This window comes from Nonomuraea sp. C10, from assembly GCF_008017515.1.
Classification (GTDB): Bacteria; Actinomycetota; Actinomycetes; order Streptosporangiales; family Streptosporangiaceae; genus Nonomuraea; species Nonomuraea ferruginea.
The window spans coordinates 348,882-404,713 of sequence record NZ_VPFF01000003.1 but is presented as its reverse complement, the minus strand read 5'-3'; the positions used below and the strand labels follow the sequence as shown (position 1 = coordinate 404,713).

Here is a 55,832-nt window from a genome sequence, read left to right as displayed (position 1 = left end):
CGCTCAAGCCACCAAAGATGCTAGGACTTTTTAGGGCAACACCACGCTTGGACGACGATTTATCGCCGTGTCTCCACCGCGCCCCGCGCCAGGCGATCCAGCTGGTCATGCTGCCGGAGATGAGCATGAACACTACCTGGGATGGCGTCGGCACTTCATCGAAGCCAGCGGCTGCGGCGCCCATCGCGGCCAGGCCCGGTATGAGGGCATCGACAGGCCGCGGCTGTGTGGACCGCCGGTTCCGGCGGCGCGCGCGACCTCCCATAGATCACATTATGCCCATATCTCCCACGGGCCGCGCGAACTCTATGGACTCTCTCAACTGCTCGCGAGGCTGTAGGTGGAGGACGTTGCCGTCAGGGTTGCCGTCAGCAGACACAGAAACGCCCCGAAGCGATGATCGCTACGGGGCATTCTTGCTGGTCAGATGAGGTGGTCAGGGGCGGGGTCGAACCGCCGACCTTCCGCTTTTCAGGCGGAGCAATCACCTTGCTCGACTGGTCGAGACCGTGGTCAGGGGCGTGTGGACGGTGGCGCGGATGCGTCAGAGTGTGGGGACGTTGCTGTCAGCGCTGCTGTCACCTCTCCCGTGGCCATTGGGAGGCGAGGGCTCAACCTTCCAGTGCCGTCCAACGGCTGCATTCCAGCCGCAAGGGGCCTTCAGGGCCAAAGTCGATTACCTAAAAAGAAGCATATGGCGACTATCGCTGCGGCAACGATCAGGTGCTTTGACCACGAACCTTGGGGACGCCTCACGCGTGTAGCTGCAAGAGTTAGGAGGACAGGAACAAGGACGCCCCATAGTGTCGCACCGCTCAACATAGAGCTATGTGCCACTGACGAGAACACCCATCCGAGATAGGCGGACATCGCAAAGGAAAGTAGATACACAAAAGCGGTGTTGACTTGAAGTGTTTTTCGATCCAGTGCGCGCTCTATTGCCTTTTTTTCGCGCACGGTTAATGGTTGACCAGTATTAAACATCGGAGGGGCGCCATTCTTGCCTTCTTCCTGCGTGCCACCCTCTTCTTGTGAGTAGTCATTGAAGCTTTCGGCGGCGACGAGCTTGGCTTTGGCCTCTTCAAGTTCTTGTATCAGTTGCGAGCAGCGAAGTTCTGTGGCCTCCTTTGCGGCGCGCGCTTTGCTGAGCTCAACGATTAGCTCGCTTCTCTGCTGCTTAAGCTCGTCATGCTCTTTAAGAATTTGGTTATAGTCGGCTTTATTGTGTTCAATAGCTCGCTGCGCTTTGGCGCGATCTGATCCTTCCAGCATTCGATTCTGTACTTGTATCTCTCTAATTTGTTCCTCTAGTTGGCCAATCTGTTTATTACGTGCCTCTAGCTCCCTCGTCACTAGCTTCTCTCGCGCGGCGGAGTAGCGTTGTTCTTCTCGAGCTTCTTCAAGCTCTCGCTCAAGCCGCTCGATCTCCCACTTGGTTGCGTTGCGCACCCGCAACGCGGATCTGAGCAGTTCACGGGCTTGCATCTGCTCCTCCCGGGTGAGCTCACGTCCCTGTTGCTGAGCTGCAACACTCAGGAACTGCTCGACAGTGCGCCAGTGTGGGACGCGCGCTCCGCTTAGCATGCGCGAGATCGTGCCTTGATCCAGATAGCACATCCTGCTGGCGGCACGAAGACTTGTGCCCATCATGTCGAGATACTCACGCATCAGCTCGGCGAACGCCCGCACTTCGGGCTCCAACTCGGAGCTGAGTGGATCAAGCTTGGAGGAAGGGCGATCCGACACGCTCTACGGTTGCACATCTCTCAGGTGTTGCCAATCTCGATGCAACAGGACGTTGTTGGAGTGCAACACTCGCCGCACCAACGAAGCTGGGACCCACAGAGTTGAACGCGGTGGAAAGGATCACGTCCATGCAGATGTTTTCGTTCTCTGCGCTGGCCACTGGTGCTAGTGCGGTCAGGGTCCTGGTGGTAGCGCTTGCGCTTGTCCCCCTCGTCACAGTGGTACTGTTCACGATTCCTGCTCTGATTGTTCTTCCCTTCACGCGAGGCGGCCGATCATTCCTTCGGTCCTATCTCGAAAAAATGACCGACTGGTCTAAGACCATCCTCGTGTATAGCCGGACAAGGACTTGACGCAGAGCTACAAAGCGTGTCTCGTGCTTCGAGATACGACTGTCAGGGCGACCCGGGCGGTGGGTGCGCGCGAGAACGTCCTCCAGGCCGCACGCGCCACCGCCTTGATGGGTTCGTGCGGCGGGTGGCTATCATCCTGCTCCGCATCTGCTGCAAGGAGTCAGCCGGCGTCCGTGGTGCCCTTCGTCTGAGCTTGGTGACCGACGTTGCCGTCACAGATCTCACCGGTGCCCGATGGCAAGGACCGACGGAGTCGGTCCGCGGCAGCCGATCGCCCTGGCCCGTGTGGCGAGTGCCGAAGTCAGCGATCGTCACGGCCTTAGCCGAACACTTCATTACGAGTGAGAACTTGATCGTCCTCAGATGTCCATCCTGCTCGCGAATGCCTGCTCGGGCAGGAGGGAGAGGGCCAGCCAGTGCACCCGCCGTCCAAGGTCATCCGTAGCCGTCGTTAGCACTCCCGTTAGCAAGATCGGTGCTCAGCCTTCGTTCTTCGATGGCAAGTGGACCCGTACTGCAGGGCCGCCAGGCACGAGGAACGGAAGCCGCCGCGGCAGGATGGCTTTACGCTCTCCAGTGGGTCAATTGCCCTGTTCACGTGAACGAAGCCCCAGCCAGGTCCGGGCGAGGGTGGCCGGGACGCGTCAACATCCGGCATCGTTGCTGCCACCTACGTTCGTCAGCCAACTGCAGAGCCCGAGGGGCTTCTTCCAAGCTCAGAGCCACTTACCGCCGAACGCAGCGTGCCATCACATCGGCCAAGGGTTCCGTTTCGCCGTTTTGCATATCCGATGTCCGATTGGCGCGCTCCACACTCGGAGGTTACGATAGTTGGCTGGCTGCGTAGAGAAGGGACGCTAGATGCCTACGGTCACCGCGACTGAACAGGTGCTCCTCCATATCTCTACAGCCAAGAAGACCGTCTTAGCAGCGTACGCCAGCAGCGGCGGAAGATATCCATTCCCCGTCACTCCTCTTATTCAACAGGCCACCTCGGATCGCTTGATGCTGGCCGGAGAGCACCTCCGAGCAGGAGATCAGCTCCTTCTGAGAAACTACTATCGCGCTGCAATAAGCCGCCATTACTATGCTATGTACCACGCCGCGCGGGCCATAGTTTTCGCGGAAAACCAGGGAGACGATTTCGAGCGCCACAACATTCTCCCGCGAAATCTACCGAGCTCCATGAAAGATGTAGCAACCCGAGAAAGCGAACTCGTCAACGCAAGACTTACGCGGAATCAGGCAGATTATGATGCATATCCGATCACCTCTGGAGATTGGGATTACGACGCGCGATCCCTAGCTGTGACTGCAGCTGCATTCGTCCACGCCTGCGAAGACTTCGCCCTAATGAACGGATACATCTGATGTCCACAGGTCAATATACAGACCGTATCAAGCAAACGCTCGATGAGGCTGGTATTGCAATCAGCGCGATCGACGAGCGGTCATTTCCTGGGGAAATGTGGTTCATCGTTAGGGTTGCCGAGGATGCCCTGATCACGGCCCAAAGCCTCGCGGGCGCGATCGAAAGAGAACTTAATCGAGCAGCTGATACGGAGCACCAATCCTTCGTTGTTACCTTCCGGCCAGCACATGAAGCAACAGAGACAAGGGAACAAGAGAAGCCGCGCAGTATCCTAGTCAGTCAAAAAGTCGATCAATTGATCCAACTCCTCGAGGCAAGGTCACGCACCTCGGATGCGCTTCCGAGCCTTAAGTACGTCGAAGACCCTAGAGCAAGCCTCGCAGCAGTTGGCGCGTCCCGGCATCACATTGTTTACGGCCGTCGCGGCGTGGGGAAGACAGCCCTACTCCTAGAAGCGAAGCGTCTAGCCGAGAAACAGGGGCATGTTTCAGTCTGGATGAATGCGCATACGTTGCGCAAGCTGGACCATGGCTCCGCTTTTCTCGTGGTAGCCGAAGCAGTGCTCAACTCGCTGGTTCTGCATGCAGGGTCATCGCAAGGTGAATCTTTCAGCAGGATCAAAGAAGCTAACACACGGGTGACTGCTCTCCGTGCAGCAGACAGTCATACGGATAAGCAAGTCGGTGAGATTATCGCGGATCTCAACCTTGCGCTCCGTGCCATTCTCAGAGAAGACCTGGTACGCCTTTACCTGTTCATAGATGACTTCTACTTGCTTCCGGTCGGAATACAAGCACAGTTTCTAGACAATGTCGCAGGTATGCTGCGAGACTGCGACGCCTGGCTCAAGCTCGCTAGCATCGAGCGTCTGACCCGCCCCTTCGAACCGTCATCTCGTATAGGCCTCGAGATTCCGCATGATGCATCAAAGATCGACTTGGATGTGACGCTCGAAGAACCCGAGAAGGCACAGCAATTCCTCGAGGCGGTTCTCGCAAATTACACAACCACCGCTGGCATCAACGGTCCATCGAGCATTGCACGGGATACGGCGCTAGGACGGCTCGTTCTCGGCTCTGGGGGCGTTCCGCGCGACTATCTCAACTTGTTCGCATCCTCGATTGTGGCAGCGCGCTCTCGACCAAAGGCGCGGGAAGTGGGCAAGGAAGACGTTGCCGATGCAGCTGGGAGGGCCGCTCGAGGTAAGAAGCGTGACCTGGAGCAGGATGTCTCTTCCGAAACGGCCGGTACACTGCTCGCAGCTCTGGAAGTCCTCTCGGCTCAAGTCAAGGGAGCTGGATACACCTACTTCCGAGTCGACATCGCCCAGAAGGCACATCCCTTCTACGAGATTCTCGCTCAACTGGTTGACCTTCGCTTCGCACACCTCATCCACGCAGCACTCTCGGATCAGCACAAACCGGGAGTGAAGTATGAGGTTTACATGCTGGACCTCAGCGAGTTCACGGATGTTCGACTCAAGCGTGGGCTGCACATCCTAGATCTCGAGGATGGTAAGTGGGTTTACCGTCAGAGCGGCAAGGCTGGCACCGAAAAGAAACTCACCGGCACTCTTTTCCGCGATCAGCTACGCCAGTCACCAATCGTCGACCTCGAAGAGTTGTCAACGATAGTGCCTCAGCGAACTAGGCTGTTCTAAGTCGTAACTATGGCCAGCGATAGTCGCGCGGGCGGCGCTGGCCGCGACCGGCCGAAGAGCCGCAGCGCGGCCAGCGACCGCCTCGACGCGCCGACCGCCGCAGGCGGGCGGCCTTGATGACGAGCAGATAAGTTGCTTTCTGGGCTGCCCGTAGCTGTGTCTGATGGTGCTTGAGCTACTGGTGGCAGGGCTGAGCGATGGACCAGATCCGGGTCATGCTCGTGAGGTAAGTCGCTGCTGGTCCTTCGTCGTCGCCACCGGTGAGGTGCATGACCGGGGCGTTGGCTGCGGGCGTGCCGTAAGCGTGGGTGTTGACGAGCAGTTCGTCGTCGGCCTGGTAGATGGAGTTATAGAGCACGGTGCGGTGAAGGCGGATCTGGACGCCTTGGACTCGGAGCAGGGGCCGGTACAGTGCGAGCGCGTTCCTGACCCTGGCCGCCATCACCTCGGCGCCGATGCCCTCGTCTGCTCCACGCTGAGCAACGGCCTCCCCCTCGGGGTCGCCCAAGAGGATACGGACCTTGACGCCGGCCTTCGAGCGTGCCGTGAGGATGTCGAGAACTGCCCGGTCCTCGGCGAGGAACAACGCACTGTAGGCCAGGATCCCGATCTCGCGTCGGGCCCCGCTGAAGTGGTTGCGCCAAGCTGATTGGGGGACGGCCCATCGGTGCGGGTAGATCGCCTGAACGCCTTCGGCTAGTGCCTGGTTCCGTGGCGCGACCTCCGGCCATAGGTCGGCCTCGTCGACGTGCAGAAGATCGGCGACGGCCCAGCGGTGACGCGGGTACGGGACACGTCCCTGAAGCCAGCGGCTGACGGTCTTGGGATCGACGGCCAGGGCGGCGGCCACATCGGTCGCGGTGAGCCGGGCGGCGGCCAGGGCGTAGCGGAGGTTGTCGTTCACGACCGGCCTGCTCCTTCCGGACGGTGACCCTGTGCTGCGACGTTAACATAAGACGTCCCTAGACGTCCCTAAGTTGCGGTGTTCCCGCCCCACCCGCCGGGGCGAACCTCGACCCACAGCACACGAACTCCGCACCGACGTCAGGGAGACTCGGCATGCAGACGAGCAAGACCATCAAGGACCAGCAACGCGCCTACGCACAACGGCTGCTGGCCGCCCTCGGCAAGCACCTGTCCGCGCGGGACGTGACGGCGGTGCTCATCATCACCGCCGACGGCCGCCCCGCCCTGGACGTGACTGACATCCGGGGCCGGATGCGGCGGGTGTTCGTGCACCTGTCGTTCTGCTGGTTCTACTGGGGCGACCGCAGCGACGAACGGGTCTCTTTCCTCCAGATGGCCGGCGCGGTGGAGCGGATTGAGCAGGCTGCCCGCGACGGCTGGCATGAGGGCGAGCAGGGCGAGCTCAGCATCAACCTGGATCAGATCCTCGATGCCCACCGCGGCTGAGACGATGGCCGAGCGCCGATGGCTGACCGGCGGGCGCGCCTACCCCCAGATCGCCAGCCGTATCCGCGACCAGATTCATACGGGCCAGTTCCCGCCCGGCACGGTCCTGCCCTCTGAGGCGGAGCTGTGCCGGACGTTCGGCGTGGCCCGCAACACGGTCCGGCGCGGCCTGGCCCTCCTGGAGAAGGAAGGGCTCGTGGTGACCGTCCCGTCCAAGGGCCGTGTGGTCGCCGGGCAAGCTGGAACCATCTCGTACCGGTACCAGGGGATCGCCGCGACCCTGCGCGAGCAGATCCAGTCTGGCGACCTCGTCCCCGGCGCGGCGCTGCCGAGTGAGGCCGCGCTACGCCGCCGCTTCGCCACCTCGCGCAACACGGTGCGGCAGGCCCTGGCCATCCTGGAGCACGAGGGGCTGATCGTGGCCGAGCACGGCCGGGGCCGCTTCGTCTGCGATTGACACACCCGCTGGCGAGACGTCCGGGGACGTCTCGCCTCGCCCTATGGATTCACGGGCGCCCTTGCTGCCTATCGTGAACCACGTGGGACAAGTTGAGTGGGCCTACGGTCTGGCCAAGGATCTGCTGAAGGCGGAGTTGCCCCGGCGCTGGGCGCACACGCAGGGGGTCGCCGAGCAGGCCGAGACCCTGGCACCGATCCTCGGCGCGGACGCTGACACGTTGATCGCCGCGTGCCTGCTGCATGACATCGGTTACGCCCCGGACCTGGTCGACACCGGCATGCATCAACTCGACGGCGCCCGCTACCTGCGCGACGTCGCCGGGGCCGATGAGCGGCTGTGCCGCCTGGTGGCCTACCACTCCTGCGCCGACAACGAGGCCCGGCAACGGGACCTACTCGACGTGCTGGCTAAGGAGTTCGACCAGGAACGGCAGGACCTCGCGCGGGCGCTCACCTACTGCGACATGACCACCGATCCAGACGGGCGGCATCTCGACGTACGCGACCGATTGGCGGAGATCCACTCCCGGTACGGTCCCGAGCACGTGGTGAGTCGGTCGATCGCTGCTGCGACGCCGTGCATCGTGTCGTCGGTACGGGCGGTGGAGGCGGCGCTATCCGATGTGCGGCAGGCCGGTGCCGGCTAGGTAGTGCTCGATCCGCATCCGCATCGACGCCGCCATGGGCAGCGAGAGCACCTCGTCACGCGGCACCCAGCGCACTCGGCGTGACTCTGAGCTGGTGGCCGGAGCCCCGGATACCGCTCGGCCGGTCAAGACGATGGAGAACTCCTGCCGTACTTCACCGTTGCTGGTGTAGAGGATCACGTGCCCCGGGTCGGTGTAGGTGCCGACGATGCCGGTGATCTCACACCGGATGCCGGTTTCCTCCAGAGTCTCCCGTATCGCCGCCTGCGGCAGTGACTCGCCGAGATCGATGGCTCCGCCGGGGATGGCCCAGTTGTCGTTGTCGGTGCGCTGGATCATCAGCACGTCGCCGGTCTTGTTGGTGACGATGACGTTGACCGAGGGGACCAGGCTGTTGGGCTTGGGCGCGTCAGGGTCGTGGTGGAAGTCGATCCGCCGCGCCATCAGCTCTCCACCGGCTTGGCCTGGTGCCATACCCTGTCGAAGCTCTCGGCGTAGGTGGCGACCATGTCTCCTCCGGCTACCCGACGCAGGTGTAGCACGGGGGCGTTGCCGGCGCGGGTGCCGTACACGTGGGTGTTGACCAGATACTCGTCGTCGGCGCGGTAGATCGAGTTGTACAGCACCGTGCGGTGCAACCGGATCTCCAGGTTCTCCACACCGGTGATCGGCCTGTAGAGCACCAGGGCGCTGCGGATCTGCGCGGCCATGCCGTCGCCCACACCCTCATCAGCGCCGCGCTGGGCGACCTCGGTCGAGTCCGGATCGCCCAGGAGGATGCGCACGCGGACTCCAGCGCGTGCCTTTTCGCCGAGCAGGCGGACCATGCCACTGTCGTCGGCCAGGAAGAGTCCGCTGTAGACCAGGACGCCGATCTCTTGTGACGCGGCCCCGAACAGTCGTCCCCAGATGTCCCGAGGCACCGACCAGCGGTGCGGGTAGATCGCGATGATCTCGCTCTGCGACGCGGACGTCACCTGTTCGGGGCTGAGCGCTTCCGGCCACAAATATGCCTCGTCCACCCCCAGGTACGAAGCCGTGGCAAACCGGTGCTTACGGTACGGCTCACGGCCCTTGGTCACCCACCGCTCGACCGTCTTGGGATCCACCTGGATGGCCTCGGCCAGATCGGCGATGGACACGCCTTTTCGCAGCAGGGCCGCGCGTAGCCGTTCGTTCGCCATCTCTGCCGCTCCATGGGACGTCCGGGGACCTGGCCATCGTAGGCCGGACGTCTTGAACATGTCCCGTCGTGTAGTGATCTCGTCCTGACCCTCCGTCGCATTCTCGGTTCGCAAGCAAGAACAACGAACCGAAGGAGGCGATCCGAAGTGAGTCACGAGATCTACCCCGAACCCATCTGCGCCTGCGGCGCACACCTCGACGAGGGCCAGAGCCGGTGCCGCAAGTGCCACGCGCGGGAGCGGTGGATCAAGAAGCAGGCGGCCAAGCGCACCCGGCGTGCCGCCCGGCGTGAGGAGACCCGTCGTCCTCCGCGCGCTCCGCGTGGCCTGGCCTCGGCGGGGGTGATCTGGTCATGACCATGATCCTGCTGATCATCGCCGGAGTCATCGGCGTAGCGCTGCTGGTCGGGTACGTGGCGGTGCTGGTCGGCATCCGCCGGGAGGACAAGCGGCTCAGCCTGCGGCAGAACCCGGAGGGGGCGTCGGCGGCGCTGGCGCGGCGGGTTACCGGCTGCTACGTCCGGGGCGGCGTGTCGTGGACGTAGCCAACTGCTCTTCGACCTTCGCCAACCGGACGGACAGGTCCTGCACGGTGGCGCGCAACTCGGCCAGCTCGTCGCCGACCTCCGGGGTTGGGGGGAGTTCGTCGGCGTCGCGGACGAACACGCCCTTCCCTTGCTGGCCGATTACCAGGCCCTCGGTACGCAGGACGCCGACGGCGAGCTTCACCACCGACAGGGACGCGCCGTACTGCTCGGCGAGGCGGGTGGTGGACGGCAGCGGGGTTCCGGGCGCGAGGGAGCCGCCGCGGATCTGCGCGCGCAGGTCGTCGGCGATCTGGAGGTAGGCGGGGCGTCCGGTGTTTTTGACCATCGCGCTTCTATCTCACCACGAATGTTCGACCTGGCCAACCGAGGGAACATTGACAACCGAGCCAACTAGGTCAACTATGTTGCTCACGATGGAAGAGGAGGTCACCGCCCATGCGTTCCGTCCCGATCCCCGTGGATGTCAGCAAACTCGCCATCACCTGCGTCAAAGCCCCCCGCCCGCGCGTCCTCAACCGCGACACCGGCGAAATCAAGACCGACAAGAACGGCAACACCGTCTACGAAGTCACCGTCTCCGTCGAAGACGAGTTCGGCCGGATCGAACTCGTCAAGATCGGCACCACCGGCGAACCACCCATCAACGTCGGCGACCAGGTCAACGCGGTCGGCCTGCTCGGCTACGTCTGGGAGATCGCCGGCCGCTGGGGCATCGCCTACCGCGCCAACGCCCTGCTTCCCATGCGGGAGGCCGCCGATGTCTGACCAGCACTGGTGGGCACTCGGAGTCCTGGCCGCCGTCGCCGCCGGGCTCTGGGCCTGGCACCGCTGGCACTACCCCTCCTTCTGGCTCGCCCTCGGCTTCCCGCTCATCGCCCTGTCCGTCCGCGCCTCCTGGCGGCGGGTGGCGCTCGGCTGCGGGCTGACCAAGAAGCGGCAACGCTGGTGGTTCACCACCGTCCCCGGCGCGATCGCCTCCACCGGCCTGGTCAAAGTCCGCCGCCGCTTCCAGCGGGTCGCCGTCGACACCAAACCGTTCATGTGGCTGCCCAAGCCGACCCGGCACGGCTGGCGCGTCACCCTGCACACCCTGGAAGGCCAGACACCTGCCGACTACGCCGACGCCGCCGAACGCCTCGCGCATTCCTGGGGCGTGCACGCGGTGCGGGTGTCTTCGCACCGGCCCGGCCGGGTGGTGCTGATGGCGACCATGCGTGACCCGCTGGTCAAGGTCAACGAGCTCCCGGCCTCTCCGGAGCTGCTGAAGGTGACGGTCGGTCGGCTGGAGACCGGCCAACCATGGGTGATCGACTTCCGTACGGTGCCGCACTGGCTCAACGCCGGAGCGACCCAGTCCGGCAAGTCGAACCTGGCCAACGCCCTGATCGTCGGCCTCGCGCCACAGCCGGTGGCGCTGGTCGGCTTCGACCTCAAGGGCGGCGTCGAGTTCACCCCGTACGCGCCACGCCTGTCAGCGCTGGCCACCTCCCGCGCCGAATCCGTCGACCTGCTGTGTGACCTGGTCGGGCTGATGATCGACCGGATGGGGCTGTGTCGTCAGGCCGGTGCCCGCAACATCTGGCAACTGCCGCCCGCCATCCGGCCCGTGCCGGTCGTGGTCCTGGTTGACGAGCTGGCCGAGCTCTACCTGATGGCCGACAAGTCGGAGAAGGACGAGATCGCCAAGACCTCGACCGCGCTCCTGCGGGTGGCGCAGCTCGGGCGGGCGTTCGGCATCTACCTGTTCTGCTGCGGCCAGCGCATCGGCTCTGACCTCGGGCCTGGGGTGACCGCCCTGCGGGCGCAGTGCTCGGGCCGGATCTGCCACCGGGTCAACGACCCAGAGACGGCGACCATGACCCTCGGCGACCTCGACCCGGCCGCCCTCGTCTCCGCTCGCGCCATCGCCGCCGAGACGCCGGGCGTCGCGATCGTCTCCGGACAGGACGGCCAGTGGTACCGGGCGCGCTCCTTCTACGTCACCGAGCAGACCGCCGAACAAGCGGCGAACGCTTACGCGCACCTCGCCCCGGCCTGGGACGAGATCACCGCCCACCTGCCCGAACCCATCACCGCCTGAATCATGAAGGGAGGAACGATGCGACGCTTGGCCTGCCGGCTGCTCGACACCGGCCCGGTCCTCGTCCTGGCCGTCCTCGCGGGTGCCGGATCGTTCACCCACATCCGCGATACCGCCACCGAGCACGGCCAGACCGGCTGGATGTCCTGGGCCGTCGCCGTCTGCATCGACCTGACCTGTGTCATGGCCGCCCGCGAACGCCAGCGCGACAAGAAGACCGGCAAAGGCCGGCGGGGCGTCGTCTCCTGGCCTGTCCTCGTCCTGACCGGCGGCATCATCCTGTCCTTGGCCGCCAACCTCGCTCAAGCCAAGCCGACCGTGTGGGGCTGGATCACCGCCGCCACCCCGGCCGCCGCCTTCCTCATCGCCGTCTCGATGCTGGAACGCCGCGCCGCTCGTCCCGAGCCGTCCACCGTCCCTGCGACTTCGTTCGCGCCGGTCCTGGCTCCGTCCCCGGCCCCGCACCTCGTTCCACACAACGGCCCGGACCAAGACGACACCCGGGACGACCGGGACGGCGATCTCGCCCCGGCCCTGGTCGACTTCGCCCGCCGCGTCGCCGACGACCACCACGCTAAACACGGCCGACCGATCACCCGCGACGCGCTCCGCGCCTACCTGGGCGTGTCCAACCAGCTCGCCTCTGACCTGCTGCGCACCCTGCGCGTCGCCTGACCAGAAAGGAACCCGCCAGCCATGCGTATCCGTATCGACGGTACCCGAGCCGAAATCATCGACGCCCTGTTCCGGCTGCGCCTGCACTTCACCATCTGCGCGGTCTCGCGCGCCTACCCCGACCGCGCCCACCCTCACCACTGGCGCGTCTACCTCACCACCGGCCCACACGAAAGGAAGTGAACCCGTGACAGATGAGCCGCCGGTGATCCGCTACCGCTGCTGCACCTGCGGCGGCACCGGCCTGACCAGCGAAGGCGACCGGTGCGCCGACTGCGACGGCACCGGCATCGACAACCACGGCGCATAACGCGCAGCGCCCCCGGCCTGGCCGTACATCCGCCAAGACGCCTGCCAGGTCGGGGGCCATCCCCCATCACCCGAACGAGTGAGAGGAGGTCTCCATCTTGCCCGCAACCCATGCCAACGCGCACGCCATCACCGGCATGATCAAGCGCCTCAACCGGCACGACTACGACCGCTGGGCATCCCAGATCCGCAATACCGGCGGCTGCCGCCAACCCGATCCACCTACGCGGCAAGGTCGAACACTACGACCGCGCCACCGGAGCACTGCTCCACCGCTACACCACCAAACACGAGCCTGACGGGGTCCTGCGGGTGCCGTGCAAGACCCGCCGCGCCTCCCGCTGCCCGGCCTGCGCCGAGACCTACCGCGCCGACACCTACCAACTCATCCGCGCGGGCCTCATCGGCGGCAAAGGCGTCCCCGAGACCGTCACCACCCATCCCGCGCTGTTCGTCACCCTCACGGCCCCGTCCTTCGGCACCGTCCACTCCCGCCGAGAGCACGGCGGCAAAGTACAGCCGTGTCACGCCCGCCGCAACGCCGACACCTGCCCGCACGGCCGCGTGATGTCCTGCACCGAACGCCACCACAAGGACGACCCGCGCCTCGGCGAACCGCTGTGCCCCGACTGCTACGACTACACCGGCTCGGTGCTGTTCAACGCGCTCGCGCCGCTGCTGTGGAAGCGCTTCGCCGACTCCCTGCGCCGCGCCCTCGCCAAGGCCGGCGGCCTGGCCCTTAAGGACCTGCCCTGCCATCTGAGACTGTCCTTCGCCAAGGTCGCCGAATACCAGCGGCGCGGCGTCGTCCACTTCCACACCGTCCTCCGCCTCGACGGCCCGGACGGACCCGCCACACCGCCCCCGGCCTGGGCCACCGCCGACGCCCTCACCGGGGCCGTCCAGCACGCCACCCGCGCCGTCTCGGCCACCGCGCCCGCTCACGAGGGCCAGCCCGCACGCGTCCTGCGCTGGGGTGCTCAGCTCGACATCCGTCCCATCACTCTGATTGGCGACCTCACCGAGCAGGCCGTCGCCGGTTACATCGCGAAGTACGCCACCAAGGCCGCCGAATGCGTCGGCACCCTGGACCGGCGCATTCACCACCTCGACACCCTGGACGCCTTCACCCTGCGCGACCACGCCCGCCGCCTCATCACCACCTGCCTAAGCCTCGGCGCCCTCCCAGAACTCGCGGAGCTGCGGCTTGCCGAGTGGGCGCACATGCTCGGATTCTGCGGCCACTTCTCCACCCGCTCCCGCCGCTACTCCACCACCCTTGGCGAACTCCGCACCGCCCGCGAACAGCACGCCCGCGACAACGACATCATCACCGGACGCCTGCCTCTCTTCGAGGAGGACACCGTCCTGGTGATCAGCGAATGGGAGTACGCGGGCAAGGGCCACTCCCTCGGGGACCAACTCCTCGTTGCTGCCCTGACCGGTACGAGCCTTGCAGGGCCGACGTACCTGGAGGCGGCCCCTCATGGATGACCTCGTGCTCACCGTCGATGAGGCCGCCCAGCGCCTCCGGGTCAGCCGGTGGACCCTCTACACACTCATCCGCTCCAACCAACTGCAGACCATCAAGATTGGCCGCCGCCGCCTCGTTCCGGCTGACGCCCTGGCCGACTGCATCAGGACTCTCGTGGAGGTGGCGCGATGACGAAGACCACGCTCGGCACCCCTGAAGAAGAGCCGAAGCGCCGGACCGGCCGCCGCATCCGCAAACGCTCCAATGGTGAGGGAAGCATCTGGCCCCGGAAGGATGGCCGCTACGGGTACGCCGCCTTCGTCCAGACCACCGCCGGAACCGTGAAGCGTGTTCAGGGCTCGGCACGGACCCAGGAGGACGCTCGGAAGAAGCTGACCGAACTTCTCCGCCAGGCCGACGAGGGCATCCCCGTCTCCTCGGAGAACTGGACACTGGCCGACTTCCTGAACTACTGGCTGAAGAACATCGTCAGCCAAGAGCGGCGCCCCAAGACCTACCAGGGGTACGAGGGCGTCGTCCGGCTCCACCTCATCCCCGGCCTGGGCAAGAAGCGCCTGGGCAAGCTCAATGCCCAGGACGTCCGCCTCTTCATCAACCGCGTCCGCTCCGAGTGCCAGTGCTGCCGGAACGGCTGGGACGCTTCCCGCGAGAAGCTGGTGTGCTGCGCCCTCAAGGGTGGTCAGTGCTGCGACTCCCGCTTGTCCACGCGCATGGTCCAGTCCATCCACGCGGTCCTTCGGAACGCCCTGGAGTGCGCCGTACGAGAGGAGATCATCGCTCGTAACGTCGCCAAGCTCGTCAAGGTCCCGGTGCCCAAGTACAAGGTCAATCGAGGCTTGACGGTCCCGCAGGCTCGTGCTCTCCTCAAGGCCGCTCGGGACCATCGGCTCTACGCGTTGTACGTCCTGGCGCTCTGCCTTGGCCTGCGCCGTGGGGAGCTCCTCGGGCTCCGCTGGGTGGACGTCGACCTTGAGGCCGGCAAGCTGGAAATAGTTCAGAGCCTCCAGCGGGTCGCGGGCCGCCTCCAGTTCGTCCGCCCGAAGACCTCCGACTCGGAGCGAACTGTCCCGCTGCCGCCCATCTGCGTGGAGGCCCTGCGGAAGCACCGAAGGAAGCAGTTCGCCGAACGCTCGGACCGCTGGGAGGAGTGGACGGAACACGGCCTCGTCTTCCCCTCGCGCTGCGGTACTCCAATGGAGCCGGACAACCTGCGGCGAAGCTGGGGAGCGATCCGCAAAGCCGCCGGCCTCGGTGAGATGCGCTTCCACGACCTCCGCCACACTTGCGTGACGCTCCTGCTCAACCTCGGGGTCCCGCCCCAGGTCGTCCGGGACATTGTCGGCCATAGCGACATCGAGGTGACCATGACCATTTACGCCCACGCCTCGCTCGATGACAAGCGGAACGCCCTCAAGAAGCTCGGTGAAGCTCTCGACTGATCGCCAGCAACTTCCAGACTCGGCACATCACGTGCCGAGTCTTGTTGTTTGAGGCCACTCTGGGAGCTCGCCACGATGCGGCTCACGTCGATGCAATTCACGCAGTGACGCCACGCGCCCAAGTGCTTCCTCGACAGCCTGAGCTGGCGACAAGATTCGAAAGCCGCCGAATTGAGCGGCAATCTCGTTGTACTTGTTCAGCATGCGCTTGTCGTAGGTCACGAACCCATCGCCGCCATACCGAATGGAGGTCGCCACGTGCATGGCATCCCGCACGTGGTTCTTACGCGCCTCTCCCCACTCGGCACCTGGGTACAAGATCGCAAACACGCTGTGCAACCTCGCCTCGTCTTCATCATCGCCGAGTATCGACGAGCCCAACCGAGAATGATCAAGGATCAATGGGCCGAAGGTTTCGGGGTACCTCGAACTCTCTTCCGTGAGGTTGACCCAGAGTTCAGGAGGTGCCGTAAGGAACTCTGTGTCCATCGTGTCCGTGCGCTGAAGATTGATCCAGCCTTCCTCGCGAAGCCTGCGCAGCGCAAGCACGGATTGATCATCTGAGCCGATGATGTTCGTGTCGATGAACAGCGTGAACGCCGTCCGATTGAGGTAGGGGATGGCATCCACGTGTCACGCTCTCAACGGGGGTTGCTGTCAGCGTTGCTGTCACCAGAGATCAAAAAGCCCCGAACGATGATCCGTTCGGGGCATTCTTGCTGGTCAGATGAGGTGGTCAGGGGCGGGGTCGAACCGCCGACCTTCCGCTTTTCAGGCGGACGCTCGTACCAACTGAGCTACCTGACCTAGAGCGGTCCTGACGGGACTTGAACCCGCGACCTCCACCTTGACAGGGTGGCGAGCACTCCAAACTGCTCTACAGGACCTTGCTTCGTTCGTTTTGCGCTCGCTTAGCTTACCAGCTCCCCGGTGGCCTCAGACCATCCGTTTCGCGGTGCGCTTCGCGCTCGCAGTGCCCCCAACGGGATTCGAACCCGTGCCGCCGCCTTGAAAGGGCGGTGTCCTAGGCCGCTAGACGATGGGGGCTCAGGATTCCCTGTCGCCTTCCGTCGGAGACCTCTGAAGCATAGGGGACGATCGCCCCTCATGCCAAAGCGGCATTCCGTTGGCCGGCGTGGTCGGGCCGTTGACCGTTCCCGATGGCGACGGGGCGCTCGTTGGCTCTGGGGAGATTGTACGTGCCGGGTCGGGTTCCACGTGACGTTGGACGTACACCGATTGCTCGCCGAGGCCGCCGAGGGTGATGTCGTCCCAGGCCTGCAGGCGTTTCGTCTCCTTGTCGAAGTACAGGACGGAGGCCTGGACGGGGGTGGGTTCCTCGTGTTCGAGTGCGCGCAGGCCGGCGCCGCCCGTGGAGCCCTGGACGATGACGCGGGTGCCGGTGGGCAGCATGGTGGTCTTGCGGACGTGGGCGTGGCCGGACAGGACGAGCGGGGTGGTGCCGGAGAAGCCGCGGGCGACGATGTCGTCGTGTACGGCCACGAGGTCGGCGTCCTCGACGGCGGCCCGGTGGTCGCGGCCGAACTGTTCCATCGAGGCGGGGTCCGGGTTGACCGCGGTGGTCTTGTCGGGGGTGAAGCGGGGGTCGCCGAGGCCGTAGATGTCCAGGCCCTCCACGTTGCGCATCTTGTCGTCGAGGACGATGGCGTTCTTCTGTTTCGCGACCGCGCGCTGGGTGGCCTTGGAGTCGTGGTTGCCGCGGACGAACACGTAGGGGACACCCAGGGTGCCGATCTCCTCGACGAACTTGTTCTCCGCCTGCGTGCCGTGGTCGGAGATGTCGCCGGTGTCGATGATCAGGTCGACGGAGAACTGGTCCTTCAGGGAGCGGATCACGTTCCAGGCGATCGGGTTGATGTGGATGTCGGAGACGTGCAGGACCCGGATGGACCGGTCGTCGGCGTCGTACAGAGGAAGGGTCGAGACGGCTTCGTACAACTTTGAGACATTCGTCACAAGCTTGGTGAGCTGCGCGCGGTACGACTCGAACCTGGTCACGATGGCCTCCGCGCTGCCCACCAGGGAGGGCGCGGCGGCGATCAGGCCGGAGTAGCGGGGCTCGACGAGCGAGCTCGGCTGGAATGTACGGACCGCGAACATCCCCGTGCCGGCCAGGGCCACCGACGCCGCGATCAGGCCCGCCAGGGCCACCAGCGGGCGTCTGAACACCATCAGGACCGCGAGCAGCGCGCCGGCGCCCGCGCACAGCAGTGAGCGGATCGCGAGCTCGCCCACGCCGTCCATCAGGTCGCGCTCGATGATGCCGGGCAGCCGGTCGGTCAGCCTGGGGTCCTCCAGGAGGAGGCGGGCGCGCTCCTGGTCGATGTTCTCCAGGGTGATGCGGAGCGTGAGGGGCGCGTCGTGGCTGCGGAACGTGAGCGTGCCCAGCGGGCTGGCGTCCACGATCGTCTCGCCGGTCCACGACGGCCGGACGGTCATGCCGGTCTCGACCGGGCCGATCTGCGCGCGTACGGTGCCGCTCAGGAAAATGCCCAGCCAGGCGCCGGCCGCGGCCACCAGGAGCACCGCCGCAGCCTTGGTCACTCTCGACTGGATGACCTTTTTGAGCACGTCCGAGAAGTTCATACGCTTTCTTGGATACCCGAGCCGAGAGGCAGAATGACAATTGTGATCGAGGTTTCGCCGGAGAAGTTCGATGAGCTCGTGTCCGAGGCGCTGGACACGATCCCGCCCGACCTGACCCGGGTCATGAGCAACGTCGTCGTGACCGTCGTCGACGATCCACCGGAACCCCACCTGCTAGGCCTGTACACCGGCATTCCTCTCACCGAGCGCGGCGACTGGTACTCAGCCGTTTTGCCCGACCGGATCGAGATCTACCGCAATCCGATCTGTCAGATCTGTGACACCGAAGAGCAAGTGATCGAGGAAGTACGGATCACGGTGGTTCACGAGATCGGCCACCACTTCGGCATCGACGACGCCCGCCTGCACGAGCTGGGCTGGTAACTCTTTGCACAGGACGCGCTGCTTTGGGTTGCACGTTGCCGATTGATCGGGCACCTTAGGTGACATATTCAACACTGTGAGTCAGGCACAGCGGAGTCCAGTGGGGGCCATGCGGGCGCGACGGCTGACGGGGCGGCACAGGCGATCCACTGAGCGCCAGGCCACCTATGGCGAGGTCATCGCCGTCAAAGAGTTCAGAGCGCTCTGGTACGCACAGGGCCTGTCGCTGCTCGGTGACCAGCTCGCTCAGGTGGCGCTGGCCGTGCTCGTCTACGACCGCACCAAGTCGGCGCTGGCCACCGCCGCCGTCTACGCGCTCACCTACCTGCCGTCGATCCTGGGCGGGCCGCTGCTGGCCGGACTGGCTGACCGGTTCGCGCGCCGGGGCGTGATGCTGGTCTGCGACCTGCTGCGGGCCGGGCTGGTGTGCGTGATGGCGCTGCCCTTCATGCCCTTCCCTGTGCTGTGCGCGCTGGTGTTCCTCGTCGTGCTGCTCAGCGCGCCGTTCTCGGCCGCGCGCGCGGCCGTGCTGCCCGAGGTGCTCGCAGGCGACCGGTACGTGGTCGGCTCGGCACTGCAGAACATGACGAACCAGGCCGTGCAGATGCTCGGCTTCGCCGCGGGCGGCGCGATGATCGCCGCCATGGGCCCGTACCGCGCCCTGGCCCTGAACGCCGCCACCTTCCTGGCATCGGCGCTGATCCTGGTCACCGGCGTGCGGCGGCGGCCCGCTCCGGGCCGTCCCGGAGCCAGGCCGTCCATGTGGGCGATGACCAGAGCCGGAGCCAGACTCGTCTTCGGTGACCGCAAGCTGCGCACGCTCGTGCTCTTCGCCTGGCTGTGCGGCTTCTACGTGCTGCCCGAAGGCATCGCGGTGCCGTACGCGGTCGCGCTCTACACCGGCGTCATGCCCATCCCGGTGATCACCGGTCTGCTGATGGCGGCGATGCCGGCCGGCACCGTGGTGGGCGCGTTCCTGTTCAGCCGGTTCGTCTCGCCGCCGGGCAGGCTGCGGCTGATGGGGTGGCTGGCCATGCTGAGCTGCGCGCCCCTCGTCGTGACCGCGATGCGGCCGCCGTTGGAGGTGGTGCTGGCGGCATGGTTTCTATCCGGGGTCGGGGGTGCCTACCAGCTCGCGGCGAACGCGGCGTTCGTCCAGCGGGTGCCCGACGGCCAGCGCGGGCAGGCGTTCGGCCTGGTGCATTCCGGCCTGATGGCGGTGCAGGGGATCGCCATCCTGATCGGCGGTTACGCCGCCGAACGACTCGGGCCCGAGCCGGTGGTCGCCCTGTCGGGCATCACCGGCCTCACGGCCGCCGTCGTGCTGACCGTGATCTGGGCCGACGCGCGCGGCGCCAGGATGCGCGCGCAGGCCACTGCCTGATCACTGCCGCGGCTTGTGGTCGTCCTCGGTCCAGGGGCTGCCCGTGCTGCTGCTCTTCTGCTGCTGCTTGGCCAGCAGGTCCTGCACGATCGAGGTGTCCTTGCCCTCCTCGGGCAGGAGCAGCCAGCCGATCGCGTAGACGCCGATGCCGAGGCCGCCGAAGAGCGTGACGATCGCCAGGCCGATGCGGATGATGTTGGGGTCGATGCCGACGTACTCGCCGACGCCGGAGCAGACGCCGCCGAGGATCCGGCCCTTGTGGGTCCTGCGCAACTGCTTGCTGCTGTGATATTCGCTCATGACTCAAGACTGCCCTCAACCCTGGCATTCGCACATCAGGATTGCCCCTGGTAGAACCCTGGTAGCCCCCTATAACGAGGAGAGGAGCACGTCATGGACGATCTGCTGCGCCTGGACGACCGCCTCGACGGTGACCAGAGGCTGATCAGCGACACCGTCCGCTCCTTCGTCGCCGACCGCGTCCTGCCGCACGTCGGCGACTGGTTCGAGGAGGCCACGTTCCCGGCGCGCGAGCTCGCGCCCGAGCTCGGCTCGCTCGGCCTGCTCGGCATGCACCTGCAGGGCTACGGCTGCGCCGGCACGGACGCGACCTCGTACGGGGTGGCCTGCCGCGAGCTGGAGGCCGGCGACTCGGGGCTGCGGTCGTTCGTGTCGGTGCAGGGCTCGCTGGCCATGTTCCCCATCTGGCGGTACGGGTCGGACGAGCAGAAATCGGAATGGCTGCCCCGGATGGCCAGTGGTGAGGCGATCGGGTGCTTCGGCCTGACCGAGCCCGACCACGGCTCCGACCCCGCGAGCATGCGCACGTACGCCAAGCGCGACGGCTCCGACTGGGTGCTCAACGGCTCCAAGATGTGGATCACGAACGGATCCGTCGCGGACGTCGCGGTGGTGTGGGCGCAGACCGACGACGGCGTCCGCGGCTTCGTCGTCCCCACCGACACCCCCGGCTTCTCCGCCCCTGAGATCCACAAGAAGCTGTCCCTCAGGGCATCGGTCACGTCATCGCTCTACTTCGACGACGTGCGCCTGCCCGAGTCGGCCGTGCTGCCCGGGGTCCGAGGGCTGAAAGGGCCGTTGTCGTGCCTGTCCGAGGCGCGCTTCGGGATCCTGTGGGGGGCGGTGGGCGCCGCGCGAGCCTGCGTGGAGGCGGCGGTCGAGTACGCCCAGACCCGCGTCCAGTTCGGCAAGCCGATCGGCGCCTTCCAGCTGACCCAGGAGAAGCTGGCATGGATGTACGTGGGGCTGGCCCAGGCAGGGCTGACCGCGCTGCACCTGGGCGCCTTGAAGGACGCGGGTGAGCTTGAAGCCCGGCAGATCAGCTTCGGCAAGATGGCCAACGTGCGCTCCGCCCTGGACATCGCCCGGCAGGCCCGGTCCATTCTCGGCGGGAACGGGATCACGCTGGAGTACCCTGTGATCAGGCACATGAACAACCTGGAGAGTGTGCTCACGTACGAGGGGACCCAGGAGATCCACACCCTGGTGCTGGGCGAGGCGCTGACGGGGCTGGCGGCATACCGGTAAAGGGCGTCGCGGGGTTGGCGGTAACCTCGGTACGCTTGGCTGTTGCTAGGGGGCGTTAGCTCAATTGGCAGAGCTGCGGACTTTTAATCCGTAGGTTCCGGGTTCGAGCCCCGGGCGCCCTACCAGCTATTACGTCTCTCCTTGATCTTGTCGGGTGGAGTCGTACAACCAGTTTTACAGCCAAGAGGGCCGGATTCCCGTGGAGGGAGTCCGGCCCTTGATCGTGCTGGAGATCATCCGAGCTGTGGCCGAGTGTCTTCATGACCGTGCGAGGGGACGCCCCGCTTGCCAGAAGGTAGGACGCGCAGGCAGGTCGCAAGTCGTGCAGCCGCAGCCAGTCAAGCGATGGCGCGGGGCATCGCCGCACGCCCGCCACGCCGCAACCCAACAAACGCGTCGACCACCGCCCTGCCGCCGCATGACTCCAGAACACTCACTCCGAACTCAATCGTCAACAACAGTTGACACCCACGCGCTGGTCAATCTAAGTTGACGTCATGGGAAGGGATGAGAAACCCGGAAACAACGATGTACCGACGCCGGTACTGATCGACCTAGGCGATCATGCACTATGCGCCCAGGTCCGCGGGAAAGGCCCCACAGTGGTTCTCGAATGCGGTGGCTCAGGCCAGGGCGTGGGAACCTGGGGAGAGGAACTGGAACTCGCGTTGGCCGAGCGTGTCACTGTAGTGACCTACGATCGGGCCGGCGTCGGCCGCTCCGGCGGATCGCAGGCCCGTACCGTCACCGAGATGGCCGACGACCTGCGTAGGCTTCTTCGCGCCCTGCACCTTGAACTGCCGGCGGTATTCGTGGGCTGGTCCTACGGTGGGCTCGTGACCCAGCTTTATGCCGCCCGCCATCCCACTGATGTGGCGGGGCTGGTCTTCGTGGATCCGACCGCCAGCGGAACACCGCCGGGCTCGGCGCTCGTACGCGCCCTCTCCTTCCTCCTAGCCCCAAGGCTGCTCCGTCTGCGTGCGATGTTCGGCGGCACCGATGCGCGGTCGCTGCGCGAACTGGCCGACACCCTGGCCGGGATGCAGAATGCCATGAACGAGGCTGCACAGGCGCGTCAGGAGAGCGGGTTGCCGCCTGTGCCCATCCGTGTGATCACGGCAGGCAAGCGGCCGCGCATGCCCAAAGCGCATCTGGAGCATCTGAACGCCGACCATCGCGCTCTGGCCAGCCAGTCCCCACATGGGCAAGTGATGGTCGCCGAGCGGGCCAGTCATCAGATTCCGTTCGAGCAACCCGAGATCATTATTCAGGCGGTCGATGAGGTGTTGGGCTGCCGCCGACATCACAGGAAGGCCTGAACGGGTGAGCCGCTGGATTTTCCGACGCGGCCCACCGAGCGCCGGGCTGCCTCGTGGGCCAGCTCCGGAAGCACTGTCGTGTACGTGTTCTCGGTCAGAATCGTCGAGCCGTGGCGCAGCATCGTGGACACCATCTCGTGTCGGCGCCGGCCGCATGAGCGAGCGTCGCTGCGCAGCGCCGTAGGTCGTGCAAACGGATCGGCGGCAGGCCTCGCCCTCCTCCAACTCCCATCCGACTTGGGCGAGTCGCTTCGCCACGACCAGCGTGCGCTCGTTCGTGTCGAGGTCCTCCCACCGGACGCCACAACCCTCGCCACGGCGCGGGCCACGGAAAGCAATGAGGGGGAAGAAGGAGTACAGCCGATGCTGGGCCGCGACGTCGAGGAATGCGCCGAGCTGGACCGGTGTCCAGACCATCACGGGTGACGGCGGCAGTTCGAGAGCCTCCCGGACCCGTACGGCGCTGATCTTCTTGCCGCCCTTCTCCGCCTTCACGGCCGCCAGGCGCTCGGCGAACTCGGCGACGAATGTCTCCCCCCGTTGCTTGGTCCACACCAGAGCCTGGGGCCGCTTGGCCTTGTCCAGCTTGATGGCACCGGCATTGTTGATGCTGCTGATCTCTTGCCGGACCGCTGGGAGTCCCCCACGCGCCGCTCACCCATTCGTTACAGCGACATGCTGCCCAAGATCATCGGAGTGCTGTTTTTGTGACCATTCCAGGAGCCAGGCCATGAGCCACCCTTCCACACCCGCCATCACCGGGGAAGCAGAGTCTCGCCCCGGAAGCCGGCACCCGACACTTTGATCAACTCGACCCCAAGAGGGCTCGGTCGCGATCGTGAGAGATCAGGGCCGAAACGCGCCTGCTGGGATTACCTCAATGAATGGCAGCTCAGAACACGAAACCGTTCACCGAATCGAACGTCCTTCAGGACCGGTCTCCCTCTTGCACCCTGATGAAGATGCGAGCTTCTCCACGCTCCGTTTTCGCCACCACACGCCAGCAACCTGGTGAAGGGAACTGCAACGACGCCGGTATGGGGCCCGGCAAGCCGTCCGCCGTAGGCATCAGCTGAGCCGAGCCCACGTTGTCACCCGCCACTTCTTCAACGGTAACCGTGGGAAGCCTCGTGCCGGTCGTCCATAGTGGACGCTTGATCTGATAGCCCTCCGGGACCCGCACGGCCGAGGAACTCCAATCTCCTGACACAGGAGCGACGAACCAGATGTCGGTTGCGCCTACCCCTGGCTGGCCATCGCTCCCGGGAATGTCCACGCGATCGCGCACCGTGTCATCACATGGTGCCGTGGCGGCATCTGTGGCCTCCGTGCGCGCCCCTCCTTGCGAACAGGCTGTCAGGCTCAACGCAGCTATGGTTCCGCATGACATGAGCGTCATGGCGGTAGCGGTTCGGTAGTTCACAGCAGCCATGCGGAAGCCATCCATCCTGATATTGCGACCATGACGAGCACGCCGAGCGCCTGTGCGTAACGAACGCTGTGCCACCAGCGGTCCATCGCTCTCTTGCCGAGAGCTGAAACATCACCGGCGCTAACCGAAATGATAAGCGGAACGGCGAAGAACAGGCCGTAGACCGCGCCTGACCGCGACGGCGCTATCCCCAAGACGGCCGAAAGCAGGACCAGCCAGGAAGTGAACGACACTCGATAAAGAGCAAGGCTCTTCGCGGTTTGCCGACGCCATCCTATGGACATCGAGCCACGAAGAATCGCCCGGGTGTCGACGATGACTCCCTTGGCAGCGACAAGGGCGAACACTTTGAGCGCGTTTTCCACAGGGAGGACAAGCGCTACCGCCTGACCGATCTGCGACAGGAAGAACACCGGGCACGCCCTGGCACTGCCGGCCCGGGCATACCGGCCAGGTCATCACCACGCTGCGCAGGCCGCCACAGCCGTCGCGCCTGAAGCTCCGCGCTCTGATCGCCAATGGTGATCTCGACGAATACTGGCGTTTTCACCTCGCCCGGCAACACGAACGGGTCCACCGGAGCTGCTACCAGGACGGATACTCCCTCACGGCTTGATCGATCAGTCACTGCGGAAGAGCTACACCCGTCCGGTTTGGTCGGCAGTGGGAGGATGGGGGGCATGTATGTCCGTGAGGCCGGTGACGCACACGCTCCTCCCATTCTGTTACTGCACGGTGGCGGCGTCGCGGGATGGATGTGGCGACCGACGCTGGAGCGGCTCGGAGCGAAAGCCCGAGTGATCGTTCCCGATCTGCCCGGTCACGGACGCAGTGCGGAGGAAGCGTATCGGTCACATGAGATGACCGCCCAGGCCGTGGCCAGGGTCCTGGAGGAACGCGCACCGGACGGCGCGATGGTCGCGGGGTTCTCGTTGGGTGCGCAGCTCACGATCCTCCTCGCCGCTACCCGGCCCGATCTCGTCACCAGTGCCGTCGTCGTGAGCGCGCAGGCGAAGCCTCTTCCGTTCCCGCAGGCGACCCTGGGGCTCCTCGGCGTGACCGCACCGCTCGCGCGGCAACGGTGGTTCGCGAAGCTCCAGGCGAAGCAACTGTTCATCCCGGCCGAACTCCTGACCGACTACCTTCGCGACAGCGCTCGCACAAGCCGTGAGACTCTTCTCGCGAGCGTCGGCGAGAACATCCGTTTCACCCTTCCCACCGGCTGGGCCGACTTCAAGAACCCGGCGCTGGTGATGGTGGGCGAGCACGAGCGGAAGCTCATGCACGACTCCGCACGGAACATCCACGACTCCCTTCCGGGCAGCCAGATGACCTCCGTGCCGGAATGCGGTCATGGCATACCCCTGCAGCGCCCGGACCTGTTCGCTGAGATTCTGGCCGACAGAATGTGAGTGTCCTGTTCTTGGGCTTCCGCGCCATCACGCTGCCTCCCGGGACCAACACGCCCAAGCTGAATCGGGCGACGTAAGCGGCAATGCACCCTGGCCCACGGCTATCAGGGCCGCCTCCTGCCAAGCCGCCAGGGCCGCCCCAACCGTGCCGGGCCACCTGCGGGTGATTCCGAGGGTGATCACCGCGGCCATTCCGCACGCGGGCGGGATGTCGATCCGCGCCCTGGCCGCTCGACGCGTCAGCAAGAGCAGGACATGAGGAATGCCGAGTTCTCAGAACGCGTGGGAGGGGCAACGTGCTCGCGTACAACGGCGTACCGGTGGACGGCCAGGACCAATCAGAACTCGCCGACGGCCGAGGGGACAAGGAGTTCGCGGAGCCGGCATCCGCGTTGCGCTTGGCGCGCTGTGTGGCCGTCGTCGTCGGCGTGGGATTCGCGCTCGGTGGTCTCGCCGGCCTTCTCGCGAACGAGCCGCCCGGCGTTCTGCTCGCGGCCGGGATCGGCGCCCAGGCAACGATGTTCGCGCTGTATCTGTACAGCTGCGTGCTCCCGGCGCGTGGGCGACGGCCGCGAGGCTGGCGCTGGTCGCTGCTTGCTCAGGCCGCGCTTACGGGCGTCGGCCTGATCTGGGAGGCCGGCTCCTGGTGCGGCACTTCCGGCTTCCTGGCGGCCGCGGTCCTGCTGCTGGTCAGGCCGGTCCGCCTCGGTTGGGCGGGGTTCGCCGGCGTGCTGGCGGTGCAGGGATGGTCCTGGTGGACGGTCGATGCCTCTCCGGGCGAGGTGGCGAATCTGGTTTTCGGACATACCGCGTTCGTCGCCATCGCCCTGTACGGCAGCGTCCGGGTGGCCGATCTGGTTGCCGACAGGTACGACGCCCGTGCTGAGCTGGCTGCCGCCGAGGTGACGCGGGAGCGCCGGGCCTTCGCCGACGAGCTCAACGGCCGGGTGGGGAACAGCTTGCGTACGGTGATCGCCGCGGGCGAGGCCATGCTGGCCTCGACCGGCACCGAGCAAGCCCGCGGCCAGCTGGAGCGGGCACTGGATACGGCTCGGTCCACGCTCGATGAGGCCAGGGCGATGTCACACGCCCGTCGCGACTCGCATGCCCGGGTCCGGCCGCCGGCCGATGACATGAGCCCGGCGTACGTGCACTTTCTCGGCGGTGTCACCGTTTGCCTGATGATCGTCCCGGAGTCGGCGCGTTTCGCGGTCGAGGCGGGGCTTTCCGCCGCCGGAGGATGGGCGTTCGGCCTGCTGCTGGTGTCCTTCACCGCGCTCTATCTGTGGCACTGTCTGATGGACGGGACTGGAGGGCGGCCTCCGCACTGGCCTTGGACGCTGCTGATCCAGGCGGTCATCGCGTTCGTTCCCGTTGCGTTCTACGGTCTGCAGGCGTGGCACGTCGTTGCCTTCTTGCCGGGGCTCACCCTGATATTGCTGCGTGGATGGCTGCGCTGGGCGGCCACGGGGCTCCTGCTTGTGCAGAACGCCGTGTATCTCTTGTGGGGTGGCGGCCTGGGCGAGGCCGACGTGTTCGACCAGCTCTCGCGGGTGGTGTGGGGTGGCGAGCGCGCTCTGGTCGTCTACGGCCTGGCGCGGATGGCGCGGATGACCTGCGAGTTGCGTGGTGTGAGAGAGGCGCTCGCGCGCACGGAAGTGGCTCGCGAGCGCCTGCGTTTCGCTCGTGACCTCCATGATCTGTTCGGCTACAGCCTGTCGGTCGTCGTGCTCAAGGCCGGCCTGGCAGGACGACTGCTGACGGTGGACAGGGAGCGTGCCGAACGTGAGATGGCCGAAGGCGTCGCCGCCGCACGCGAGGCCCTGGACGACATCCGGACCGTTGCACACGGTTACCGGCAGGAGTCTCTCGCGGAAGCCTTCGAGTCGGCCCGGTCCCTGCTGCTGGCAGGCGGTTTCGACGTGCGTGCCCACTACACCCATGTGCCGATGTCCGCTCATTTCCAGACAGAGCTGGCAGCGTTGTTGCGCGAGGGCGTCACGAACATCCTGCGGCACAGCAGCGGTGACTGGTGCGAAGTCCGTATCGAGCGCGATGGGAATCACGTCCGATTGGCGCTGTCGAACAATGGTGCGGGGGCGGGTGCCGGGAGTCAGGGCCTCGGCATGGAGAGTTTCGCCGCTCGCGTGCGCGTCCTGCACGGGTCGTCGGACCGGCGCGTCGTCGGTGACGTTCATGTCCTCACCACGGAGATCCCGCTCGACGACGGGTCAGAGCCAGCCCTCGTCCGTGGCGATGCGGATGGCGTCGATGCGGTTCCTGGCACTCAGCTTGACGACCGCGGAGGTGAGATAGTTGCGGACGGTGCCCAGGCTGAGAGACAGAGCGGCGGCGATCTCCTGAGGCTCCGCACCGGTGGCGGCCATCCGCAGCACGTCGGTTTCTCGCTCGGCGAGAGGGCTGGTCATCGTCTCCAACGCCCTCATCGCGAGTGAAGAGTCGACCACACGATCACCGGCGGCGACTTTGCGAATGGCCTTCACCAGATCCTCCGGCGGCGAGTGCTTCAGGAGGAAGCCGGCCACCTGCGCGGTCAGGGCGCGACGCAGATAGCCCGGCCGCGCCATGCCGGTGAGCATCAGGACCCGGCAGGAGGGCAGCAGCTCATGCACCTGGGCGGCGGCGGTCAAGCCGTCGATGCCGGGCAACTCGATGTCGAGAAGGGCCACGTCGGCGCGTAGGCGCGCGGCGGTCCCGGCCACGTCGTCCCCCCGCTCGACGGTGGCGACGACATCGAAATCGTCCTCAAGGCCGAGGACGGCGGCAAGGGTGTCACGCAGAATTCGGACGTCTTCCGCAATGATGATTCTTATCATATCCGTCCCCGACGAAAGAGGCTGGGTGACTTCAGTATTGACACGTTGATTTTAGCGCCTCGCTGCCAGGCGAATTGCATCACCTTTTGATTGACTCACAGGCGCCTCCGTGACGTATTCATCAAGGGCTGGTGATCAGCGCACTTACCTCCTTACCTGCTGCCGGGGGAAGCTCACATCGGTACACCTGAAATCACTGAAAGGATCGATGATGTTGCTGGCGAAAAAGAACATCGTCATCTACGGCGGCAGCGGGCCGATCGGCAACGCATTCGCTCTGACCTTCGCCCGGGAGGGCGCGCGGGTGTTCCTGGTGGGACGGACCCGGAAGCCGCTTGAGCGTACGGCGGCCGAAGTGGAGGCCGCGGGCGGCAGCGCTCACGTAGCCGTGCTGGACGCGCTGGACGAGCGATCGGTGAACGAGCACGTACAGGAGGTGCGAACGCTGGCCGGTTCGGTCGATGTGTCGGTGAACTTGGTCTCGCGTGGCGATGTGCAGGGCATTCCACTGATCGACATGGCGACCGACGACTTCGTCCGGCCCATCACCGCAGGTCTGACGGCGGCGTTCGTCACCGCCCGGGCCGCCGCGCGGGTGATGGCCGACCAGGGCGATGGCGTGATTCTGACACTGAACAGCGGCTCGGCTCACGGCAGCCCGATGCTGGGGGCCAGCGGCCCGGCCGACGCCGCCACCGACACCTTCATCCGCAATCTCGCCGCCGAGGTGGGCCCGCGCGGGGTGCGAGTGCTGGGCCTGTGGACGGCGGGCCTGCCCGAGAGCTTCGCCCCGCGATTCCTCGAGCACAATCCCACGCGGCGGGCCTCCGGCATGTCAGCCGAGGACATCGACCGGGTGATCAGTGGGCTGAGCATGCTGGGCCGCGCTCCACGGCTGGCGGATGTCGCCGAGACGGCCGCCTTTCTGGTCTCCGACCGGGCCGGCGCGATCACCGGCGCCTTCGTCAACGCCACCAGCGGCATCTTCCCCAGCTGACCCTTTCAGCCAGGCACTCGAGCAGAGATGAGAACGATGAACCACGGACACGACGAGACCGTCGCCTTCGAAACCGTCGCCCCGCAGCCCGTCATCAGCGTGCGTCGCACGGTCCCGGTCGCCGAGCTGCCCCGGACCCAGGCAGAAATCCTGGCGGCGCTGTGGGCTCACCTCGGCGAGCACGGCGTGCGCCCGGCCGGGCCGCCGTACGTGCGCTATCACGCCTTCGGCGACGTCGAGACCGACGTCGAGGTCGGTGTTCCGGTGCAGGGTGTGGCCGCGAGCCGAGGAGAAGTCGCCATGGGCGAGCTTCCCGGCGGGCCGGCCGTCACCACCTGGCATCTCGGCGCGCACGACCGGCTGGGCGGCGCCTACGACCGGCTGCAGGCGTGGACGCGGACCGCACCGTACAAGCCGGAGGGCGGCGCGTGGGAGATCTACACCTGGATCGACCTCGCTCACCGCCCTGATCCCGCGGCGTGGCCGGCCCCGTCCACATGGCGCACTCAGCTCGTCCAACCCCTCAACAGCGCATGACAGACATGATCGCCAGGTCCACGGCGGGCCGCCGGGAATGGCTCGCGCTGGCCGTCCTGTGTCTGCCCACGATGTTGACCATGCTGGACATCAGCGTGCTGTTCCTGGCCGTGCCTCAGATCACCGTGGATCTGGGTGCCGGCGCGACCGAGCAGTTGTGGATCACCGACATCTACGGTTTCCTCATCGCGGGCTTCCTCATCACCATGGGCAGCGTGGGGGACCGGATCGGCCGTCGCCGGCTGCTGCTGCTCGGGGCGACCGCGTTCGGCGCGCTGTCGGCACTCGCGGCGTACGCCCCCTCGACGGAGGTGCTCATCGCCGCGCGCGCTCTCCTGGGGGTCGCCGGCGCCACGATCATGCCCTCGACCCTCGCGCTCATCATCGGCATGTTCCGCGACCCTCGACAACTGGGCGTCGCCATCTCGGTGTGGGCGTCGGCCCTGACGGCGGGGGTCGCCCTGGGACCCCTCGTAGGAGGAGCGCTGCTGCAGGCATTCTGGTGGGGTGCGGCCTTCCTCGTCGCGGTGCCGGTGATGCTGCTGCTGGTCGTCACGGGTCCCCGGCTGCTGCCGGAGAGCCGGGACCCGGGCGCGCCCGGGGTGGACCCAGTGAGTGTGGTGCTGTCCCTGGTGGCGGTTCTGCCGCTGGTCTACGGGCTCAAGGAGCTGGCTCAATCCGGCTGGTCGCCCGGTCCGGTCGCGCTCATGCTGGCAGGGGCCCTCGCGGGTGTCGTGTTCGTGGTGCGCCAGGGCCGGCTGGCGCACCCGATGCTGGACCTCGGGCTCTTCCGGATCATGGAGGTGAGAGGCGCGCTGCTGATCTCCCTGCTGGTCGGCGCCTTGCAGAGCGGGAGCGGCTTCTTCGTGGCCCAGTATCTGCTGTCGGTGGAAGGACTGAGTCCGCTGGCGGCCGGCCTGTGGATGCTGGTGCCGACCTTCGGCCTCGTCATCGGAATCTTCGTCAGCCAGGGGATCGCGCAGCGGGTACGTCCCGCCCACGTGGTGGCGGCCGGAGCGGCGATCGCCTCCGCCGGCATGGTCGTCCTGACGCAAGTGACACCCGGCGGCGGGCCGGCGATCCTGTTGCTGGGATTCACCGTGGTCTACGTCGGCGTCAGCCCGGTCGGTCCGCTGGCCGGACGCCTCGTGGTCCCTGCCGCGCCGCCGGAGAGGGCCGGCTCCGCCTCGGCCATGCAGTCCATGAGCGGGGAACTCGGCGTGGCCCTCGGCATCGCCGTCCTGGGCAGCCTCGGGGCAGCGATCTACACATCGGCGGTCGAGGTTCCCCCTGCGCTGGCGAACACGGCGCCGGGCAGAGCGGCCGCCGAGACCATGGCCGAGGCGGTGGCCGTGGCACAGCGACAGCCGACCGGCATCGGCGACGCACTGATCAGCTCGGCACGCGACGCGTTCGCCTCCGGCCTCAACGTCACAGCGGCGGTGTGTGCGCTGGCATTCGCCGGCATCGCGGTGCTGGCGTTGACGACCCTGCGGCGCATCCCACCCTTCGGACCGCCTGCCGCCCAGTAGAGGGTAGGAAGAACGACATGACAGCCCTCCCCACCAGTGACGTCTTCACCGAGCGATTGACGGCCCTGCCAGTGCCGGAAGGGCGCCGTGTTCGTATCTCAGAGCAGGGCGCCGTGCTCGGTGTCCGTATGCGCGACGTCTTCGCTCTCGCCAGAGAGTTCATCGACATGCCTCCGGACGAGATCGCCAAGCTCCTCGAAAGCGACGTGCACGAGGTCAGGGTCGGCGCGTGCAGCATCATGGACAAGCAGGCCCGCCGCAAGCGCACGCCCCAGTCGCGTCGCGCGCAGCTGTACGACCTCTATATGGGCCGCCACGACCGCATCAACACCTGGGACCTGGTGGACCTGGCCGCGCCCCATGTCGTCGGAGGCTACCTGTACGACAAGTCGCGTGCCCCTTTGTATACGCTGGCCCGTTCCCCGCAGTGGTGGGAGCGGCGCACCGCCATTGTCGCCACCTTCTACTTCATCCGGCACGACGATCTCGGCGACACCTTCGGCATCGCCGAGATCCTGGCCGATGATCCTGTTGAACTGGTGCAGAAGGCCTACGGCGGATGGATCCGCGAGGCCGGCAAGCGGGAGCCTGCGCGCCTGTTCGCCTTCCTTGACCGGCACGCCGCCACGATGCCCCGCACCGCCCTGCGTTACGCCGTCGAACACCTCGGCAGCGACCTCAGAGCGCATTACATGGGAGCGGCGAAACGATCTGCCGGGTCTCAATAGGCTTCGTGCTCAGTGCGCATCAGAGGCATTCCGGCGAGTCACGCCAGGGCCTCGATGCGCACTGCCATACTTCTACCCCGACGCCCACTCGCCGGCCCGGCACAGGAACACGGCGAGCCCACTCGACGGCCTCCGCTCTGTCCTTTGCTTGGATCAGCCAGAATCCGGCGATCCATTCAGTGTCGAGCGATGGCCGGGCAGTCACGACGGCCTCGCCACCGTGACGCGCGATCTGCGCCACCAGGCTCTCTGGACGCAGCCTCCCGGCGGTCAGAAGCACTCCGGCCCTGATCAGGGTCTCGTCATAGACCCGCAGTCTGGCGGCGAACTCGCGGCCGGGTGGAAAGCCCGCCTCGGTGTCTGCCCCGGCCCGGCGAATGATCATGAATCTCATCGATCTTCTCTCAGCTCGGCAGGCCGTTTTCTTTCATGTCGAAGTTCGTCGGGGCGTCTAGCTCCTGCCTCAGATTGCCGCTTCATCCGAGGGTTGTGTAGTGCGCTCTTCATCGGACACCAGTGAGATATTCATGTTCAGCCGGTTACTCATAGCGATGATTCCGTCACCGTATGGAGAAGGGGAGGGAACCGTTGCGACAGGAGTTGCCCGGCGTGAGGCCGGGGACGATCGGGGCATGGCGAGCACATTTCAGCGGGGCAAGGTGCAACTCGTTTTCGGTGCGATGGACGTCGACGGTGACGGCGTGCTGCGCGAGAGCGATTTCGATGCCCTAGCGGGGCGTTGGGCGTCCATCCGCGCGGCCGGTGATGAGGAGCACCTCATGGCGATCATGCATGGCTGGTGGGGAACGCTCGCCGAGCGCTCCCGCGACCCCGAGTCGGTCACGCTCGACGACGTCCTCACCGTCGTGGATCTGCTCGGCCGGACGCCGGACGCCGTGGACGCCACCGCCGAGGCCATGTTCGAGGCCATCGACGAGGACGGCGACGGCCGGATCTCGCCGGCCGAGTACCAACGCATGATCGAGGCGTGGAACGGCAGCCCCACCGACACCACCGACGTGTTCGTCCGGCTCGACGCCGATGGTGACGGCACCGTCTCCCGTACGGAGTTCGTCCGCCACTGGAGAGAGTTCTGGGTGGGCGACGACCCTGCGGCGCCCGGAAGCCACGTCTTCGGGATACCTCCCGCGGCCTGATTCCTAGGAACAGGTCTCGAGCGATCGTCAGACGGTGGTGCGTGACCACTGCTGGTTGGTGCCGGTGTTGCACGGATACTGCTTGAGGATCACGCCGTCCGCGGTCGACGCGGCCGGTACGTCCACGCATTTGCCGCTGTGTCGTGCCCGGAGCTGGAAGTAGCTGCCGTTGGCGACCATCTGGAACTGCTGGTTGGTGCCGGTGCCACAGGTGTACTGGATGAGTTCGGCGCCGTCGGCGGTCGACGCGCTCACCACGTCGAGGCATTTTGCGCTGTGGCGGCTGATGACGCGCCAGTAGCCGCTGCCGGCGTCCTGGAACTGCCACTGCTGCCAGGCGTTGCCGCCGTACGTGTACTGGCCGACGCGCGCGCCGTTGTCGGTGTTCGGCTGCTGGACGTCCATGGCCTTGCCGCTGTGGCGCACGTCGATCCGGTAGTACGTCGGCGGGGGAGTGGGGCCGACGGCGTCGCCCCAGGCGTACCGGATCCGGTCGGCGCCGGAGGGGTTGCGGACGGTCAGGCCGAGATCGGTGCCGCTGCCGGTCAGGCCGTACATCGAGTAGTGGTCGTAGCCGCTTGTTCCGGTCGGTTTGCCGCCGAGGGCGGGCCAGTAGGTGCCGCCCATCTGGTTGTCCCGCATGACCTGGGCCATGGCGCGGATGTGGCGCACGAAGTTGTCGGTGCTGTTCGCGTCGCCGTAGTCGAGGCCGGTGGCCATCGGCGCGCCGAACTCGGTCGCGACCGCGCGGGAGGCGCAGTTGCCCAGACGCGTCTGGATGTGGCCGCGGAAGGCGTCGTAGGTCATCGCGCTGTAGAAGAAGGCGTAGTGGTGGAAGGACAGCAGCGTCGCGTTGAAGCGGCTGTCGTTGCAGACGTCCCGCAGGTCCTGGCTGTAGCCGGTGCCGCCGATGAGCACCCGGCCGGGCACCGCCGAGGTGTGGTAGCCGAGCCAGTTCGCCGCGACGTCGCGCCACTCCGCCGAGGTGTAGCCGTGCGGCTCGTTCATCGGCTCGAAGTAGACGTTGCCGTTCGAGCCGTACGTGTTGGTCACGCTGGACCACATCGTGTTCCACGCGGCGAGGTCGGTGATTCTGCCGCCGGAGGCGGCGCCGTCCTCCCAGTACGCGAGGATGACCTTGAATCCGCGGGCAGTGGCGGCGTCGATGGCGCCGCGGTAGGCGTTCCACCAGGTCGTGTTGGCCACGGTGTGGGTGTTGATGGGCAGCCGGACGGTGTTGACGCCCATGGTGGAGGCCATGTCGTCGTAGAGGGCGTTGGCTTTCGCCCGTACTGTCGCGTTGCTGTCGGACTGGCTCAGGCCGTGCAGGACGAGCGTGCCGGTGCTGAAGTTGTCGCCCAGCACGGCCCAGTTCATGCCCCTGAACTGGCTGGTGGCGGCAGCGGCCGGCGACGCGGTGACGACGAGGCTCGCCGCCGCGGTGAGCGCCGTCACCACGAGGGCGATCAGCGACCGGCGTGACGACCGGGTGTTTCCCGAGGATAAGCAGCTGATCAGTCTCATGGGATGCCCAATCACTAGACCTGAAGTTTTCAGACCTGGGTGCGGCTCCACTGCTGGTTGGTGCCGCTGCCGCAGGCGTACTGCTGGATGTCGGCGCCGTCGCCGGTGCCGGAGCCGACGACGTCGAGGCACTTGCCGCTGTGCCGTGCGACGATCCGGAAGTAGCTCCCGGTGGCCTGCCACTGCCATTGCTGGTTGGTGCCGCCGCCGCAGGTGTACTGGATGACGTTGGCCCCGTCGGCGGTCGAAGCGCCGGCCACGTCCAGGCACTTGCCGCTGTTCTGGTTGACGACGCGGAAGTAGCCGCCGCCGGCGTCCTGGAACTCCCATTTCTGGTTGCCGCCGCCGTTCCAGGTCCACTGTTTGATCTCGGCGTTGTTCGCGGTGGAGGCCGACACGACGTCCATCACCTTGCCGCTGTTGCGGTTGGTCACGCGGTAGGCCGGTGCGGGGGCGGGCACGTCGGCCACCGGCAGGATCGTGCCGTGGCGGCAACCGGGGCAGGTGATCTGGCTCAGGCCCGACCAGGAGTTCAGGTCCGAGCTGGTGGCCGTCCAGATGCCGCCGTTGGTGTACTTGTCGATCCAGATGCGCCAGGAGCCGTCGCTCATCCGCAACACGGCCGGTCCCTCGTAGCCCGAGCTCCACAACTGGCCTTGGTTGCTCCACCCGCTGGTGAGGCTCGTGCTGGTCCAGTGCTCGATGTACTTGGAGGTCTCGTTCTTGGTGAAGGCGTGGTAGGTGCTACCGGACTTCACCACGTACGTGTCGATGTAGTTGTAGCCGAGACCGCCCATCTGCGCGGGTCCGCTCCAGGAGGTGAGCGACGCGTTCTGGGCGGTGAAGATGTACGGACGAAAACAGTTGGAGCACGTCGTCTGGGCGATGCTCACGATGATCCGGACGGTGCCGCCCTCGACGTAGAACTCGGGCGCCCAGGTGAAGCGCGTGTTGGCGACGCCGGAGTCGACGCTGGTCACGTGGGTCCAGTTGACCAGGTCGGGGCTGGAGGCGATGTTGAAGTGGGTGGAGTTCGTGGTCCACGACTCGACGGTGTGGGCGATGTAGTAGAGCCCGTTGTGCTGGATGATGCTGGGGTCGCGCAGCACGCCGGACGGACCGCGGTAGTTCGTGTCGGCCAGCACGCCGAAGTTCGTGCCGTTGGCCGATGAGTAGACCCAGAGCTCCTGGTCGGCGGCGGCGTCTCCCTTGAACGTGGTGTAGACGTAGCCGGGCGCGGCTTGTGCGGGTGAGGCGACCGACGCCCCGGCGGCGGCGGTGAGCGCCACGAGGCCGAGCCGGGCCAACCAGCGTCTGACCTTCAGTCGTCTGTTCACGGATGAATTCCCTCACCATGATTTGTTAGCGCTAACATAATGCTGATTCATTCACGAAGGCGTCGAATGGTGGTCGGTGCGCCAAGCGTGTGCGGGGGTGCGGTCGTTACGTCGGCGTTACATCAGTGTGTTCGCTCATTTCGAGCCGGTCAATACCCCGTTCATTCGTGGACGGTTGACCGCAGGCGGAATCGTCTCGAGGCGAGGTATTGACAACCGGGCTGTCAGCCTTTTCCATGTGGGAAAACACACCGTAAACATGCATGTGACCCTCGGGCCGGTGGTGATGTTAACGCAAACATCGTGCCCCCGTGGAACACCCGGTCGCCACGCCAACCGCCGGAACAGAGGGAAGTGATCAGCATGAACCGACTCGTGAGCTTACGCCGCTCGCTCGCGGCCATCCTCCTGCTCGCCGGTGCCGTCGTCGGCCATGCCGCGACCGCGGCCCCGGCCGGCGCGGCTCCGGTGACCATCACCAACGGCACCCAGTTCCTGGACACCAGCGGCAACGCGCTGCACGCCCATGGCGGCGGCGTGCTGCGGGAAGGCGGCTATTACTACTGGTTCGGGGAGAACCGCAATCCCGACAACACCTTCCGGGCGGTCTCGGTCTACAGGTCCACGGACCTGCGGAACTGGGAGTTCCGCAACGACGTCCTCACCCAGTCGTCACACCCCGAGCTCAACGTCGCGAACATCGAGCGGCCGAAGGTCATCTACAACAGCTCCACCGGCAGATTCGTCATGTGGATGCACAAGGAGAACGGCACCGACTACAGCGAGGCCCGCGCCGCCGTCGCCTCCTCCGCCACCGTGGACGGCGCGTACACCTACCACGGCAGCTTCCGTCCGCTCGGGCACATGTCGAGGGACATCACGCTCTTCAACGACAACGGCACCGCCTACATGATCTCGGCCGCGGACGAGAACTACGACCTGCACATCTACCGGCTCACGACGGACTATCTGAACGTCAGCACGCTGGTGGGCAATTTCTGGAACGACGCCCACCGGGAAGCCCCGGCCATGTTCAAACGAGGAAGCGTCTATTTCCTGCTGACCTCAGGGGCGACCGGGTGGAGTCCGAACCAGGCGCGATACGCGACCGCGTCGAGCATCTCCGGTCCATGGACCGGGTGGACCAACGTCGGCGACGGCACGACGTTCAGCTCCCAGCCGACGTACGTGCTGCCGATCCAGGGCTCGTCGACCACCAGCTACCTGTACATGGGGGATCGCTGGGCGGGGGCCTGGGGCGGGCCGGTGAACGATTCCCAGTACGTCTGGCTGCCGATCACGTTCCCGTCCGCCACCAGCATGAGCCTGACCTGGTATCCCCAGATCACCATCGACGCCGCCACCGGCGTCGTCTCCGGCGGCGGCACCTCCCCGTACTACCGGATCACCGGGCGCGGCAGCGGAAAGGTGATGGACGTCGTCAGCTCGTCGACGGCGAACAACGCCGAGGTGAAGCAGTATCCGTGGAACGGCGGCGGGAACCAGAAATGGCAGTTCCAGGACATCGGCGGCGGCTACCACCGGCTGGTCAACCAGAACAGCGGCAAGTGCCTGGACGTGGCCGGCGCTTCGACCGCCGACGGGGCCAACGTCATCCAGTACACCTGTGGCGGCGGCTCCAACCAGCAGTGGCAGTGGGTGGCCACCGGCGGCTACTTCCAGCTCAGGGCCCGTCACAGCGGCAAGTGCCTGGACGTCGTCAACGCGTCCACGGCTGACGGCGCGGACATCCAGCAGTACGCGTGCGGCAGCGGCTCCAACCAGCAGTGGTCCCGTACCCAATCCTGATCACCGCCAGCTCCACGAGGAAGCCATGCCATGAGAAGACTCGCGCGCCTGCTCGCGGTGTGTTCACTGGTGGCGGCCACGTTGGTCGCCGGACCCGCCGCGCCTGCCCAGGCGTCGAACCCGATCGTGAACCGGTTCGCCGCCGATGCGTCGATGCACGTCTACAACAACCGCGTGTACGTCTACACCACGGACGACGAGAGCAACAGCGGCACGTACTGGGACTCGAACGCCTGGCGGGTGTACTCGTCGGCCGACCTGGTGACCTGGACCGACCACGGCGCGCCGTTCTCGGTCGGCGGGTTCGGGTGGGCGACGCGGTACGCGTGGGCGCCCTCGGCGACCCAGCGCAACGGGTACTACTACCTGTACCTGCCGACCGACCGGACCAGGATCGGCGTGGCCAGGAGCACGTCGCCCACCGGCGGGTTCAGCGACCCCCGCGGCACCCCGCTGATCGAGAAGGGGCGGGACGCCAACACCGGTGAGGAGCCCATCGACCCGGCGGTGTTCGTCGACGACAACGGGCAGGCGTACCTGTACTTCGGCGGCGCCCGCGCGCCGAAGGTGGTCCGCCTGAACGCGGACATGATCTCCACCACGGGCGCCATCCAGAACGTGACGATCAGCGGCGGCAGCGGCTTCGCCGAGGCCGGCTTCATGCACAAGAGGAACGGCGTCTACTACTACTCGTACTCCACGGGCTGGCCGGGTCAGATCGCCTACGCCACGGCGAGCAGCCCGCTGGGCCCGTTCACCTACCGGGGCGTCATCCTCGAAGGCGTCAACGTCAACACCAACCACCATTCGATGGCCGAGTACAACGGCCAGTGGTACATCGCCTACCACCGCAACGCCCGCGCCGGCGGTGGCAACTACAAGCGGTCGATCGCGCTCGAGTACCTGTCCTACAACGCCGACGGCACGATCCGCCGGGTGACGCAGACGAGCGCCGGGGTCGGCACCCCGACCATCGCCGCGAATCGGCTGCAGTCGTACAACTTCCCGGACCGGTACGTACGGCATGCCGACTACGACGTACGGATCGACCCGAACGTGAGCCCGGCGGCGGACGCGCAGTGGCGGATGGTGCCGGGGCTGGCCGACACGGGCGGCGCGTACGTGTCGTTCGAGGCGGCGAACCTGCCCGGCTACTACCTGCGGCACTACGACTACGACCTCGTGCTGGCGCGGAACGACGGCAGCGCCACGTTCCGGGCTGATGCGACGTTCCGGCGGGTGAGCGGGCTGGCCGACTCGTCGGCGGCGTCGTTCCAGTCGTACAACTTCCCGGACCGCTACCTGCGGCACGCCGACTACCTGCTCCGGATCGACCCGGTCAGCACCACGACCGCTCGGGCCGACGCCACCTTCCGCGTCACCGGGTGAGACCAGAGGGCCGGAGTCCCGCCGGGGAGTCCGGCCCTCGGTCAGCGCCGGTGGGGATCCGTTGAGGATCTGTCAGGCGCCTTGTGGCAGGGCCTTCTCGGCGGCGGCCGTCTCCATGGCCGACGGGCCTTCGCCCGGGCGCCGGGGAGGCGTCGGCGGCTCGCGGAGGACGATCGGCATCCCCACGGCGTGCCATGCCTGGAAGCCGCCGATCACGTCGGTGCTGCGGTGGAGGCCGAGGTCCTGGAGCGAACGGGCGGCGAGGCTGGAGGAGTATCCCTCGTCGCACAGGACGATCCACTGGATGCGGGCGTGTTCGGCCTCGGGAATGCGTGCCTCGCACCGGGGGTCCAGCCGCCACTCCAGCTGGTTGCGCTCAATGACGATGGCGCCCGGGACCTCTCCCGCACAGCGCTGGAAAGCGGGCCGGGTGTCGACGATGAAACTGTCGGTCCGGCCCGCCGCCGACCATGCCTGGGGTGGGCTCAGGCGGCGCAGCCCCGTGCGGGCCTGAGCCAGCACCTCGTCGATGTCTATCGAAGCTCCTTGGTCGGCGCGAACGGACGGGAGTCGGACCCGCCACCTTGACGATCAACAAGGTTACCCGCGCGGGGCCTCAGAACGCGCGCGCGCCGCTCGTGGCGGCCGGTCCGTACGCGCCGCCGCTGTCCGCGACCGGCATGCGGCGTATCGCGATCATGGCGGCGTCGTCGCCGAGACGTCCGCCGGTATAGCTGAGGAGGTCGTCGCACACCCGTTTCAACAGCCCTTCCGGGGCTTCCTGCGTCCAGGCGCCGATCCGGTCGGCCAGCGGATAGAAGACGCCGGCGGCGTCGCGCGCCTCGGTGACGCCGTCGGTGTAGAGCAGCAGGAGATCGCCCTCGTCGAACGGGAACGAGCAGACGGCGTACCCGTGGTCGCACAGGTCCCCCAGACCAAGCGGTGGCGCCGGGTTCTCGCACTGCAGCGGTGTGACCTCCCCGGCGTGCACCAGCAGCGGCGGCGGGTGGCCGCAGTTCACCAGGGTGAGCACCGGTTCGTCGTCTGGTATGTCGAGGGCGACCGCGGTCACGAAGGTCTCCTCGCTTGCCGGCCATTCCCCGGCGAAATCGTACGGATTGAACCCGGCGCTGTCCTCAAGGTCGGCGACGAGCTCCGGCAGGGACAGGCCCCGGCGGGCGGCTTCGCGGAAGGCGCTGACGAGAGCGGCGGCGTCGGAGATGGCGGTGAGGCCCTTGCCCCGGGCGTCGCCGATGATCAGGCGGGTGGCGTTCACGGTGCGTACGGCACCGTACAGATCCCCGCCGACCCGGGCCTCCGCCGCGGCGGCCAGGTAGACGGAGGCCAGCCGGAGCGTGCCCAGCGATTCCGGCAGTGGCCGCAGCAGCGCCCGCTGCGCGGCTTCGGCCACCGAGCGCACCTGCACCAGGACCCGCCGCTCGCGGTCCCGGATGAGGCAGAAGACCACCACGAACGCCGATACCGCGATCATGGCGATGAGCTCCGCCTGCATGTTCTCGGTGCCCAGGCGGTTGTGATGGACGCCGATCATGATCTCGCCCGTGATCGCGAGAAGCCCGATCACGCCCGTGAACCACGCTCCGGCGAAGGAGGCCGTGATCGCCGGGGCCGCCACCAGCAGAGCTCCGAAGTGGATGTCGCTGGGTGACAGCAGGTCGGCGACCGTGATGACCACGATCATGGCCAGCGGAATCACCGCCAGCGCGTGATTCCGTGGCAGTGAGAGGCGCCCCCGAAGACGCGGGTTTCCCCCATATCTCACAGTTTCTGTCTACATGTTCCGATACGGGTGCCAAAAGGTAGATGGACAGGTCTTGGGAAAGGCTTTCATCCCCATCGTGACGTCGCGATGACATTCGGTGACGACGCCTAGGCCCTCCCCGTGATCGGCTTTGCGGCTGCCCAAGAGGCTGGCGCTGCCGATCTTCGCGTCCGATCCGCTGTCGTCCGTGGCCTAGGCCACCCAGGAGATCCTGCTGCATCATCTCCGCGGTCCCCGGCCTGCGCGAACACCGGGTGAGCCTGGCCGTGGGTCTCGTCGCCGTGCTCACCACGATGAACCTGCGCGGGGTACGGGAGTCCGGCGTCGAGGAGTCCGTCGCCCCCGCGCGGGTCTTCACCATGGTCGTGGTTCCCCGGATGGACGCGGCGACCATGCGCGCCCTGGGCTACGCCCGTGCGCTCCGGGCCGACCACGTGGAGGCGGTCACGGTGGCCAACGACCGCGAGGACGCCCAGGACCTGCTGAGGCGGTGGGACACCTCGAGCATCAACGTCCCGCTGAAGGTCCTGGACTCGCCGTACCGCGAGCTCACCCGTCCGATCACGGCCTATGTCCGCTCCCTCGTACGGAAGAGCCCGCGTGACTGATCTACTGACCCGCCGGCCCCTCCGCCGGGCCCCGGGAGCCGTACGGCGGGGCGAACCCGGCCCCAGAGCGGACCGCGGCTAGAGCGAGTCGGCCGGGTCCCAGACCTTCACGGTCGCCCGCATGTTGTGGTACGAGCCGTCCTTCATCTTCATCGCCGCGATGCGCCCTTCGGAGGTCCGCAGGCAGAAGATCGCTCCGGTCTCCACCTCTTCCTTGCCTGACTCGCCCCATTCCGTCGTGCCCTGGGTCGAAAGTGCCTCGACGCACTGCTGCCGGGTGGGTGCGGTGGATTCGCTCCACGGGGCGAGGGACTGTTCGTGCGCTTTGATCGAAGGCACGAACCAGGACGAGGATTCAGTGATGTCCGCGTTCTCGTCGGATGTGCGAATGGTCGGCGGGAGCTGGTCGAGGTCGACGCCGGCGCCCAGGCGCACGACTCCGGTGTACCGGACGGAAGGCGCTGCCGACGGTTCTGGTGACGGGGTCTGGCTCGGCGTCGGAGCCGAGCTGCTCGGGGCCGTGCTGGAGGGGTGAGTCGAGGGGCTGGCGGTCGCGGCCGCCGGCGGTGGGTCGTCCTCGCCGCGGAACCACCCGTCACCGAAGAACAGGACGGTCACCGCGAGGGCTAACGACAGGACCGCGAGGACTGTCTCCTTGGTCCATTTTCTCGATGGCTGCTGACCGGGATCGCCGTAGTAGTGGCCTGAAGGGTCTGCCTGGTCGCCATCTTGTCGAGTCTGGCTCATCCGAGCATTCCCATCGCCGTCAGATGTTCCTTCGAAGTCCGGTGGACCCCAGAGTGCCACATCTGAGCTGTCGGCTTCGGGTCAGGCCGCGAATTCGCCCGGCCGGTCTGCCTTCCATGAGAAAGGCTGACCGGCGGGCGCCGAATGGTCTGGGCGTGTGGTGCCGCCCAGGCTTTGTTAGCGCTCACATTACGCGGTGCGGTCCTCCTTCGCACTCCGGCGTCTTCCGGTGGTGATGGCGGCGAGTAAATACAACGCGCCGGGTGTCGTCAAGGGGTGGTGGTCTGGTGCGCGACGTGTCCGGTGGGTGTCGGGGCAGGTCTGCGGGTCCGTAAGTTGCGGGGATGGGTGAAAGTTTCATCTCCGCCGTCGCGGGGTGCTCGTACGATATCGCTCCTGGTGTCCGTGGCTCCATGGCATCCGCGGTCAGGCATCCACCCCGAGTCGGGCGTTCCGAAATTTTCGTTGAAACGTTGACATGTTTCGGTTACGTTCCCACACTGATCTCCGAGGCGGTCGGTCCTGCCTGATGTGGTGATCGGCCAGGGCCGCCGGTCATGACGCCATCGTGGTGTGCGCCTCCGGCCTGGGGTGCGGCGTCGTCCGCCGGGGTTCCCGCACATCCCTCGTTCCGTAACTTCAGTATGGAGTCAGGCATGGGCTTGAAGGCTTTACCTTCATCCGCGTACAAACGTTTCGGTGTCCTCCGCGGCATCGTGGGCGCCGTCGGCGCCGTGGGAATCGTCGGCGCGGCGCTGATGGTGTCGGTTCCCGCGGACGCGGCGGAGAGCACGCTCGCCGCCGCCGCCCAGCAGAGCGGCCGGTACTTCGGCACGGCCATCGCCGCGGGCAAGCTGGGCGACCAGCAGTACACGACGATCGCGAACCGCGAGTTCGACATGATCACCGCCGAGAACGAGATGAAGATCGACGCCACGGAACCCAACCGGGGGCAGTTCAACTTCAGCGCCGGCGACCGGATCTACAACTGGGCGGTGCAGAACGGCAAGCGGGTACGCGGCCACACCCTCGCCTGGCACAACCAGCAGCCGGGCTGGATGCAGTCGCTCTCCGGCGGCAACCTCCGCCAGGCGATGATCGACCACATCAACGGCGTGATGGGGCACTACCGGGGCAAGATCTACGCCTGGGACGTCGTCAACGAGGCCTACGCCGACGGCAACTCCGGTGGCCGGCGCGACTCCAACCTCCAGCGGACCGGCAACGACTGGATCGAGGTGGCCTTCCGCACCGCGGCGGCCGCCGACCCGTCCGCCAAGCTCTGCTACAACGACTACAACATCGACAACTGGAGCTGGGCCAAGACGCAGGGCGTCTACAACATGGTCCGCGACTTCAAGCAGCGTGGCGTACCGATCCACTGCGTCGGCCTGCAGTCGCACTTCAACAGCAACAGCCCCTACAACAGCAACTACCGCACGACCATCCAGAGCTTCGCCGCCCTGGGCGTCGACGTGCAGATCACCGAGCTGGACATCCAGGGCGGCTCGGCCACCACGTACGCCAACGTCGTCAACGACTGCCTGGCGGTGCCGCGCTGCACCGGCGTCACGGTCTGGGGCGTCCGCGACACCGACTCCTGGCTCGGCTCCGGCGCCAGCGCGCTGCTCTTCGACGGCAACGGCAACAAGAAGGCCGCGTACAACTCCGTCCTGAACGCGCTCAACAACGCGGACCCGGACCCCGACCCGGACCCGACCACGACGCCCACGCAGACCCCCGGCACCGTGGGACAGATCCGGGGTGTGGCGTCCGGGCGGTGTGTGGACGTGCCGAACGCCTCGACGGCCGACGGCACGCAGCTCCAGCTGTGGGACTGCCACTCCAACTCCAACCAGCAGTGGTCCTACACGTCCGCGCAGGAGATCCGCGTCTACGGCAACAAGTGCCTGGACGCCGCCGGCAGCGGCAACGGCGCCAGGGTGCAGATCTACTCCTGCTGGGGCGGCAACAACCAGAAGTGGCGCGTCAACTCGGACGGCTCCATCGTCGGAGTCCAGTCGAATCTGTGCCTCGACGCCGTGAACAACGGCACCGGTAACGGGACCCAGCTCCAGATCTACTCCTGCTGGGGCGGCGACAACCAGAAGTGGTCCTGGAACCGGGGCTAGGAGGTCAGATCATGAGACGGCACCAGCAGGTGCCGATCGGGTCAGGGACGGTGATCGCCGCCGTGGTCACGGCGGTGATCACCGTCCTGGCCGGTTGCGTCGCCATGGCGCCCCAGGCGAGTGCGGCGACGCTGACCAGGATCGGCGACTTCGGGGCGAACCCCGGCAACATCCAGATGCACCTCTACGTCCCTGACAACGTGGCCGCGCGTCCCGGCATCCTGGTGGCGATGCACGGCTGCAACGGCCGGGCGACCGACTTCCACCAGCAGACGGAGTTCGCGTCCCTGGCCGACCGGCACGGCTTCGTCGTCATCTACCCGCAGGCCAACAAGAGCGCCAACGGCCTGTCGAACTGCTTCGACGTGTGGTCGGACGAAGCACTCCGGCACGGCGGCGGCAGCGACCCCGTGTCGATCGTGTCGATGGTGAACTACGTCGTGCAGCGCCACAATGGTGACCCCGAGAAGGTGTTCGCCACCGGCTTCTCCTCCGGGGCGATGGAGACCGTCAACCTGCTCGCCACCTATCCCGATGTGTTCAAGGCCGGCGCTCCCTTCGCCGGTGTGCCCTTCGGCTGTCTCGGACCGCCCGGTTGCGGCGACCGGACTCCGCAGCAGTGGGGCGACCTGGTCCGCGGCGCCTACCCCGGTTACACCGGTCCCCGGCCCCGGCTGATGGCCTGGCACGGCACCGCGGACGACGTGCTGAACTTCAGCATGTTGCAGAAGGAGGTCGACCAGTGGACCGACGTGCACGGGGTGAGCCGGACGCCCACCTCGACCACGAACCCGCAATCAGGGTGGACGCGCAGAGTCTTCGGGACCGGCCAGGTCGAGGCCTACACCATCAGCGGAGCGGGGCACAATCTGCCGCATCCCGGGATGGCCGTGCACGCGATCCGGTTCTTCGGCCTCGACGGCGCCGGCCCCACGCCGACGCCGACCCCTGGCGGCGACGGCCAGATCAGGGGCGTCGCCTCCGGGCGCTGCGTGGACGTGCCGAACTCGAGCACCGCCGACGGCACGCGGCTCCAGCTCTGGGACTGCCACGGCGGCGCCAACCAGCGGTGGGCCCTCACCTCGTCCCAGGAACTGCGGGGTCTCGGCGGCAAATGCCTCGACGCCGCCGGGACGGGCAACGGAGCCGGCGTCCAGCTCTACTCCTGCTGGGGCGGCGCCAACCAGAAGTGGCGCGTCAACGCTGACGGGTCGATCGTCGGCGTGCAGTCGGGGCTGTGCCTGGACGCCGCCGGGACGGGCAACGGCGCCCGCCTCCAGCTCTACTCGTGCCACGGCGGCGCCAACCAGCGGTGGAGCCTGGGCGCCGCGTGACGCACCCCGGGTCTGGGCGGTCTCTTGTGGATCGCCCAGACCCGGGTCATGGCTCAGAGGCGGGTCCACCGTTGGTTGGCCGCGCCGCTGCACGTCCAGATCTGCAGGTAGACGCCGTTGGCGGTGGCGTTGCCCGGCACGTCCAGGCACTTGTTCGCACCGAGCGCGGTGATGCTTCCGTCGGTGTTGACGCGCCACTTCTGGTTGTTCTGGCCGTTGCAGTCCCAGATGATCACGCTGGTGCCGTCGGCGGTGCCGTTGTTGTTCACGTCGAGGCACTTGTTCCCGTAGACCCGCAGTTCGCCGGCTGCCGTGGAGGTCCACTGCTGGTTGACCTGACCATGGCAGTCCCAGATCGCCACCCGGGTCCCGTTGGCCTGGGAGGCTCCGGTGACGTCGAGGCATCTGCCCGACCCCACGCCCTGGATCCGGGACACGGGGTTGGGTGTCCCGCCGCTGACCCGGAACACGACGGTGCCGTGGGACGGCACGCTCGCCGAGATGGCCCCGGTCGTCGAGGTGACGGCGTTCGTCCAGGCCTCACGCATGCTGAAGGAGTTGCCGGACAGGCCGATCGCCGAGGTGGTGGTGCTGATCGTCGTCGTGCCGCCGCCCTGGTTGAACAGCGCGACCGCGACGTCGCCGTTGCTCAGCCGTTTGGCCAGGACGCGGCGGGTGCCGTCGTTGCTGATCTGGGTCGCCTGGAGGCCGAGCGGGTCCTGGTTGATGGCGATCAGGTTCTGGTTCTTCATGATCGTGGCGGTCGCGGAGTCCATGTTCCGCATGTCGTTGCCCGCGATCAGCGGTGCGGCCATGATCGCCCAGAGGGCGAAGTGGCTGCGCATCTCCGTGTCCGTCATGCCGCCCCGGCCGACCACCATCATGTCGGGGTCGTTGAACTGTCCCGGCTTGGCGTAGCCCGACAGGGGCGCGTTGACATTGACGATGTTCTGGATGCCCATCGGGTAGCCGTTGGTCTGACCGGAGTTCCACACGTTGGTGATGTCCTCGGTCGTACGCCAGATGTTGGCGACGTCACCCCAGTTCCGCTGCGGGCCGGTCTTCTCGTGGATGCTGTTGGGGTTGATGCTGTAGAGGATCGGCCGGCCGGTGGCCGCCAGGGCGTCGCGCATCTTCGCGAAGGTGCGGACCTGGTCGTCGATGGTGCCGGTGGGGGAGCACCAGTCGTACTTGAGATAGTCGACGCCCCAGGCGGCGAACTGCTGGGCGTCCTGGACCTCGTGGTTCAGGCTGCCGGTGGCGCCCGGGTAGGCGCCGAAGTACTGGGCGCAGGTGCGGTCCAGGGGTGCCTGGTAGAGGCCGAACTTCAGGCCCCGGGCGTGCAGGTAGTCGCCGAGCGCCTTCATGCCGCTCGGGAATCTCGACGGGTTGGCCCGCAGGTTTCCGGCGGAGTCGCGGGCCGGGTCGAACCAGCAGTCGTCGACGACGACGTACTGATATCCGAGGTCGCGCATGCCGGAGGAGACCATCGCGTCGGCGGTCTGGCGGATCAGCGTCTCGTTGATGTTGCAGCCGAAGGTGTTCCAGGTGTTCCACCCCATCGGCGGGGTGCGGCCCACGCCGTTCTCCAGCGCCTGCGCCTGGGTGGCGGGGGTGAGCGCCACGACCAGGGCCACTGCGGTCAGCAGCGCGCGGGTTCGTTTCCCGTACATGGAGATCGCTCCTCAGGGGGTCGAAGGGAGGGAACTGCCGGTGAACTGCCACCAGTTGACGTTGAACAGGTAGCCGCCGCCGCCCGCGAAACGCAGGTAGAGGTCACGGGTGCCGGTCGCGCCGGACACCGGGCAGGTGACCGTGGTCCAGTTCTGCCAGCCGCCGGTGCCGTTGACGGCGCAGGTGCCCACGAGGGTGCCGGTGGCGCTGCCGAGCCGCAGCTCGATCCGGCCGCCGCTGGTGGCCGAGGCGACGCGGGCGGTGAAAGCGGTGGCCCCGTTGCCGAAGGCGACGCCCTTGACCTTGAGGTAGTCGCCGTTCTCGATGTAGCCGACGTTCATGCCGCCCTCGCCGGACGGTTCGGTCTCCACCCCGGACGCCCAGGCGACGGTCTCGGCCTCCTGCCGGACGAACGGGTTGAGGGTGCCGACCTGAGGCGGACCGGCGGTGGTCATGTTGATCGTCGGGATGCTGCCGTCGGCGTTGTAGGTGAACTTCTCCACGGCCACTGACCTGGTGAAACCGCCGCCGCCTGGCAGGGCGCCGTTGTGGTAGAAGAAGTACGATCCTCCGGCGTAGTCGATGATCCCGGCGTGGTTGGTGAAGCTGCTGCCCTGCCGGGGCATGATCGTCCCCCGGTACGTCCACGGCCCGGTGGCGCTGGGGGCCGTCGAGTAGGCGATGAACTCCGAGCAGCATTCCGCGGCGAACACGTTGTAGTAGAGGCCGTTGCGCTTGTAGACCCAGGGCCCCTCTTCGTAGAGCGTGGGACGGCTGGGGTTGCCGCTGCGCGTGCCGAATCCAGCGCCGGTCAGCGGGATGTAGGTGATCCCGCCGGAGTAGGAGATCATGTCGCTGTTCAGGCGTACGTACGCGAGCCGGGGGTTGCCCCAGTACAGGTAGGCCTGGCCGTCGTCGTCGATGAGGACGTTGGGGTCGATCTCGTTGTTCTCGACCAGCGGGCGGCCCAGCGCGTCACGGAACGGCCCGGTCGGGCTGTCGCCGACCGCGACGCCGATGGCCATGCCGCCGGTCCTCCGGTTCCGTACGGGGACGTACCAGTAGAACTTGCCGTTGCGGTAGGCGACGTGGCCGGCCCAGGCGTTGGCGTCGGCCCAGGCGAAGGTGGCCAGGCTCATGGGCGAGCCGTGGTCGGTCCAGTTGGCCATGTCGGTCGAGGAGTAGACGCGCCAGTCGCGCATCGTGAAGTACGTGGAGCCGTCCTCGTCGTGGCCGGTGTAGAGGTAGACGCGGCCGTTGTGGACGAGCGGCGCGGGGTCGGCGGTGTAGATCGTCTGGACGATGGGGTTGTCGGCCATGGCCGGTGTCGCGGGCAGCAGGGACATGATGCAGAGCACGCTCATGATCCAGGCCAGGCGGCGTGATCGCGCGGGTCTCATGGGGTCCTTTCGGGGCGGCTTCGTGGAGTGTTAGCGCTAACATCAAATCGTGGGGTGCGTCGTCGCGGAGTACATCCGATGGTCCGGCGGGCGTCAACGGAGACGATCCCCGCCGCGTGGGCGTCGTCGCCTGGATGCTTCCCGGCCTGCGGTTCCTGCCGAGAAGAGATCACGGCGCCGCACCGTCACGTGAAAATTTCACGTGACGGTGCGGTCGGCCCGTGGATCAGGCGATCTCGACGTGGTCCAGCTCCGCCCAGCGCGTCCGGTGCTGCAGGCGCAGGGTGTTCCAGCCGGCGTTCAGCGTGAGCGGGGCCCGGACCTGCGTCCAGTTGTCCCAGCCGCGGTCGGGGTAGTCCAGGGTGAACCGCGTGGTCCCGTTGACCGTCACCAGGTGCTGCGCGTCGCCGTAGCCGGCCGCGTAGGCGACGTGCGCGGTGTAGGCCCCGGCGACCGGCGCGAACACCCGGACGTCGACCCAGCTGTCCGCATGGTCGATCTTGGCCACGACGGCTCCCTGGGACGCCCCGGCCGCGCCGGTGCGGACGGTGGCACGGTTGAGCGTGCCGCGCTCGGCCTCGTACCGTACGCGGCTGCCGCGCACGACCGGATAGTCGCCGGCCCAGCCCAGCGCCGCCGTGTACAGGTGGCGGGCATCGCCCACCCAGCCGTGGAAGAAGGCGCGGTCGCCGAGCACGTCGGTCCCGCCGGGTCCCTGTACGGCTCCGTCGAAGGTGGCGGTCGTCATCAGCGGCCGGTACGCCTTGGTGTAGCGCCCGGTGAGCGACGGGGACACGGCGTAGCCGGTGAAGTAGCTGTTGCCGGTGTAGGAGCCGCCCGAGTAGAAGAGCACGTACTGGGATGGCCGCTTGACGAGCACGGGCGCCTCGATGACGCCGGCCTCCTCGGGCCTGTCGTTCCGGATGAGCTCGGTGCGGCCGCCGACGAAGGTGACGCCGTCGGCCGCGACCTGCTGCAGCCACAGGATGGTGGGCCGGCCGACGGCGTTGCCGTCGTTCTTGTAGAGCAGATACCGCTTGCCGTCGGTGTCGACGAAGCTGGACGGGTCGATGTCGCCGCCCTCGTCCGCGTCGCAGACGAGCGGCGAGCCGCCGGCCGGCTGGAAGGGGCCGAGCGGGTTCGCCGAGGTCGCGGCGCCGACGCACATGCGCCCGGTGGCGGTGCTCGGGCCGGTGAAGTACATCAGGTAACGGCCGTCGGGGCGACGGGAGACGTCGGGCGCCCAGAACCCGCCGTCGCCCGCCCAGGACGGCTTGGCCGGCAGCGCGTCCCCGCGCACGGTCCACGGGCCGGTGGCGGACGGGGCGCTGGCGACCGGGATGCGGCCGGGTCGGCTGCTGGTGGAGTAGGCGTAGAAGGTGGAGCCGACCTGGATGACGTCCGGATCGGGGAAGTCGGCGCGGATCACGGGCGCCGGGGCCACGGTGGCCGCCGCCGCGCCGGCCGTGGGCAGACAGACTGTGGCCGCGGTGAACGCCAGGAAGAGCCGGCCGAGGAGCCGCATGAGGACCTCCGATCATCCGTAATCAGTTCAGGTCCCCAGTGAAGTCCTCCGGCCGAGGTGTCCGACAGGGGTTCGGACGCACTCGGACAGACTCGGCCTCCCGTCGCGCTATGTCTCGGTCAGGAAGGCGCGGATGGCGGGGACGAACCGCTCGTGGGCGTCCTCCAGGAGGTAGTGGCCGGCTCGCCGGCAGACCTCGACCCGGGCGTGGGGCAGGCGGCGCCGCCACTCGGCCAGCATGGCGGGGTCGAAGACCGGGTCGCGCAGCCCCCAGCCGACGAAGGCCGGCAGCCCGGCGAACCGGTCGAGCCGCCGTCCGGTGCCTTCGAGGAGAGGCCACGCCCGGTCGCCCGGCCGCAGCGGGATGTCGTGCACGAACCGCTGGACGGCCACCCGGTGCTCGGGCCGGTCGTACGGGGCGAGGAAGGCGGCGCGCACGTCGGCGGGCATGCGGCGGCGCACGCCGAGCGGACGCCAGGTCGCGCCGCGGGCGAACAGGTTGTGCCGCAGGAACAGCCGCGCGCCGAGCCGGGTGCGGCGCAGCACCCACAGCGGCACCCGCAGTGGAAGGCGGACCCGCTCGCCGTGCGGGCTGGGGAAGGCCGCCGTGTTGAGGACGACGAGCCGGGCGACGCGCCCGGGGTGGCGGCAGGCCCACGCCATGCCGATCGGCCCGCCCCAGTCGTGCATGACGAGCGTCCAGCCCCGCTCGGGGGCGCCCCGGTGGGCGATCAGGTGTCCGACCAGCGCGTCGAGGTCGTCGACGCGCGAGGCGAAGGTGTGGTCGTACTCCCGGGCGGCCGGCTTGTCGGACAGCCCCATGCCGATGTGGTCCGGAGCGACGCAGCGGAACCGGTCACGCAGGGCCAGGATCGGCCGCCGCCACAGATAGCTCCAGGACGGGTTGCCGTGCACGAACAGCACCGGGGCACCCGTCCCCTCGTCCACGTAGTGCTGGCGCAGCCCGCCGGGGTGGGCGTGCCAGCGGGAGGCGAACGGGTAGCCGGGGAAACGTGTCACGGGGACTCCGAGAGGTGGGCGGTCAGGCGGGCGAGCCCTTCGGCCATGCTCACGCGTGGCCGGTAGCCGAGGTCGCGGCGGGCCGCGGAGATGTCGAACCAGTGCGCCGTGGACGCCTGCTCCACCAGGAACCGGGTCAGGGGCGGCTCCCAGCCGCCCTGCGCGGCCAGGCGTTCCAGCATCCCGGCCGCGGCCATCGCCGGTCCGGCGGGCAGCCGCCGCCGCACCGGAGGCTGCCCGGCCGCCGCGAGCAGCGCGTTCACCCAGACGCCGAAACCGCACGGCTCGCCCTGGGTGATGAAGTACGCCCGCCCGCACAGCGGCGACCCGGGGCGCAGCCGGTCGAGGGCCAGCACGCAGGCGTCGGCCGCGTTGTCGACGTAGACGGTGTCGATGGTCTTGTCCGCCCTGCCCAGCAGCCACAGCCGGTGCCGGTTCGCCACGAACCGGGGCAGGAAGTGCGGGTCGCCCGGCCCCCAGATGAGGTGGGGGCGCAGCGCGACGGACGGCGCGGGCCCGGCCAGCACGAGCCGTTCGGCCGCCGCCTTGGTGCGCGGGTAGGGCGCGGTGAACCGGGTGGCGTACGGGACGGACTCGTCCACGCCGTCGAGGTCGCGCCCGTTGTGGACGACGCTCGGCGACGACACGTGGACCAGCCGGGCCCCGGCTCCCGCGCAGGCGTCCACCACGTTGCGCGTCCCGTGCACGTTGACCTCGGCGAAGTCGCGGGACGCGCCGTGCGCCCCGGCCTTGGCGGCGCAGTGGACCACGGCCTCGCACCCGTCGACGGCGGCGCGGACGGCCGCCGGGTCGCGGATGTCGGCCAGGTACTGGGTGACGCCCAGCGCGTCCAGTTCGAGACGCGGGCGGCGGTGCAGCGCGCGCACGGTGTCGCCGCGCGCGACCAGGCGGCGGCACACGGCGCGGCCGAGGAACCCGCCGCCCCCGGTGACCAGGACGTTCACCGGCGGCCTCCGCGCGACCGCCGGGCCGCCCAGGCGGCGAGCACGTCCCGGCGGATCTTGCTGTTGTGCCGGGCGTCCACCGGGAAGCGGCGGTGGAACAGCACCTCGCGCAGGCCCGCCGTGCGCGGGTGCCGCGCGGCCTCCGCGAGGATCCCGGTCCGTACGAGGTCGCGCCGGAAGCCGGGCTCGGGCTCCACCACGAGGACGGGGCGTGGGCCGGCGCCCACCAGGGCGACGCGGCGCGTTCCCGGGACGCCGGCCAGGAGTGTTTCGACGTGGTCGGTGTAGAGGTCGCCGCCGAGGGCGCGGACGCGTTCGGACTTGCGGCCCGCGAACCACAGCCGGCCGTGCTCGTCCAGGTGCCCCAGGTCGCCCATGCGGTGCCAGACCCGGTCGCCGTCCGGGATCCTGGCCAGGGCGGTGGCCCCCGGGTCGTCCAGGTAGGGATCGCTGACGGCGGGGGAGGAGACGACGAACTCCCCGACGGTGCCGGGCGGCACCTTCAGGTCCTCGTCCCACCGGTCGATCGGCCCGTCGGTGACGCCGATGACGCGGACCTCGACCCCGGGCATGGGCGGGCCCAGGCATGTCCCGGCCCCCCGGTGCGCGGCGTGCGCCGCGACCAGTTCGGCGCCCTCGATCGCGGCCACCGGCAGGCACTCGGTCGCCCCGTACACCGACAGCACCCGGGCCGCGCCGGGGACGCAGGCGCGGACGCGGTCCAGCGTCGGCAGCGGCAGCGGCGCCCCGGCGACCGCCACCGTCTCCAGCGAGTCCAGCACCAGGCCGCGGGCCACGCAGTGCCGGGCCAGCCGGTCCAGCAGGGCGGGCGCGGCGAACAGGGTGGACACCCGGTACCGGCGGATGTCCGCGGCCAGCGCCGCGGGATCGAACCGCAGCGGGCGCCGCGGGTCCAGATCCGGCAGCACGGCGGTCGCGCCCAGCGCCGCCGCCCCCAGCGCGAAAGGGATGAACGTCGACAGCACGGGCGCGCCGGCCCGGATGAGCTCCAGCCCGGCCAGCAGGTCGAGCTGCGCCGTCAGGTGCCGGTGCCGCAACGGCACCCCCTTCGGCGGCCCCGTCGAACCGGAGGTGTACGCGATCAGCGCCAGATCACCGGCCCCCGGCGCAGGCAGCCCCGGCATCGAGCCACGGGCGGCGGCTCGCGGGTCCGGGGTCGGTCCGGCGTCGGTGACTCGCAGATCTGGTGTATGCGGGTCCGGGGTCGGTCCGGGGTCGGCAGCTCGCAGGTCCGGTGTATGCGGGTCCGGGGTCGGTCCGGGCGCGGCGGCTCGCGAGTCCCGTGTCAGGTCGCGGGCGGCGGTTCGTAGGGTGGCGAGGGTCGGGCCCGGCCAGGAGTGGCGGTGTCCGACCGTGATGACGACGCGGCTGGTGCGCCGGGCCCAGCCCAGGGCCAGCCGGGCCGCCTGGGCGAGCGGCACCCCGATGAACGCCTCCGGCGCGGCCCGCTCCAGGCACCGCCGGACGGCCGCGTACGGCAGTCCCGGATCGACCATGACCGGCACCGCCCCCAGCCGCAGCAGCGAGAGCACCAGCACGCCGAGCTCCACGCCCGGACGCACCAGCAGCACCGTCCGCATGCCGGGCCGCACCCCGCCGAGCGCCAGCGCGGCCGCCGTCTCCTCCACCGATCGCGCCATCTCCCCGTAGCTGGCCGAGCGCGGCGCCCGCCCGCCGACCTGGCAGGCGAGGGTGTCCGGCCGGTCGGCGGCCCAGCGTTCGGCCCGGGTGACCAGCTCGCTCACCGGCACCGGGGTCACCACCGCACCACGACGGTGCCGGCGCTGAACCCGCTCGCCAGGCCGACGAACGCCACCAGGTCGCCGCGCCGCACCCGTCCGGCGGCGACCGCCTGGGCGAGCTGGACCGGTATCGTCGCCGCCACCAGGTTGCCGTGCTGGGCGATGGTGACCACGACCTTCTCCGGCGGGATCCCGACGTGGGCGCAGAACTTCCACAGCGCGGGCAGCGACGCCTGGTGCACGCACACGACGGCGAAGTCGTCCCAGGTGAGGCTGAGGGCGGCGAGCGGATCGGAGAAGACGGCGTGGTCGGTCGCCTCGATGCCGCGTATCAGTCCGATGGCGTCGACGGTGAGCGGGCGGATGACCGGCCAGTCGGTCGCCGGGTCGGACGTCAGGTTCCGCAGCGCCACGGTGGCGGCGTCCCACCCGTGGGACTGGGCGGCGAACCGGTGACCGAGCACCCCCGGCTCCGCCGCGGCCTCCAGCAGCAGCGCGGCCCCGGCGTCCGACACCGTGTAGGCGGCGGCGACCGTCATGAACTCGTCGGCGCCGGAGAGCGTCCACGGCATGAACGCGGTCGGCAACTCGCCGCAGCAGATCAGAACCCGCCGGTGCCGGCCGGTGACGATCAGCGCCTCCGCCACCTGGATCGCGTTCAGCACGCTGTTGCAGGCGTTGCGCACGTCGAACACCGGGCAGCCGGCGCCCAGCTTCGCCGCCACGACGTGCGCGGTCGCGGGCTCGACGAGGTCGATGGTCACCCCCGCGTAGACGAGCAGGTCGAGGTCGCGGGCGTGCAGGTCCTGCTCGTCCAGCAGCGCGCGGGCGGCGTGCGCGGCCAGGTCCGACGGTTTCTCCCCTGGCGGGGCGACGTGCCTGCGGCGGACGCCGCTGCCGTTGTGGATCACTCCCCGGGGCAGGACCAGCCCCGGGTTGCGGGCGGCGAGCCGGTCCTCCACCTCCGCGGTGGTCATCGTGGTCTCGGGCAGGTGGGCGGCCACACCGGCCACCCGGGCGTGCACGGAAGCCATGGCGGTCTCCTCAGGAAGCCGGACGCGTGGAGTGCAGCCCCAGGTGGAGGAGCACCGTACGGGCGATGTCGGTGACGGTCCCGGCGCCGCGGATCAGCTCCATCGGCGGGATGTCCACCCCGAACGCGTGCCGCATCGACAGCAGCAGCTGCGTGGCCATGAGCGAGTCCAGGCCGTACTCGTCCAACCGCCGGTCGGGGGCGATGTCTGCGGCCGGGACGAGCAGGACCGCGGACAGCAGGGCGGTGATCTGCTCGACGACGTGCTCGTGCGCCTCGTCGCCGGTCATCGCGGCCAGCTCCGACAGCAGGTCGCCGGTGTCGGGGGCCTGATCGGCGCCGGGCGGCAGCACCGCCGACAGCCACGGCCGTCGCAGGCCGGGGAGCGTCTGCCGCAGCCTGGCCCAGTCGCAGCGGCCCACCACGGCCACGTCGGCCCCGTCGGCCAGCATGGCGTCCACGGCGGCGAGCGCCACGGCGGGGTCCACCGAGTCGATGCCGAACCGCTTCAGCGCCTCGGCCTGCGTGCCGTGCG

The 55,832-nt window shown here is 67.6% G+C and carries 55 protein-coding genes, 5 tRNA genes and 1 pseudogene (1 of these 61 only partly in view); 32 read left to right on the top strand and 29 right to left on the bottom strand.

The window, feature by feature from the left end:
* Positions 1-433 precede the first annotated feature (433 nt).
* Together FR742_RS33385 and FR742_RS33380 are read right to left on the bottom strand one after the other, a co-directional pair.
* Positions 434-498 (bottom strand) — tRNA-Phe (locus FR742_RS33385).
* 162 nt (positions 499-660) lie between these two features.
* Positions 661-1,689, bottom strand: a complete 1,029-nt coding sequence (locus FR742_RS33380; RefSeq protein WP_148035296.1) for a hypothetical protein — start codon at positions 1,687-1,689, stop codon at positions 661-663.
* Between the two features lie 1,271 nt (positions 1,690-2,960).
* Between FR742_RS33380 and FR742_RS33375 the strand changes: the two genes are divergently transcribed.
* The gene (locus FR742_RS33375; protein WP_148035295.1) at positions 2,961-3,470 is read left to right on the top strand and encodes a HEPN domain-containing protein; all 510 of its coding nucleotides are present in this window, start codon (positions 2,961-2,963) and stop codon (positions 3,468-3,470) included.
* A complete protein-coding gene (locus tag FR742_RS33370; protein WP_148035294.1) occupies positions 3,470-5,131 on the top strand; it encodes an ATP-binding protein in 1,662 nt (553 codons plus the stop codon). Before FR742_RS33375 ends, FR742_RS33370 begins: the two co-directional genes overlap by 1 nt.
* A gap of 175 nt (positions 5,132-5,306) precedes the next feature.
* Here the strand turns inward: FR742_RS33370 and FR742_RS33365 are convergent, their stop codons facing one another.
* A complete protein-coding gene (locus FR742_RS33365; RefSeq protein ID WP_148035293.1) occupies positions 5,307-6,035 on the bottom strand; it encodes an XRE family transcriptional regulator in 729 nt (242 codons plus the stop codon).
* 155 nt (positions 6,036-6,190) lie between these two features.
* Between FR742_RS33365 and FR742_RS33360 the strand changes: the two genes are divergently transcribed.
* From FR742_RS33360 to FR742_RS33350, 3 genes are all read left to right on the top strand, one after another.
* Entirely contained in the window at positions 6,191-6,544 is a 354-nt protein-coding gene (locus tag FR742_RS33360) for a hypothetical protein (protein ID WP_148035292.1), read from the top strand.
* Positions 6,528-7,001 carry a GntR family transcriptional regulator gene (locus FR742_RS33355; protein ID WP_261808933.1) on the top strand — a complete coding sequence of 158 codons (474 nt, stop codon included), beginning with the start codon at positions 6,528-6,530 and terminating at the stop codon, positions 6,999-7,001. The genes FR742_RS33360 and FR742_RS33355 overlap by 17 nt, the downstream gene beginning before the upstream one ends.
* Positions 7,002-7,083: 82 nt before the next feature.
* Positions 7,084-7,650 carry an HD domain-containing protein gene (locus FR742_RS33350; protein WP_261808932.1) on the top strand — a complete coding sequence of 189 codons (567 nt, stop codon included), beginning with the start codon at positions 7,084-7,086 and terminating at the stop codon, positions 7,648-7,650.
* Here the strand turns inward: FR742_RS33350 and FR742_RS33345 are convergent.
* Together FR742_RS33345 and FR742_RS33340 are read right to left on the bottom strand one after the other, a co-directional pair.
* Positions 7,618-8,094 (bottom strand): NUDIX hydrolase, encoded by a 477-nt coding sequence (locus FR742_RS33345; RefSeq protein WP_148035290.1) that lies wholly within the window; start codon positions 8,092-8,094, stop codon positions 7,618-7,620. The genes FR742_RS33350 and FR742_RS33345 overlap by 33 nt on opposite strands.
* Positions 8,094-8,834: a helix-turn-helix domain-containing protein gene (locus FR742_RS33340; RefSeq protein ID WP_148035289.1), complete on the bottom strand. Its 741-nt coding sequence runs from the start codon at positions 8,832-8,834 to the stop codon at positions 8,094-8,096. The genes FR742_RS33345 and FR742_RS33340 overlap by 1 nt, the downstream gene beginning before the upstream one ends.
* Before the next feature lie 147 nt (positions 8,835-8,981).
* Between FR742_RS33340 and FR742_RS33335 the strand changes: the two genes are divergently transcribed.
* Complete coding sequence (locus tag FR742_RS33335; RefSeq protein WP_148035288.1) at positions 8,982-9,191, top strand: hypothetical protein; 210 nt, start codon at positions 8,982-8,984, stop codon at positions 9,189-9,191.
* Entirely contained in the window at positions 9,188-9,379 is a 192-nt protein-coding gene (locus FR742_RS33330) for a hypothetical protein (RefSeq protein WP_148035287.1), read from the top strand. Before FR742_RS33335 ends, FR742_RS33330 begins: the two co-directional genes overlap by 4 nt.
* Here FR742_RS33330 and FR742_RS33325 read toward each other — a convergent pair.
* Positions 9,339-9,707, bottom strand: coding sequence for a winged helix-turn-helix domain-containing protein (locus FR742_RS33325; RefSeq protein WP_148035286.1), 369 nt, complete (start codon positions 9,705-9,707; stop codon positions 9,339-9,341). The two genes, FR742_RS33330 and FR742_RS33325, sit on opposite strands and share 41 nt — an antisense overlap.
* A gap of 110 nt (positions 9,708-9,817) precedes the next feature.
* Between FR742_RS33325 and FR742_RS33320 the strand changes: the two genes are divergently transcribed.
* The 8 genes from FR742_RS33320 to FR742_RS33295 all read left to right on the top strand — a co-directional run bounded on the left by FR742_RS33320 (position 9,818) and on the right by FR742_RS33295 (position 15,380).
* A complete protein-coding gene (locus tag FR742_RS33320; RefSeq protein WP_187281485.1) occupies positions 9,818-10,147 on the top strand; it encodes a hypothetical protein in 330 nt (109 codons plus the stop codon).
* Positions 10,140-11,462, top strand: coding sequence for an FtsK/SpoIIIE domain-containing protein (locus FR742_RS33315; protein WP_148035285.1), 1,323 nt, complete (start codon positions 10,140-10,142; stop codon positions 11,460-11,462). The genes FR742_RS33320 and FR742_RS33315 overlap by 8 nt, the downstream gene beginning before the upstream one ends.
* 18 nt (positions 11,463-11,480) lie before the next feature.
* A complete protein-coding gene (locus FR742_RS33310; RefSeq protein WP_148035284.1) occupies positions 11,481-12,137 on the top strand; it encodes a DUF2637 domain-containing protein in 657 nt (218 codons plus the stop codon).
* A gap of 21 nt (positions 12,138-12,158) precedes the next feature.
* Complete coding sequence (locus tag FR742_RS44825) at positions 12,159-12,320, top strand: hypothetical protein (protein ID WP_187281484.1); 162 nt, start codon at positions 12,159-12,161, stop codon at positions 12,318-12,320.
* 4 nt (positions 12,321-12,324) lie between these two features.
* Positions 12,325-12,447, top strand: coding sequence for a hypothetical protein (locus FR742_RS46135; RefSeq protein ID WP_261808931.1), 123 nt, complete (start codon positions 12,325-12,327; stop codon positions 12,445-12,447).
* 191 nt (positions 12,448-12,638) lie between these two features.
* Complete coding sequence (locus FR742_RS33305; protein ID WP_315970668.1) at positions 12,639-13,940, top strand: replication initiator; 1,302 nt, start codon at positions 12,639-12,641, stop codon at positions 13,938-13,940.
* Positions 13,933-14,112 carry a helix-turn-helix domain-containing protein gene (locus FR742_RS33300; RefSeq protein ID WP_148035283.1) on the top strand — a complete coding sequence of 60 codons (180 nt, stop codon included), beginning with the start codon at positions 13,933-13,935 and terminating at the stop codon, positions 14,110-14,112. The genes FR742_RS33305 and FR742_RS33300 overlap by 8 nt, the downstream gene beginning before the upstream one ends.
* Positions 14,109-15,380: a site-specific integrase gene (locus FR742_RS33295; RefSeq protein ID WP_187281483.1), complete on the top strand. Its 1,272-nt coding sequence runs from the start codon at positions 14,109-14,111 to the stop codon at positions 15,378-15,380. The genes FR742_RS33300 and FR742_RS33295 overlap by 4 nt, the downstream gene beginning before the upstream one ends.
* 27 nt (positions 15,381-15,407) lie before the next feature.
* Here the strand turns inward: FR742_RS33295 and FR742_RS33290 are convergent, their stop codons facing one another.
* The 5 genes from FR742_RS33290 to FR742_RS33270 form a co-directional block, all read right to left on the bottom strand.
* The gene (locus FR742_RS33290) at positions 15,408-16,010 is read right to left on the bottom strand and encodes a type II toxin-antitoxin system VapC family toxin (RefSeq protein WP_148035282.1); all 603 of its coding nucleotides are present in this window, start codon (positions 16,008-16,010) and stop codon (positions 15,408-15,410) included.
* Between the two features lie 103 nt (positions 16,011-16,113).
* A tRNA-Phe gene (locus tag FR742_RS33285) sits at positions 16,114-16,187 on the bottom strand.
* A gap of 5 nt (positions 16,188-16,192) precedes the next feature.
* Positions 16,193-16,267, bottom strand: a tRNA-Asp gene (locus FR742_RS33280).
* 87 nt (positions 16,268-16,354) lie between these two features.
* Positions 16,355-16,427, bottom strand: a tRNA-Glu gene (locus tag FR742_RS33275).
* The gene (locus FR742_RS33270; protein ID WP_148035281.1) at positions 16,428-17,987 is read right to left on the bottom strand and encodes a metallophosphoesterase; all 1,560 of its coding nucleotides are present in this window, start codon (positions 17,985-17,987) and stop codon (positions 16,428-16,430) included.
* Between the two features lie 33 nt (positions 17,988-18,020).
* On the opposite strand from FR742_RS33270, the gene FR742_RS33265 reads away from it, so the two are divergent.
* Together FR742_RS33265 and FR742_RS33260 are read left to right on the top strand one after the other, a co-directional pair.
* Positions 18,021-18,371 carry a metallopeptidase family protein gene (locus FR742_RS33265; protein WP_378525304.1) on the top strand — a complete coding sequence of 117 codons (351 nt, stop codon included), beginning with the start codon at positions 18,021-18,023 and terminating at the stop codon, positions 18,369-18,371.
* Between the two features lie 109 nt (positions 18,372-18,480).
* The gene (locus FR742_RS33260; RefSeq protein ID WP_148035279.1) at positions 18,481-19,755 is read left to right on the top strand and encodes an MFS transporter; all 1,275 of its coding nucleotides are present in this window, start codon (positions 18,481-18,483) and stop codon (positions 19,753-19,755) included.
* Here the strand turns inward: FR742_RS33260 and FR742_RS33255 are convergent, their stop codons facing one another.
* A complete protein-coding gene (locus FR742_RS33255) occupies positions 19,756-20,055 on the bottom strand; it encodes a PspC domain-containing protein (RefSeq protein ID WP_148035278.1) in 300 nt (99 codons plus the stop codon).
* A gap of 93 nt (positions 20,056-20,148) precedes the next feature.
* On the opposite strand from FR742_RS33255, the gene FR742_RS33250 reads away from it, so the two are divergent.
* The 3 genes from FR742_RS33250 to FR742_RS33235 all read left to right on the top strand — a co-directional run bounded on the left by FR742_RS33250 (position 20,149) and on the right by FR742_RS33235 (position 22,622).
* Positions 20,149-21,303: an acyl-CoA dehydrogenase family protein gene (locus FR742_RS33250; RefSeq protein WP_148035277.1), complete on the top strand. Its 1,155-nt coding sequence runs from the start codon at positions 20,149-20,151 to the stop codon at positions 21,301-21,303.
* 49 nt (positions 21,304-21,352) lie between these two features.
* Positions 21,353-21,428 (top strand) — tRNA-Lys (locus FR742_RS33245).
* Positions 21,429-21,800: 372 nt separating this feature from the next.
* Entirely contained in the window at positions 21,801-22,622 is an 822-nt protein-coding gene (locus FR742_RS33235) for an alpha/beta fold hydrolase (RefSeq protein WP_148035276.1), read from the top strand.
* Here FR742_RS33235 and FR742_RS45410 read toward each other — a convergent pair.
* Positions 22,607-22,744, bottom strand: coding sequence for a hypothetical protein (locus tag FR742_RS45410; RefSeq protein ID WP_222709223.1), 138 nt, complete (start codon positions 22,742-22,744; stop codon positions 22,607-22,609). The two genes, FR742_RS33235 and FR742_RS45410, sit on opposite strands and share 16 nt — an antisense overlap.
* A gap of 1,297 nt (positions 22,745-24,041) precedes the next feature.
* Positions 24,042-24,467, bottom strand: coding sequence for a hypothetical protein (locus FR742_RS33225; protein ID WP_148035275.1), 426 nt, complete (start codon positions 24,465-24,467; stop codon positions 24,042-24,044).
* Positions 24,468-24,734: 267 nt separating this feature from the next.
* Here FR742_RS33225 and FR742_RS33220 point away from each other — a divergent pair, with 267 nt between their 5' ends.
* Both FR742_RS33220 and FR742_RS46445 read left to right on the top strand, forming a co-directional pair.
* Positions 24,735-25,466: an alpha/beta fold hydrolase gene (locus FR742_RS33220; protein WP_148035274.1), complete on the top strand. Its 732-nt coding sequence runs from the start codon at positions 24,735-24,737 to the stop codon at positions 25,464-25,466.
* Between the two features lie 518 nt (positions 25,467-25,984).
* A pseudogene (locus FR742_RS46445) lies at positions 25,985-27,322 on the top strand (histidine kinase); the annotation flags it as partial.
* Positions 27,323-27,697: 375 nt separating this feature from the next.
* Here the strand turns inward: FR742_RS46445 and FR742_RS33210 are convergent.
* Positions 27,698-28,303 carry a DNA-binding response regulator gene (locus tag FR742_RS33210; RefSeq protein ID WP_148035272.1) on the bottom strand — a complete coding sequence of 202 codons (606 nt, stop codon included), beginning with the start codon at positions 28,301-28,303 and terminating at the stop codon, positions 27,698-27,700.
* A gap of 208 nt (positions 28,304-28,511) precedes the next feature.
* Here FR742_RS33210 and FR742_RS33205 point away from each other — a divergent pair, with 208 nt between their 5' ends.
* The 4 genes from FR742_RS33205 to FR742_RS33190 are packed head-to-tail and all read left to right on the top strand — an operon-like array spanning position 28,512 to position 32,097.
* On the top strand, positions 28,512-29,300 hold the full coding sequence (locus tag FR742_RS33205; RefSeq protein ID WP_222709222.1) for an SDR family NAD(P)-dependent oxidoreductase: 789 nt from the start codon (positions 28,512-28,514) through the stop codon (positions 29,298-29,300).
* Between the two features lie 36 nt (positions 29,301-29,336).
* Positions 29,337-29,837, top strand: coding sequence for a GyrI-like domain-containing protein (locus FR742_RS33200; protein ID WP_148035271.1), 501 nt, complete (start codon positions 29,337-29,339; stop codon positions 29,835-29,837).
* Positions 29,834-31,369, top strand: coding sequence for an MFS transporter (locus tag FR742_RS33195; protein WP_148035270.1), 1,536 nt, complete (start codon positions 29,834-29,836; stop codon positions 31,367-31,369). The genes FR742_RS33200 and FR742_RS33195 overlap by 4 nt, the downstream gene beginning before the upstream one ends.
* A gap of 17 nt (positions 31,370-31,386) precedes the next feature.
* The gene (locus tag FR742_RS33190; RefSeq protein WP_148035269.1) at positions 31,387-32,097 is read left to right on the top strand and encodes a DNA alkylation repair protein; all 711 of its coding nucleotides are present in this window, start codon (positions 31,387-31,389) and stop codon (positions 32,095-32,097) included.
* 19 nt (positions 32,098-32,116) lie between these two features.
* Here the strand turns inward: FR742_RS33190 and FR742_RS33185 are convergent, their stop codons facing one another.
* On the bottom strand, positions 32,117-32,491 hold the full coding sequence (locus tag FR742_RS33185; protein ID WP_148035268.1) for a YciI family protein: 375 nt from the start codon (positions 32,489-32,491) through the stop codon (positions 32,117-32,119).
* A 385-nt stretch (positions 32,492-32,876) separates the two neighbouring features.
* Here FR742_RS33185 and FR742_RS33180 point away from each other — a divergent pair, with 385 nt between their 5' ends.
* The gene (locus FR742_RS33180) at positions 32,877-33,254 is read left to right on the top strand and encodes an EF-hand domain-containing protein (protein ID WP_261808929.1); all 378 of its coding nucleotides are present in this window, start codon (positions 32,877-32,879) and stop codon (positions 33,252-33,254) included.
* A 27-nt stretch (positions 33,255-33,281) separates the two neighbouring features.
* Here the strand turns inward: FR742_RS33180 and FR742_RS33175 are convergent, their stop codons facing one another.
* The gene (locus FR742_RS33175; RefSeq protein ID WP_222709221.1) at positions 33,282-34,709 is read right to left on the bottom strand and encodes an RICIN domain-containing protein; all 1,428 of its coding nucleotides are present in this window, start codon (positions 34,707-34,709) and stop codon (positions 33,282-33,284) included.
* A gap of 98 nt (positions 34,710-34,807) precedes the next feature.
* Entirely contained in the window at positions 34,808-36,115 is a 1,308-nt protein-coding gene (locus tag FR742_RS33170) for an RICIN domain-containing protein (protein WP_222709220.1), read from the bottom strand.
* A gap of 363 nt (positions 36,116-36,478) precedes the next feature.
* Here FR742_RS33170 and FR742_RS33165 point away from each other — a divergent pair, with 363 nt between their 5' ends.
* Together FR742_RS33165 and FR742_RS33160 are read left to right on the top strand one after the other, a co-directional pair.
* The gene (locus FR742_RS33165; protein ID WP_148035265.1) at positions 36,479-37,924 is read left to right on the top strand and encodes an RICIN domain-containing protein; all 1,446 of its coding nucleotides are present in this window, start codon (positions 36,479-36,481) and stop codon (positions 37,922-37,924) included.
* 30 nt (positions 37,925-37,954) lie between these two features.
* Complete coding sequence (locus FR742_RS33160) at positions 37,955-39,313, top strand: AbfB domain-containing protein (protein ID WP_148035264.1); 1,359 nt, start codon at positions 37,955-37,957, stop codon at positions 39,311-39,313.
* A 72-nt stretch (positions 39,314-39,385) separates the two neighbouring features.
* On the opposite strand, the gene FR742_RS33155 is transcribed toward FR742_RS33160, so the two are convergent.
* Positions 39,386-39,835: a rhodanese-like domain-containing protein gene (locus tag FR742_RS33155; protein WP_261808928.1), complete on the bottom strand. Its 450-nt coding sequence runs from the start codon at positions 39,833-39,835 to the stop codon at positions 39,386-39,388.
* A gap of 94 nt (positions 39,836-39,929) precedes the next feature.
* Positions 39,930-41,015, bottom strand: a complete 1,086-nt coding sequence (locus tag FR742_RS33150) for a PP2C family protein-serine/threonine phosphatase (protein WP_148035262.1) — start codon at positions 41,013-41,015, stop codon at positions 39,930-39,932.
* A gap of 335 nt (positions 41,016-41,350) precedes the next feature.
* Between FR742_RS33150 and FR742_RS33145 the strand changes: the two genes are divergently transcribed.
* A complete protein-coding gene (locus FR742_RS33145; protein WP_148035261.1) occupies positions 41,351-41,704 on the top strand; it encodes a hypothetical protein in 354 nt (117 codons plus the stop codon).
* A 78-nt stretch (positions 41,705-41,782) separates the two neighbouring features.
* Here FR742_RS33145 and FR742_RS33140 read toward each other — a convergent pair whose 3' ends face one another.
* On the bottom strand, positions 41,783-42,451 hold the full coding sequence (locus FR742_RS33140) for a hypothetical protein (protein WP_148035260.1): 669 nt from the start codon (positions 42,449-42,451) through the stop codon (positions 41,783-41,785).
* Between the two features lie 734 nt (positions 42,452-43,185).
* On the opposite strand from FR742_RS33140, the gene FR742_RS33135 reads away from it, so the two are divergent.
* Together FR742_RS33135 and FR742_RS33130 are read left to right on the top strand one after the other, a co-directional pair.
* Positions 43,186-44,583, top strand: a complete 1,398-nt coding sequence (locus tag FR742_RS33135) for an endo-1,4-beta-xylanase (RefSeq protein WP_261808927.1) — start codon at positions 43,186-43,188, stop codon at positions 44,581-44,583.
* An 11-nt stretch (positions 44,584-44,594) separates the two neighbouring features.
* Positions 44,595-45,917 (top strand): PHB depolymerase family esterase, encoded by a 1,323-nt coding sequence (locus FR742_RS33130; RefSeq protein ID WP_148035258.1) that lies wholly within the window; start codon positions 44,595-44,597, stop codon positions 45,915-45,917.
* Positions 45,918-45,970: 53 nt separating this feature from the next.
* Here the strand turns inward: FR742_RS33130 and FR742_RS33125 are convergent, their stop codons facing one another.
* The 8 genes from FR742_RS33125 to FR742_RS33090 form a co-directional block, all read right to left on the bottom strand.
* Positions 45,971-47,590, bottom strand: a complete 1,620-nt coding sequence (locus FR742_RS33125) for a ricin-type beta-trefoil lectin domain protein (RefSeq protein WP_187281481.1) — start codon at positions 47,588-47,590, stop codon at positions 45,971-45,973.
* Between the two features lie 12 nt (positions 47,591-47,602).
* Positions 47,603-48,991, bottom strand: coding sequence for a glycoside hydrolase family 43 protein (locus FR742_RS33120; protein ID WP_148035256.1), 1,389 nt, complete (start codon positions 48,989-48,991; stop codon positions 47,603-47,605).
* A gap of 226 nt (positions 48,992-49,217) precedes the next feature.
* Entirely contained in the window at positions 49,218-50,516 is a 1,299-nt protein-coding gene (locus tag FR742_RS33115) for a family 43 glycosylhydrolase (protein ID WP_148035255.1), read from the bottom strand.
* A 108-nt stretch (positions 50,517-50,624) separates the two neighbouring features.
* Entirely contained in the window at positions 50,625-51,536 is a 912-nt protein-coding gene (locus tag FR742_RS33110; protein WP_148035254.1) for an alpha/beta fold hydrolase, read from the bottom strand.
* Complete coding sequence (locus FR742_RS33105; RefSeq protein ID WP_148035253.1) at positions 51,533-52,501, bottom strand: NAD-dependent epimerase/dehydratase family protein; 969 nt, start codon at positions 52,499-52,501, stop codon at positions 51,533-51,535. The genes FR742_RS33110 and FR742_RS33105 overlap by 4 nt, the downstream gene beginning before the upstream one ends.
* Entirely contained in the window at positions 52,498-54,282 is a 1,785-nt protein-coding gene (locus FR742_RS33100; protein ID WP_187281480.1) for an AMP-binding protein, read from the bottom strand. The genes FR742_RS33105 and FR742_RS33100 overlap by 4 nt, the downstream gene beginning before the upstream one ends.
* A complete protein-coding gene (locus FR742_RS33095; protein ID WP_148035251.1) occupies positions 54,279-55,298 on the bottom strand; it encodes a 3-oxoacyl-ACP synthase III family protein in 1,020 nt (339 codons plus the stop codon). Before FR742_RS33095 ends, FR742_RS33100 begins: the two co-directional genes overlap by 4 nt.
* Positions 55,299-55,308: 10 nt before the next feature.
* Positions 55,309-55,832: the final stretch of a type I polyketide synthase gene (locus tag FR742_RS33090; protein ID WP_148035250.1), read on the bottom strand. The gene runs 6,979 nt beyond the window's last position; the window shows 524 of its 7,503 coding nt (coding positions 6,980-7,503); its start codon lies beyond the right edge, outside the window; its stop codon occupies positions 55,309-55,311.

Bases quoted from the DNA above. Each gene is read 5' to 3' on its own strand.
- FR742_RS33375 (WP_148035295.1), top strand. From the start codon at position 2,961: ATGCCTACGGTCACCGCGACTGAACAGGTGCTCCTCCATATCTCTACA.
- FR742_RS33370 (WP_148035294.1), top strand. From the start codon at position 3,470: ATGTCCACAGGTCAATATACAGACCGTATCAAGCAAACGCTCGATGAG.
- FR742_RS33360 (WP_148035292.1), top strand. From the start codon at position 6,191: ATGCAGACGAGCAAGACCATCAAGGACCAGCAACGCGCCTACGCACAA.
- FR742_RS33355 (WP_261808933.1), top strand. From the start codon at position 6,528: ATGCCCACCGCGGCTGAGACGATGGCCGAGCGCCGATGGCTGACCGGC.
- FR742_RS33345 (WP_148035290.1), bottom strand. From the start codon at position 8,094: ATGGCGCGGCGGATCGACTTCCACCACGACCCTGACGCGCCCAAGCCC.
- FR742_RS33340 (WP_148035289.1), bottom strand. From the start codon at position 8,834: ATGGCGAACGAACGGCTACGCGCGGCCCTGCTGCGAAAAGGCGTGTCC.
- FR742_RS33330 (WP_148035287.1), top strand. From the start codon at position 9,188: ATGACCATGATCCTGCTGATCATCGCCGGAGTCATCGGCGTAGCGCTG.
- FR742_RS33325 (WP_148035286.1), bottom strand. From the start codon at position 9,707: ATGGTCAAAAACACCGGACGCCCCGCCTACCTCCAGATCGCCGACGAC.
- FR742_RS33320 (WP_187281485.1), top strand. From the start codon at position 9,818: ATGCGTTCCGTCCCGATCCCCGTGGATGTCAGCAAACTCGCCATCACC.
- FR742_RS33315 (WP_148035285.1), top strand. From the start codon at position 10,140: ATGTCTGACCAGCACTGGTGGGCACTCGGAGTCCTGGCCGCCGTCGCC.
- FR742_RS33310 (WP_148035284.1), top strand. From the start codon at position 11,481: ATGCGACGCTTGGCCTGCCGGCTGCTCGACACCGGCCCGGTCCTCGTC.
- FR742_RS44825 (WP_187281484.1), top strand. From the start codon at position 12,159: ATGCGTATCCGTATCGACGGTACCCGAGCCGAAATCATCGACGCCCTG.
- FR742_RS33300 (WP_148035283.1), top strand. From the start codon at position 13,933: ATGGATGACCTCGTGCTCACCGTCGATGAGGCCGCCCAGCGCCTCCGG.
- FR742_RS33295 (WP_187281483.1), top strand. From the start codon at position 14,109: ATGACGAAGACCACGCTCGGCACCCCTGAAGAAGAGCCGAAGCGCCGG.
- FR742_RS33270 (WP_148035281.1), bottom strand. From the start codon at position 17,987: ATGAACTTCTCGGACGTGCTCAAAAAGGTCATCCAGTCGAGAGTGACC.
- FR742_RS33265 (WP_378525304.1), top strand. From the start codon at position 18,021: ATGACAATTGTGATCGAGGTTTCGCCGGAGAAGTTCGATGAGCTCGTG.
- FR742_RS33260 (WP_148035279.1), top strand. From the start codon at position 18,481: ATGCGGGCGCGACGGCTGACGGGGCGGCACAGGCGATCCACTGAGCGC.
- FR742_RS33255 (WP_148035278.1), bottom strand. From the start codon at position 20,055: ATGAGCGAATATCACAGCAGCAAGCAGTTGCGCAGGACCCACAAGGGC.
- FR742_RS33250 (WP_148035277.1), top strand. From the start codon at position 20,149: ATGGACGATCTGCTGCGCCTGGACGACCGCCTCGACGGTGACCAGAGG.
- FR742_RS33235 (WP_148035276.1), top strand. From the start codon at position 21,801: ATGGGAAGGGATGAGAAACCCGGAAACAACGATGTACCGACGCCGGTA.
- FR742_RS45410 (WP_222709223.1), bottom strand. From the start codon at position 22,744: ATGCTGCGCCACGGCTCGACGATTCTGACCGAGAACACGTACACGACA.
- FR742_RS33220 (WP_148035274.1), top strand. From the start codon at position 24,735: ATGTATGTCCGTGAGGCCGGTGACGCACACGCTCCTCCCATTCTGTTA.
- FR742_RS33210 (WP_148035272.1), bottom strand. From the start codon at position 28,303: ATGATAAGAATCATCATTGCGGAAGACGTCCGAATTCTGCGTGACACC.
- FR742_RS33205 (WP_222709222.1), top strand. From the start codon at position 28,512: ATGATGTTGCTGGCGAAAAAGAACATCGTCATCTACGGCGGCAGCGGG.
- FR742_RS33200 (WP_148035271.1), top strand. From the start codon at position 29,337: ATGAACCACGGACACGACGAGACCGTCGCCTTCGAAACCGTCGCCCCG.
- FR742_RS33195 (WP_148035270.1), top strand. From the start codon at position 29,834: ATGACAGACATGATCGCCAGGTCCACGGCGGGCCGCCGGGAATGGCTC.
- FR742_RS33190 (WP_148035269.1), top strand. From the start codon at position 31,387: ATGACAGCCCTCCCCACCAGTGACGTCTTCACCGAGCGATTGACGGCC.
- FR742_RS33185 (WP_148035268.1), bottom strand. From the start codon at position 32,491: ATGAGATTCATGATCATTCGCCGGGCCGGGGCAGACACCGAGGCGGGC.
- FR742_RS33180 (WP_261808929.1), top strand. From the start codon at position 32,877: ATGGCGATCATGCATGGCTGGTGGGGAACGCTCGCCGAGCGCTCCCGC.
- FR742_RS33165 (WP_148035265.1), top strand. From the start codon at position 36,479: ATGAACCGACTCGTGAGCTTACGCCGCTCGCTCGCGGCCATCCTCCTG.
- FR742_RS33160 (WP_148035264.1), top strand. From the start codon at position 37,955: ATGAGAAGACTCGCGCGCCTGCTCGCGGTGTGTTCACTGGTGGCGGCC.
- FR742_RS33150 (WP_148035262.1), bottom strand. From the start codon at position 41,015: ATGATCGTGGTCATCACGGTCGCCGACCTGCTGTCACCCAGCGACATC.
- FR742_RS33140 (WP_148035260.1), bottom strand. From the start codon at position 42,451: ATGAGCCAGACTCGACAAGATGGCGACCAGGCAGACCCTTCAGGCCAC.
- FR742_RS33130 (WP_148035258.1), top strand. From the start codon at position 44,595: ATGAGACGGCACCAGCAGGTGCCGATCGGGTCAGGGACGGTGATCGCC.
- FR742_RS33125 (WP_187281481.1), bottom strand. From the start codon at position 47,590: ATGTACGGGAAACGAACCCGCGCGCTGCTGACCGCAGTGGCCCTGGTC.
- FR742_RS33120 (WP_148035256.1), bottom strand. From the start codon at position 48,991: ATGAGACCCGCGCGATCACGCCGCCTGGCCTGGATCATGAGCGTGCTC.
- FR742_RS33115 (WP_148035255.1), bottom strand. From the start codon at position 50,516: ATGCGGCTCCTCGGCCGGCTCTTCCTGGCGTTCACCGCGGCCACAGTC.
- FR742_RS33095 (WP_148035251.1), bottom strand. From the start codon at position 55,298: ATGGCTTCCGTGCACGCCCGGGTGGCCGGTGTGGCCGCCCACCTGCCC.